Source organism: Microbacterium sp. NPDC087591, assembly GCF_044743625.1.
In the GTDB taxonomy this organism is placed as follows: Bacteria; Actinomycetota; Actinomycetes; order Actinomycetales; family Microbacteriaceae; genus Microbacterium.
The window spans coordinates 1306475-1361421 of the sequence record NZ_JBIUWU010000001.1; the positions used below are offsets into that span (position 1 = coordinate 1306475).

Annotated in this window: 57 protein-coding genes (1 of these 57 cut by a window edge); 29 read left to right on the forward strand and 28 right to left on the reverse strand. The window is 67.9% G+C overall.

What is annotated here, in order from left to right:
* Window positions 1-3: 3 nt before the first annotated feature.
* Window positions 4-1071 (forward strand): sensor histidine kinase, encoded by a 1068-nt coding sequence (locus ACIOVG_RS06065; RefSeq protein WP_400870232.1) that lies wholly within the window; start codon window positions 4-6, stop codon window positions 1069-1071.
* A 15-nt stretch (window positions 1072-1086) separates the two neighbouring features.
* Here the strand turns inward: ACIOVG_RS06065 and ACIOVG_RS06070 are convergent, their stop codons facing one another.
* A complete protein-coding gene (locus ACIOVG_RS06070) occupies window positions 1087-2094 on the reverse strand; it encodes a LacI family DNA-binding transcriptional regulator (protein ID WP_400870235.1) in 1008 nt (335 codons plus the stop codon).
* A 144-nt stretch (window positions 2095-2238) separates the two neighbouring features.
* Between ACIOVG_RS06070 and ACIOVG_RS06075 the strand changes: the two genes are divergently transcribed.
* Together ACIOVG_RS06075 and ACIOVG_RS06080 are read left to right on the forward strand one after the other, a co-directional pair.
* On the forward strand, window positions 2239-3174 hold the full coding sequence (locus tag ACIOVG_RS06075) for a dihydrodipicolinate synthase family protein (protein WP_247628780.1): 936 nt from the start codon (window positions 2239-2241) through the stop codon (window positions 3172-3174).
* Window positions 3175-3346: 172 nt separating this feature from the next.
* A complete protein-coding gene (locus tag ACIOVG_RS06080; protein WP_400870239.1) occupies window positions 3347-4579 on the forward strand; it encodes an Nramp family divalent metal transporter in 1233 nt (410 codons plus the stop codon).
* A 116-nt stretch (window positions 4580-4695) separates the two neighbouring features.
* Here the strand turns inward: ACIOVG_RS06080 and ACIOVG_RS06085 are convergent, their stop codons facing one another.
* Entirely contained in the window at window positions 4696-5352 is a 657-nt protein-coding gene (locus tag ACIOVG_RS06085) for an FMN-dependent NADH-azoreductase (protein WP_247628778.1), read from the reverse strand.
* Window positions 5353-5430: 78 nt separating this feature from the next.
* On the opposite strand from ACIOVG_RS06085, the gene ACIOVG_RS06090 reads away from it, so the two are divergent.
* From ACIOVG_RS06090 to ACIOVG_RS06105, 4 genes are all read left to right on the forward strand, one after another.
* Window positions 5431-5769, forward strand: a complete 339-nt coding sequence (locus ACIOVG_RS06090; protein WP_400870242.1) for a winged helix-turn-helix transcriptional regulator — start codon at window positions 5431-5433, stop codon at window positions 5767-5769.
* Entirely contained in the window at window positions 5766-6257 is a 492-nt protein-coding gene (locus ACIOVG_RS06095; RefSeq protein ID WP_400870245.1) for a hypothetical protein, read from the forward strand. Before ACIOVG_RS06090 ends, ACIOVG_RS06095 begins: the two co-directional genes overlap by 4 nt.
* Window positions 6258-6401: 144 nt before the next feature.
* Window positions 6402-6965: a hypothetical protein gene (locus ACIOVG_RS06100; protein ID WP_400870247.1), complete on the forward strand. Its 564-nt coding sequence runs from the start codon at window positions 6402-6404 to the stop codon at window positions 6963-6965.
* Window positions 6962-8500: a polysaccharide deacetylase family protein gene (locus tag ACIOVG_RS06105; RefSeq protein WP_400870250.1), complete on the forward strand. Its 1539-nt coding sequence runs from the start codon at window positions 6962-6964 to the stop codon at window positions 8498-8500. Before ACIOVG_RS06100 ends, ACIOVG_RS06105 begins: the two co-directional genes overlap by 4 nt.
* A gap of 6 nt (window positions 8501-8506) precedes the next feature.
* Here the strand turns inward: ACIOVG_RS06105 and ACIOVG_RS06110 are convergent, their stop codons facing one another.
* The 4 genes from ACIOVG_RS06110 to ACIOVG_RS06125 all read right to left on the reverse strand — a co-directional run bounded on the left by ACIOVG_RS06110 (window position 8507) and on the right by ACIOVG_RS06125 (window position 13889).
* Window positions 8507-10027: an SDR family NAD(P)-dependent oxidoreductase gene (locus ACIOVG_RS06110; protein ID WP_400870253.1), complete on the reverse strand. Its 1521-nt coding sequence runs from the start codon at window positions 10025-10027 to the stop codon at window positions 8507-8509.
* Between the two features lie 100 nt (window positions 10028-10127).
* Window positions 10128-11177, reverse strand: a complete 1050-nt coding sequence (locus tag ACIOVG_RS06115; RefSeq protein WP_400870256.1) for a hypothetical protein — start codon at window positions 11175-11177, stop codon at window positions 10128-10130.
* 217 nt (window positions 11178-11394) lie between these two features.
* Window positions 11395-12606 carry a hypothetical protein gene (locus tag ACIOVG_RS06120; RefSeq protein WP_400870259.1) on the reverse strand — a complete coding sequence of 404 codons (1212 nt, stop codon included), beginning with the start codon at window positions 12604-12606 and terminating at the stop codon, window positions 11395-11397.
* Between the two features lie 65 nt (window positions 12607-12671).
* Window positions 12672-13889: a hypothetical protein gene (locus ACIOVG_RS06125; RefSeq protein WP_400870262.1), complete on the reverse strand. Its 1218-nt coding sequence runs from the start codon at window positions 13887-13889 to the stop codon at window positions 12672-12674.
* Window positions 13890-14075: 186 nt separating this feature from the next.
* Between ACIOVG_RS06125 and ACIOVG_RS06130 the strand changes: the two genes are divergently transcribed.
* The 6 genes from ACIOVG_RS06130 (at window position 14076) to ACIOVG_RS06155 (ending at window position 17785) form a co-directional block, all read left to right on the forward strand.
* Window positions 14076-15155: a M4 family metallopeptidase gene (locus ACIOVG_RS06130; RefSeq protein WP_400870265.1), complete on the forward strand. Its 1080-nt coding sequence runs from the start codon at window positions 14076-14078 to the stop codon at window positions 15153-15155.
* The gene (locus ACIOVG_RS06135; protein WP_400870268.1) at window positions 15118-15444 is read left to right on the forward strand and encodes a protealysin inhibitor emfourin; all 327 of its coding nucleotides are present in this window, start codon (window positions 15118-15120) and stop codon (window positions 15442-15444) included. The genes ACIOVG_RS06130 and ACIOVG_RS06135 overlap by 38 nt, the downstream gene beginning before the upstream one ends.
* A 125-nt stretch (window positions 15445-15569) precedes the next feature.
* On the forward strand, window positions 15570-15800 hold the full coding sequence (locus tag ACIOVG_RS06140; RefSeq protein WP_400870271.1) for a hypothetical protein: 231 nt from the start codon (window positions 15570-15572) through the stop codon (window positions 15798-15800).
* Window positions 15801-15860: 60 nt separating this feature from the next.
* Window positions 15861-16583 (forward strand): ribonuclease H, encoded by a 723-nt coding sequence (locus ACIOVG_RS06145; RefSeq protein WP_400870274.1) that lies wholly within the window; start codon window positions 15861-15863, stop codon window positions 16581-16583.
* Window positions 16584-16603: 20 nt separating this feature from the next.
* Entirely contained in the window at window positions 16604-16993 is a 390-nt protein-coding gene (locus ACIOVG_RS06150; protein ID WP_400870277.1) for a MauE/DoxX family redox-associated membrane protein, read from the forward strand.
* 75 nt (window positions 16994-17068) lie between these two features.
* The gene (locus ACIOVG_RS06155) at window positions 17069-17785 is read left to right on the forward strand and encodes a Pr6Pr family membrane protein (RefSeq protein WP_400870280.1); all 717 of its coding nucleotides are present in this window, start codon (window positions 17069-17071) and stop codon (window positions 17783-17785) included.
* Here ACIOVG_RS06155 and ACIOVG_RS06160 read toward each other — a convergent pair.
* From ACIOVG_RS06160 to ACIOVG_RS06170, 3 genes are all read right to left on the reverse strand, one after another.
* A complete protein-coding gene (locus ACIOVG_RS06160; protein WP_400870282.1) occupies window positions 17782-19140 on the reverse strand; it encodes an FAD-dependent oxidoreductase in 1359 nt (452 codons plus the stop codon). The genes ACIOVG_RS06155 and ACIOVG_RS06160 overlap by 4 nt on opposite strands.
* A gap of 264 nt (window positions 19141-19404) precedes the next feature.
* A complete protein-coding gene (locus tag ACIOVG_RS06165) occupies window positions 19405-20382 on the reverse strand; it encodes an SRPBCC domain-containing protein (RefSeq protein WP_400870284.1) in 978 nt (325 codons plus the stop codon).
* A gap of 1 nt (window position 20383) precedes the next feature.
* A complete protein-coding gene (locus ACIOVG_RS06170) occupies window positions 20384-20794 on the reverse strand; it encodes an ArsR/SmtB family transcription factor (protein ID WP_400870287.1) in 411 nt (136 codons plus the stop codon).
* A 238-nt stretch (window positions 20795-21032) separates the two neighbouring features.
* Here ACIOVG_RS06170 and ACIOVG_RS06175 point away from each other — a divergent pair, with 238 nt between their 5' ends.
* On the forward strand, window positions 21033-21848 hold the full coding sequence (locus ACIOVG_RS06175) for a TnsA-like heteromeric transposase endonuclease subunit (protein ID WP_400870290.1): 816 nt from the start codon (window positions 21033-21035) through the stop codon (window positions 21846-21848).
* Between the two features lie 441 nt (window positions 21849-22289).
* On the opposite strand, the gene ACIOVG_RS06180 is transcribed toward ACIOVG_RS06175, so the two are convergent.
* Window positions 22290-23009 (reverse strand): hypothetical protein, encoded by a 720-nt coding sequence (locus ACIOVG_RS06180; RefSeq protein WP_400870293.1) that lies wholly within the window; start codon window positions 23007-23009, stop codon window positions 22290-22292.
* 348 nt (window positions 23010-23357) lie between these two features.
* On the opposite strand from ACIOVG_RS06180, the gene ACIOVG_RS06185 reads away from it, so the two are divergent.
* From ACIOVG_RS06185 to ACIOVG_RS06195, 3 genes are all read left to right on the forward strand, one after another.
* Window positions 23358-24341: a DUF4365 domain-containing protein gene (locus ACIOVG_RS06185; protein ID WP_400870296.1), complete on the forward strand. Its 984-nt coding sequence runs from the start codon at window positions 23358-23360 to the stop codon at window positions 24339-24341.
* A gap of 152 nt (window positions 24342-24493) precedes the next feature.
* A complete protein-coding gene (locus ACIOVG_RS06190) occupies window positions 24494-25381 on the forward strand; it encodes a hypothetical protein (RefSeq protein WP_400870299.1) in 888 nt (295 codons plus the stop codon).
* A gap of 518 nt (window positions 25382-25899) precedes the next feature.
* Window positions 25900-26670 (forward strand): DUF4145 domain-containing protein, encoded by a 771-nt coding sequence (locus tag ACIOVG_RS06195; RefSeq protein ID WP_400870301.1) that lies wholly within the window; start codon window positions 25900-25902, stop codon window positions 26668-26670.
* A 269-nt stretch (window positions 26671-26939) separates the two neighbouring features.
* Here the strand turns inward: ACIOVG_RS06195 and ACIOVG_RS06200 are convergent, their stop codons facing one another.
* The 3 genes from ACIOVG_RS06200 to ACIOVG_RS06210 form a co-directional block, all read right to left on the reverse strand.
* Window positions 26940-27662 carry a hypothetical protein gene (locus ACIOVG_RS06200; RefSeq protein WP_400870304.1) on the reverse strand — a complete coding sequence of 241 codons (723 nt, stop codon included), beginning with the start codon at window positions 27660-27662 and terminating at the stop codon, window positions 26940-26942.
* Between the two features lie 74 nt (window positions 27663-27736).
* Window positions 27737-28531 carry a TIGR02391 family protein gene (locus ACIOVG_RS06205; RefSeq protein ID WP_400870307.1) on the reverse strand — a complete coding sequence of 265 codons (795 nt, stop codon included), beginning with the start codon at window positions 28529-28531 and terminating at the stop codon, window positions 27737-27739.
* Window positions 28532-28563: 32 nt separating this feature from the next.
* Window positions 28564-29568: a hypothetical protein gene (locus ACIOVG_RS06210; protein WP_400870309.1), complete on the reverse strand. Its 1005-nt coding sequence runs from the start codon at window positions 29566-29568 to the stop codon at window positions 28564-28566.
* 151 nt (window positions 29569-29719) lie between these two features.
* On the opposite strand from ACIOVG_RS06210, the gene ACIOVG_RS06215 reads away from it, so the two are divergent.
* The 5 genes from ACIOVG_RS06215 (at window position 29720) to ACIOVG_RS06235 (ending at window position 35491) form a co-directional block, all read left to right on the forward strand.
* Window positions 29720-30175, forward strand: a complete 456-nt coding sequence (locus tag ACIOVG_RS06215; RefSeq protein WP_400870312.1) for a hypothetical protein — start codon at window positions 29720-29722, stop codon at window positions 30173-30175.
* Between the two features lie 34 nt (window positions 30176-30209).
* Window positions 30210-30824: a hypothetical protein gene (locus ACIOVG_RS06220; RefSeq protein ID WP_400870315.1), complete on the forward strand. Its 615-nt coding sequence runs from the start codon at window positions 30210-30212 to the stop codon at window positions 30822-30824.
* A 2-nt stretch (window positions 30825-30826) separates the two neighbouring features.
* The gene (locus ACIOVG_RS06225; protein WP_400870318.1) at window positions 30827-31831 is read left to right on the forward strand and encodes a hypothetical protein; all 1005 of its coding nucleotides are present in this window, start codon (window positions 30827-30829) and stop codon (window positions 31829-31831) included.
* Between the two features lie 1926 nt (window positions 31832-33757).
* Window positions 33758-34510: an SDR family NAD(P)-dependent oxidoreductase gene (locus tag ACIOVG_RS06230; protein WP_400870321.1), complete on the forward strand. Its 753-nt coding sequence runs from the start codon at window positions 33758-33760 to the stop codon at window positions 34508-34510.
* Between the two features lie 462 nt (window positions 34511-34972).
* Window positions 34973-35491: a MarR family winged helix-turn-helix transcriptional regulator gene (locus ACIOVG_RS06235; RefSeq protein WP_400870324.1), complete on the forward strand. Its 519-nt coding sequence runs from the start codon at window positions 34973-34975 to the stop codon at window positions 35489-35491.
* A 30-nt stretch (window positions 35492-35521) separates the two neighbouring features.
* Here the strand turns inward: ACIOVG_RS06235 and ACIOVG_RS06240 are convergent, their stop codons facing one another.
* Both ACIOVG_RS06240 and ACIOVG_RS06245 read right to left on the reverse strand, forming a co-directional pair.
* Entirely contained in the window at window positions 35522-35851 is a 330-nt protein-coding gene (locus tag ACIOVG_RS06240) for a hypothetical protein (protein WP_400870327.1), read from the reverse strand.
* A gap of 121 nt (window positions 35852-35972) precedes the next feature.
* Complete coding sequence (locus ACIOVG_RS06245; RefSeq protein ID WP_400870330.1) at window positions 35973-36419, reverse strand: MarR family winged helix-turn-helix transcriptional regulator; 447 nt, start codon at window positions 36417-36419, stop codon at window positions 35973-35975.
* 184 nt (window positions 36420-36603) lie between these two features.
* Between ACIOVG_RS06245 and ACIOVG_RS06250 the strand changes: the two genes are divergently transcribed.
* The gene (locus tag ACIOVG_RS06250) at window positions 36604-36843 is read left to right on the forward strand and encodes a hypothetical protein (RefSeq protein WP_400870333.1); all 240 of its coding nucleotides are present in this window, start codon (window positions 36604-36606) and stop codon (window positions 36841-36843) included.
* Entirely contained in the window at window positions 36843-37400 is a 558-nt protein-coding gene (locus ACIOVG_RS06255) for a MarR family winged helix-turn-helix transcriptional regulator (protein WP_400870336.1), read from the forward strand. The genes ACIOVG_RS06250 and ACIOVG_RS06255 overlap by 1 nt, the downstream gene beginning before the upstream one ends.
* 18 nt (window positions 37401-37418) lie before the next feature.
* Here the strand turns inward: ACIOVG_RS06255 and ACIOVG_RS06260 are convergent, their stop codons facing one another.
* The 4 genes from ACIOVG_RS06260 to ACIOVG_RS06275 form a co-directional block, all read right to left on the reverse strand.
* The gene (locus tag ACIOVG_RS06260; protein WP_400870339.1) at window positions 37419-38936 is read right to left on the reverse strand and encodes an MFS transporter; all 1518 of its coding nucleotides are present in this window, start codon (window positions 38934-38936) and stop codon (window positions 37419-37421) included.
* A 97-nt stretch (window positions 38937-39033) separates the two neighbouring features.
* Window positions 39034-39204 carry a CsbD family protein gene (locus ACIOVG_RS06265; protein ID WP_400870342.1) on the reverse strand — a complete coding sequence of 57 codons (171 nt, stop codon included), beginning with the start codon at window positions 39202-39204 and terminating at the stop codon, window positions 39034-39036.
* 39 nt (window positions 39205-39243) lie between these two features.
* Entirely contained in the window at window positions 39244-39498 is a 255-nt protein-coding gene (locus ACIOVG_RS06270; protein WP_400870345.1) for a hypothetical protein, read from the reverse strand.
* A gap of 87 nt (window positions 39499-39585) precedes the next feature.
* Window positions 39586-40809, reverse strand: coding sequence for an MFS transporter (locus ACIOVG_RS06275; protein WP_400870348.1), 1224 nt, complete (start codon window positions 40807-40809; stop codon window positions 39586-39588).
* A gap of 108 nt (window positions 40810-40917) precedes the next feature.
* Between ACIOVG_RS06275 and ACIOVG_RS06280 the strand changes: the two genes are divergently transcribed.
* Window positions 40918-42489, forward strand: coding sequence for an SDR family oxidoreductase (locus tag ACIOVG_RS06280; RefSeq protein WP_400870350.1), 1572 nt, complete (start codon window positions 40918-40920; stop codon window positions 42487-42489).
* 13 nt (window positions 42490-42502) lie between these two features.
* Here the strand turns inward: ACIOVG_RS06280 and ACIOVG_RS06285 are convergent, their stop codons facing one another.
* From ACIOVG_RS06285 to ACIOVG_RS06315, 7 genes are all read right to left on the reverse strand, one after another.
* A complete protein-coding gene (locus tag ACIOVG_RS06285; protein WP_400870353.1) occupies window positions 42503-44248 on the reverse strand; it encodes an ABC1 kinase family protein in 1746 nt (581 codons plus the stop codon).
* Between the two features lie 45 nt (window positions 44249-44293).
* Window positions 44294-44884: a PadR family transcriptional regulator gene (locus ACIOVG_RS06290; RefSeq protein ID WP_400870355.1), complete on the reverse strand. Its 591-nt coding sequence runs from the start codon at window positions 44882-44884 to the stop codon at window positions 44294-44296.
* A 94-nt stretch (window positions 44885-44978) separates the two neighbouring features.
* Window positions 44979-45887: an ROK family protein gene (locus tag ACIOVG_RS06295; protein ID WP_400870358.1), complete on the reverse strand. Its 909-nt coding sequence runs from the start codon at window positions 45885-45887 to the stop codon at window positions 44979-44981.
* Window positions 45884-46573 (reverse strand): N-acetylmannosamine-6-phosphate 2-epimerase, encoded by a 690-nt coding sequence (locus tag ACIOVG_RS06300; RefSeq protein WP_400870361.1) that lies wholly within the window; start codon window positions 46571-46573, stop codon window positions 45884-45886. Before ACIOVG_RS06300 ends, ACIOVG_RS06295 begins: the two co-directional genes overlap by 4 nt.
* The gene (locus ACIOVG_RS06305) at window positions 46570-47436 is read right to left on the reverse strand and encodes a carbohydrate ABC transporter permease (protein ID WP_400870364.1); all 867 of its coding nucleotides are present in this window, start codon (window positions 47434-47436) and stop codon (window positions 46570-46572) included. Before ACIOVG_RS06305 ends, ACIOVG_RS06300 begins: the two co-directional genes overlap by 4 nt.
* Window positions 47423-48391 carry a carbohydrate ABC transporter permease gene (locus ACIOVG_RS06310; protein ID WP_400870367.1) on the reverse strand — a complete coding sequence of 323 codons (969 nt, stop codon included), beginning with the start codon at window positions 48389-48391 and terminating at the stop codon, window positions 47423-47425. The genes ACIOVG_RS06305 and ACIOVG_RS06310 overlap by 14 nt, the downstream gene beginning before the upstream one ends.
* Window positions 48392-48401: 10 nt before the next feature.
* Window positions 48402-49691 (reverse strand): ABC transporter substrate-binding protein, encoded by a 1290-nt coding sequence (locus ACIOVG_RS06315; protein ID WP_400870370.1) that lies wholly within the window; start codon window positions 49689-49691, stop codon window positions 48402-48404.
* 126 nt (window positions 49692-49817) lie between these two features.
* On the opposite strand from ACIOVG_RS06315, the gene ACIOVG_RS06320 reads away from it, so the two are divergent.
* The 3 genes from ACIOVG_RS06320 to ACIOVG_RS06330 all read left to right on the forward strand — a co-directional run bounded on the left by ACIOVG_RS06320 (window position 49818) and on the right by ACIOVG_RS06330 (window position 53739).
* A complete protein-coding gene (locus ACIOVG_RS06320) occupies window positions 49818-50537 on the forward strand; it encodes a GntR family transcriptional regulator (RefSeq protein ID WP_400870373.1) in 720 nt (239 codons plus the stop codon).
* 14 nt (window positions 50538-50551) lie between these two features.
* Window positions 50552-52069 (forward strand): DUF4127 family protein, encoded by a 1518-nt coding sequence (locus ACIOVG_RS06325; RefSeq protein ID WP_400870376.1) that lies wholly within the window; start codon window positions 50552-50554, stop codon window positions 52067-52069.
* A gap of 83 nt (window positions 52070-52152) precedes the next feature.
* On the forward strand, window positions 52153-53739 hold the full coding sequence (locus tag ACIOVG_RS06330; protein ID WP_400870379.1) for a glycosyltransferase family 2 protein: 1587 nt from the start codon (window positions 52153-52155) through the stop codon (window positions 53737-53739).
* 6 nt (window positions 53740-53745) lie between these two features.
* Here the strand turns inward: ACIOVG_RS06330 and map are convergent, their stop codons facing one another.
* A complete protein-coding gene (gene map / locus ACIOVG_RS06335; RefSeq protein ID WP_400870381.1) occupies window positions 53746-54519 on the reverse strand; it encodes a type I methionyl aminopeptidase in 774 nt (257 codons plus the stop codon).
* Window positions 54520-54587: 68 nt separating this feature from the next.
* Between map and ACIOVG_RS06340 the strand changes: the two genes are divergently transcribed.
* Entirely contained in the window at window positions 54588-54875 is a 288-nt protein-coding gene (locus ACIOVG_RS06340; protein ID WP_400872693.1) for a helix-turn-helix domain-containing protein, read from the forward strand.
* Window positions 54876-54891: 16 nt separating this feature from the next.
* Here ACIOVG_RS06340 and ACIOVG_RS06345 read toward each other — a convergent pair whose 3' ends face one another.
* Window positions 54892-54947 carry the 3' portion of a YciI family protein gene (locus tag ACIOVG_RS06345; protein WP_400870384.1) on the reverse strand. It continues 283 nt past the right edge of the window, so the window shows 56 of its 339 coding nt (coding positions 284-339); its start codon lies off the right edge, out of view; its stop codon occupies window positions 54892-54894.

Genomic DNA, 54947 nt, shown 5'->3' on the forward strand with positions numbered 1-54947 from the left:
GGGATGAGCGCCCGGCTGAAGCTCACGCTCAGCTATGCGGGCATCGTGGTGGTGTCGGGGGGCGTGCTGCTCACAGCCGTGGCCGCCTACCTGCTGCGGTATGTGCCGGACGTGCAGATCGCCGCCGACTTCTTCGTGCCCAACCGTTCCGACCTGATCCGGGCCTTCGTCCCGGTCGCCATCGTCGTGATGATCGCGCTGCTCGCGTTCGGCCTGGCCGGCGGATGGCTGCTGGCCGGACGGATGCTGGCGCCGCTCGACCGCATCAGCCACGCCGCGCAGCTCGCCGCGCAGGGATCGCTGTCGCATCGCGTGGCGCTGCCCGGTCCGCGCGACGAGTTCCGCGACCTGGCGGATGTGTTCGACTCGATGCTCGACCGGCTCGAGGCGCATGTGACGGAGCAGCAGCGCTTCGCCGCGAACGCCTCGCACGAGCTGCGCACCCCGCTCGCGATCTCGCAGACGCTGCTGGAGGTCGCGCGCACCGACCCCGACCGCGACGTCGACGCTCTCATCGCGCGCCTGCAGGAGGTGAACACCCGCGCGATCGACTTGACCGAGGCGCTGCTGCTGCTCAGCCGCGCCGACCGGCGGACGTTCACCCGCGAGATCCTCGATATCTCGCTCCTCGCCGAAGAAGCGGTCGAGCAGCTGCTGCCGCTCGCCGACCGTCGTGGCATCACGATCGAGGTCGGCGGCGACTCTGCTGCCGTCCGGGGTTCGGCGGCGCTGCTGCAGCAGCTCGCCACCAACCTCGTGCACAACGCACTCGTGCACAATCTGTCGTTCGGCGGGCGGGTGGCTGTGCGCACACACGCCCTGCCGCACGCCGTCGCACTCGTGATCGAGAACACGGGAGAGCCGATCACGGCGCACCGGGTCGCGACGCTGGTCGAGCCGTTCCAGCGCGGCGCCGAGCGCACCCGCAGCGAGGATCACGCCGGCGTCGGACTCGGCCTCGCGATCGCCCAGCGCATCACCGAGGCCCACGACGGCACGCTCGTGCTGACGCCCCGCGCCGAGGGCGGGCTCATCGTGACGGTGTGGCTGCCGCATCCGTACCCGAGCTGACGGGCGCGCACGGAGTCAGGCCTTGGGGGCAGTGGTGGAGGCGCGGGGGATGAGCGTCGGCAGTGCGCGGGTCACGGTGCCCGCCGATTCGCCCAGCAGATCCAGCGCGCTGGCGGCAATCTGGTCGAACGGCGTGCGCACGGAGGTCAGCGGCACGGGCAGCATGGCCGCGAGGGGGATGTCGTTGTAGCCGACGACCGACAGATCCTGTCCGACGGTCAGCCCGGCAGCCGTGGCGGCGGCGACGACCCCGATCGCGAGGTTGTCGTTCGCCGCGAAGATCGCCGTGGGACGGGACTCCTGCGCAAGCAGGGTGCGCCCGGCGATGTGTCCTGACTCGATGCCGTAGCCGGTGGAGATCACCCGGTCTTCGCCGATCTCGATGCCGCCCTCGGCGAGCGCGCGTCGCGCCCCGGCGAGTCGATCACGCGCACTCGAGGTGAACCACGGCCCGGTGATGACGGCGACGTCACGGTGACCGAGATCCACCAGGTGGCGAGCCGCGAAGTATCCGCCCGCTTCGTCATCCCCGAGCGCAGACGGGCTCAGCCCGTCCGTGCGGAGCACGAGAGCATGCGGCACCCCCCGCGCGCGCAGTGACGCCGGCAGCGTGTCGTCCAGGCGCGCCGTGGCGAGGATGAGCCCGTCGACGTTCCGGTCGAGCAGGGTCTCGGTCGCCCTCTTCTCCTCCACCGGATCGTCACCGCACGTGGCGACGACGGCGAAGGCCCCGCGAGTGCGCGCGGTGCGCTCGATCGCCTCGAACATCAACGCCATCACGTGATCGGTGAGTCGGGGAACGAGCACGCCGATCGTCCCGGTCGCTCCCCGCCGCAACCCGGATGCGAACATGTTGCGGCGGTAGCCGAGGTCGTCCGCGATCCGGCGCACGCGCTCCGCCGTCGCCGACCGCGAGGGGGGCGTGCGGTCGTCCAGGACGCGACTGACCGTGGAGATGCTGACGCCCGATGCGGCCGCGACGTCCTTCAGCGTCACGATGTGTCGATCGTGCTGCTCTGCCATGTCATCCCCCTCGGTGTCTCGCTCGGGTGTTGACATCCCCGGTGGCTCCGATCATACTTGCAATCGTTCCTGCAAACGTTCCCGCGAACGTTTGCACTTCTCGAAGACGAGAACAGCGAAGAAGCTCCCAGGAAAGGACCCACCATGACCCTCGACCTCCGCGGCCTCAACCCCGCCCCCGTGACCCCCTTCACCGAAGACGGTGCCGTCGACTACGACGCGATCCAGCGCCTGGGGTCATGGCTCGGCTCGATCGACGGCGTCAAGAGCCTCGTCGTGCTCGGGCACGCGGGCGAAGGCACGTTCCTCACCGAAGAGGAGCAGCTCGACGTCATCCGCGCATTCGTCGCATCGACCGACGGACGAGTGCCCGTGATCGCCGGCATCACCAAGGAAGGCAACAAGACCGCCGGCCTCGAGGCGAAAGCCGCCGTCGACGCCGGGGCCGCCGCAGGACTGGTCTACCCCTCGCACGGCTGGCTGCGTTTCGGCTACCAGCAGGGCGCACCTCAGTCGCGCTACCGCGAGATCTACGAGGAATCCGGCCTGCCCCTCATCCTGTTCCAGTACCCCGACAACACCAAGGCCACCTACGACCTCGACACCCAGCTCGAGATCGCCGGCCAGGAGGGGGTCTTCGCCACGAAGAACGGCGTGCGCAACATGCGCCGCTGGTACACCGAGATCCCCGCCCTGCGCGCCGCCTACCCCGAACTGCAGATCCTGTCGTGCCACGACGAGTACCTGCTGCCGACCATGTTCGACGTCGACGGGCTTCTGGTGGGCTACGGCAACGTCGCCCCCGAGCCCCTGATCGAACTCATCGCCGCCGGCAAGGCACGGGACTACGAGGCGGCGCATGCCATCCACGAACGCCTCCTCCCTGTGACGCAGAACGTGTACCACCGCGGTTCGCACATGGAGGGCACCGTGGCACTCAAGTGGGGCCTCGTCCAGCGCGGCATCCTCAGCCACGCCACCGTCCGCACGCCGCTGCTCCCGCTGCCTGCCGGCGCCGAGGACGAGATCGCCTCCGCATTCGCGCTCGCCGGCCTCGGCGAGGTCACCGTCCCCGCATGACCCCGTGGGCGAGGCGGCTTCCGAGGCCGCCTCGCCTCCCCTCCTTCCGCCCCCCCCGGGCGCCCCCTGCAGTCAACGACGACTCGAAGGACAGACCATGAACGAACGCACGACCACCCGTCACGCCTCTACCACCCCCGGCACTGGCTACGGACGGGTCTCGACTGAGACGATGAAGAACATCGTCACCTCACGCAAGCAACGGCGCCCGCTCTGGCAGCACCTGGCCCTCATCGGCCCGGCGTTCGTCGCGGGCGCCTGGCAGTTCGGCCCCGGCAATCTGACCACCGCCGTCCAGGCCGGCAGCGGCTACCAGTACGCGCTCATCTGGGTGATCGTGGTGTCGACGATCCTGATGATCTTCCTCACCGACATGGCCGTCCGCCTCGGCATCAAGTCACCCACCTCGCTCATCTCGTCGATCAAGGAGCACCTGGGCGGCTGGGTGGGCGTGCTGGCCGGCATCGGCGTCTTCCTCATCACGCTCTGCTTCTCCGTCGGCAACGCCGTGGGCTCCGGCCTGGGGCTCTCGATGCTGTTCGGCGGCAATCCGATCATGTGGACGATCATCTGCACCGCGGCCGTGGGGGCGCTGCTGCTGCTGCGCAACGTCTACCGCGTGGTCGAGAAGGTGCTGGTCGTGATCGTCGCGCTGATGGCGATCGCCTTCATCGCCTCGGCGTTCATCTCCAACCCCGATTGGGCGGCGGCGGGCGCAGGACTCCTGCCGACGTTCCCCGACGGCGCCTGGCTGCTGATCGTCGCCCTCGTCGGCACGAACTTCTCGATCAACGCCGCCTTCTACACCGCATACGGCACGAAGGAGCGCGGGCGAACGGAAGCCGACTACCGCGATGTCACGATCGTCGACACGATCCCCGGCATCATCGCCCCCGGCATCATGACGGCGCTGGTGATCGTGGTCGCGGCATCCGTCCTCGGCCAGACCGGCGAAGCCGCACCGACCGTGGTCGCCCTCGCCGGCATCTTCGAACCACTCGCCGGCCCCGTCGGCTCGACCGTGTTCGCTCTCGGATTCTTCGGCGCGGCGTTCTCGTCGATGATCGCGAATGCAACAGCGGGAGGGACGATGCTCTCCGACGGGCTCGGCCGCGGCGCCTCGTCGAACTCCTTGACCGCGAAACTGGTGAGCGCCGGCATCCTGCTCTTCGGCATCGCCGTGACCGTGGCCTTCCAGGAGTCTCCGGTACAGCTGATCGTCGTCGCCCAGGCGCTGACGGTGTTCGTGGCCCCCGTGCTCGCCGCGCTCATCATCGTCATGGCGAACCGGGGAACGCTCATGGGCGACATGCGCAACACATGGTGGCAGAACGCCGCGGGCGTCATCGGACTCGCGGCCGTGCTCGCTCTGTCGGTGCGACTGTTCCTCACCCTGATCGGCTGAGCGGCTGGACCCCGCGTCACTCGGGAGGGGATCCGCACGGCGGAAGACGGACTGCTCGAATCCGACCTCCGGCGCGTGGACCCCCTCCGTTGTGCACCGCACCCGATCCGGATGCCTCAGGCGACCTGGTCTCCACGCAGCGCGGCGAGCTCGCGGCCGTACGTGCGGGCATCGGTCTCGGCGGTCTCCTTGAGCTCGCGGGCCGTGTCGGTGAACGCATCGAGCGCCGGATTGACGCCGACCAGCGTGAACGGACGCTGCACGACGCGCAGGTCGAGGCCCCAGACGTCTTCCAGCACGCGGCGCAGCCATCCGGTCGAGTGGTCCCAGCCCTCCTTCGGGGTGCCGGGGGCGTAGTTGCCGCCGAGCACCGTGACCAGGGTCGCGGGCTTGCCCTGCAGTGCGGTGCCCGTCGGGTTGATCCGCTCGTCGGTGTAGGCCAGGTCGAACCAGGTCTTGAAGTGCTGCGAGACGCCGTAGTTGTACAGCGGCACCGCGAACAGCAGCGCGTCGGCGCCGATCAGCTCGTCGGCGAACTGCGTCGCGAGGGCGCGCGCCCGGTTCTGCCCTTCGGTGCGCTGCGCGGCATCCACGAAGCCGGCGGTGACGGCATCCGTCCACGCCGTCGCCGGCACCGGGTCCGCCGCGACGTCGCGTCGCGTCACCGTCGAGTCCGGGTGGGAGGCCGACCACTCGGCTTCGACGAGGTCGGCGAGCGCACGGCTGGCGGACGACGCGGGAAGGATGCTGGCATCCAGGCGGAACAGGGACATGGGGGCTGCCTTTCGTTTTCGTAGTCACTAGGTTTTTATTAGCGACAGCGGTTAACGTAGCACAGGTAGGATGGGGGCATGGCGGAAGCCGAGGCAGAGATCCACGCGTGTGACGCCGCGGTCACATTGGCGTTCAGCGTGCTCGGCAAGCGGTGGAACGGCATGATCGTGTCGTCGCTCGGCGGCGGCCCGTCGACCTTCGTCGCCCTGCGTCGTGCCGTCGCCGGCATCAGCGACACCGTGCTCTCCGACCGGCTCGCCGAACTGGCACAGTCAGGGCTCGTCGCCCGCACGGTCGACGCCGGTCCGCCGGTGACCGTGTCGTACGCGCTCACCGCGAGCGGGCAGGGGCTGCTGCCGATCCTCGACCAGCTGGGCGCCTGGGCATCGGTCAATCTGGAACGGCGCTCGGGGTGAGCGAGCTGCGTCCGCGCCGCGCCTGGTTGCTGCTGCTCGCCATCGGCATCCTCTCGCTGGCCGCGGCCGCCTTCCTGGCCTTCAGCCCGGGTTTCCGGCTCGCGCCACCGACACCGTTCGGCGAGACGATGGAGGTCGAGCTGTCCGCCGGCACCCACGCCGTCTACGTCACTCCTTCGGACCGGTGGGGCGACATCGACTGCACCGGCACCGTCGCGGACGGCGGAGAGGTGCAGCTCCGTCCCGACATGACGCAGCAGGGCCTACTGGTGCCGGAGGCCTGGGATGCGCAGGGCAGCTTCGTCACCGACACCGAGGGGACCACCGCCCTCACGTGCGACGGCCCTGTCGAGGGCGGACGGTTCACGGTCGGCCCCGTCCAGTCGCTCTTCGACATCGCCGGCGCCGCAGCCGCAGGCGTTCTCGCCGTGGTGCTGCTGGTGCTCGGCGTCATCCTGCGGGTCGCCCGACCGCGACCCCGCGCCTGACCTGCCGCCCCGCTGCCCCGTCCGCCCGAGGCTCCTCGTGTCATCGGGCTGCTCGCACACCCCCGCGGTAGGCTCCCCGTAGGTCGGGGGGCCTGTGTCTGCGTGACGGATCGGCACCCTTCTCGCAGAAAGGCTCCGCATGACATGACCGGCCCTCTCCCGGCCGACGCGGCGACGCTCCCGCGGCCGCGCCCGCCGCGGCGGCGCCTGCTTCCGATCGTCGTGATCACCGTGCTGGTCGCGCTCGGGCTGCTCGCGGCACTGGTCGCCCCGGTCATCGTGCGCGGCCTCACGGCGACGGTCTCGCCGCAGGAGCGCACCATCGTGCTGGAGAACGAGACGGGGCAGGCCTCGATCGTCCTGCCCGGCGGATGGTCGTGGCGCACACCCTTCGGCGACGAATCCCGGGGAGTCGCCGGCAGCCCCGACCGCGCGATGATCGTCGAGTTCTCGCTCCTCTCCGGGTCGGATGCCTCGGCAGCCCTCGATCAGATCGCGCCCGGTCCGCTCGGCCCCACGAGCGAGGAGATCCTGTCTGAACGAGCCACGGGCATCGGCGAGATCCTGCACGCGCGGGTCAGGGACCAGGAGACCGTCGTCGGAGCGGTCGCCGAGGGACCGGTCGTCCTCACGTTCATCTCCTCCCCGTCGCCCGCCTACGACGCGGAGCTCGCCGACCTCCTCTCCACGATCGAGGTCGGGCGATGACGCCCGGCCGGTCGCGATCCGCCCGCCTGCTCGCCGCCGCCGTCGGCACCGCTCTCCTCCTCGCGGGGTGCGCGCCGGAGCCGGTCGCCGGGTGGGAGCCGCGCCAGTGGACGACAGGCGGCACGATCATCGAGGCTCCCACCGCCTCCGACCCGGGGCAGGCATCGACGACCGGCATGCGGCTGCGCAACGACGACGTCGGAATCGATGCCCGCTGGGCCACGCTCCCGGGAGCTGCCGCCTTCAACGCCGCGGTCGAAGCGGTGGTGCGCGACGCCGTCGTGACGCGGGCTCAGGTCAGCGGCCAGGGCTATCGCCCGATGGTGCACCCGAGCGGCGCCGGCCTCGGCGAGCGCGGCTGCACCCCCGAGACGGCGACCGCGTCGGCATCGGACGTCCTCGGCAACCGCGAGGGGACCGTCATCGTCTGCGAGATCGTGCTGGCGCGCGGGTCGCTCTTCGGCGAGCGCCTGCGCGTCGTCTCCACGGCGGGCAGCGCGGAGCCGTCCGACACCTCGACGGTCATCTACACCGATGTCGCGACCGATGAGGTCGTGACCGAGGCGGACCTGTTCACCGACGCGGGAGCGCTGTGGCCCGCATACATCGACACCCTGCGTCGGGACGCCGGTAGCCTGAGTCTCTCACCCGTCGCGGCTCCCACCGACGAACAGCTCGCGATCTTCCGCGATGCTCTGCTGGGCAGTCATCTGACCGATGACGAGATCGTGATCCCGGTGCCCGCCGCGCTCACGGCGCGCGAGCTCGACGGGCTGGCCGGATGGCGGGAGCGCTCGCGCGAGCATCCGCCGTCCGTGGCGTTGCACGCGTCCGTCGCGCTACGCGCGCTCACGCCCTTCGCGCAGGCCCTGATCCGGGCCGAGGGGGACTTCACCGGACCTTCCACCGCGGGCGCCGGCGTCGCGCCCACCCCGTGCGATCTGGTTCCGTGCATGGCGCTCACGCTCGACGACGGCCCGTCCGACCTGACCCCGCAGTTCCTCGACGTGCTGCGCGACGAGCAGTCGGCGGCGACCTTCTTCATGCTCGGTCAGAATGCGCGATCGCATCCGGACACCGTCCGCCGGGTTGCGGCCGAGGGCCACCAGATCGGCAATCACACCTGGAGCCACGCCTACCTCACCGAGCTGACCGAGGAGCAGGTCGAGGACGAGCTCGGTCGCACCGCCGCGCTGCTGCGGGCGCTGTCCGGACAGCCGGTGGCCACGTTCCGACCACCGGGCGGCTTCATCGACGATGACGTCGTGGCGATCGCGGGCGAACCGGCGATCCTCTGGAGCGTGGACACCCGGGACTGGGAGAAGCCCGCCGACGACGATCTGGCCCGCTACGCGGTCGAGGCCCCCGCGGTGTCGACCATCATGCTCATGCACGACATCCAGGCCGGATCGGCACGCGTGTTCGACCGGGTCGTGAGCGGTCTGCGCGACCGCGGATTCTCGCTCGTCACGCTCGACGCCCTGTTCGACGGCAGCGTGCCGAGCGGCATCGTCCGGCACGGCCCGCTCGCCTGACGGATGTCACCAGGGGCTGGGCTCGTAGTCCTTCAGGAAGACGCCGTGGACGTCGTCGCCGGCCTCGCCGCGCACGATCGGGTCGTACACGCGAGCCGCGCCGTCGACCAGGTCGAGCGGGGCGTGGAAGCCCTCTTCGGCCAGGCGCACCTTGGTGTAGTGGGGGCGCTCATCGGTGATCCAGCCGGTGTCGACGGCGGTCATCAGGATGCCGTCCTTCTCGAGCATCTCGCCGGCGCTGGTGCGCGTGAGCATGTTGAGCGCGGCCTTCGCCATGTTGGTGTGCGGGTGACCGGGCCCCTTGTAGCGGCGGGAGAACTGCCCCTCCATGGCCGACACGTTCACCACGTACTTGCGGTGCGCGGAGGATGCCGCCATCGACGCGCGCAGCCGGCTGATCAGCAGGAACGGCGCCGTGGTGTTCGCGAGCTGCACCTCGAGCATCTCGAGCGGATCGACCTGGTCGATCGACTGGACCCAGCTGTTGACGCGGTTGACGTCGGGCACGAGTCCACCGGCGTCGATCGCGGTGCCGTCTGCGTGCTTCTCGAGCGATGAGGAACCGGGGGCCATGGCGAGCCGCGCGAGATCCTCGGCCGTGAGCGCCTGGCCGCCCTGCTCGGCGACCGTACCGCCGAGGGCGGCGACCGAGAGCAGCGGATGCGCGTCGACCGAGGCCTGCAGCGCCTGCGGGTGCGGGTCTGCCGTGTGGCCGAAGGTCTCCATCTCGGGCAGAGGTCCGTCGGGCAGCGGCTGCAGTTCGGCATCCGCCAGCAGCGAGTACGCACCGGGCGAGCGGCGCACCGTCTGGGCCGCGTTGTTGATGAGGATGTCGAGCGGGCCCTGCGCTGCCACCGAGTCGGCGAGGCCGATCACCTGGGCGGGGTCGCGCAGGTCGATGCCGACCACGCGCAGCCGGTGCAGCCAGTCCGCCGAGTCGGGCAGAGCCGAGAACCGCCGCACGGCGTCACGCGGGAACCGCGTCGTGATGGTCGTGTGCGCGCCGTCGCGCAGCAGCCGCAGCGCGATGTGCATGCCGATCTTGGCGCGGCCGCCCGTGAGCAGCGCGCGCTTGCCGGTGAGGTCGGTGCGGGCGTTGCGCTTGCCGTGGCTGAAGCGGGCGCAGTCCGGGCAGAGCTGGTGGTAGAACGCGTCGACCTGCGTGTACGGCTGCTTGCAGATGTAGCAGTTGCGCGGCTTGATGAGCTCACCGGCGATCGGGGCGTCGACCACGCTCGTCGCGAGGTCGTTGCCGCGGGTCTCGTCGTCGATGCGGTCGGGGGCGCCGGTGGCGGTGCGGGCGACCACGGCCTTGTCCGCCTCGGCGATGGCGTCGCGGATCTCCTTGCGGCGCACGCGCTTGACGGCCTTGAACATCGCAGCGGTCGCGTGGCGCACCGCGACGAAGTCCGGATGCTCGTTGTCGATCTGGTGCAGCTCGGAGAGCACGCGGAGCGTGGTGGCCAGATCGTCGGGGTCGATGCCGGCGCCCACGGGCTCGTCGGAGGGCAGAGGTGCGTCGGTCATTGTCCCGATTTTACGCGAGTGTCCTGGGCGTTCGGCTCAGAGAGCCGCGGACCGGTCGGCTGACCGCACCGCGCTCACCGAGACGATGGCCGACGCGCGCTCAGAGTGCGCAGGCGGAGTTGTCGCCGTCTGCGAAGTTGATCGTCAGACGCTGATCCTGCCCACCACCCAGACCCGCGGAGTTGGCGCTGAACTGCGCGCGGCCGTTGCTCACGAGCGCGGCGGTCGCGTCGACCGTGTACGAGAAACTCGCCTCGACGACGTCTCCCGCGCCGAGGGGGCGCCCGAGCGCGATCGCGTAGGTGCCGGACCCCGTGCTGTCGACGGTCGCCGCGGTGGGAACGCCGTTGACGGTCAGTCCGCCGAGAGTCACGCCCGTGACGGCGAAGGCCTCCAGACTCAGATTCAACGTGACGTCGCCCGGAGTGCTGCCGGGGCCGACGCTGGTGACGGTGACAGCGGTCGGCAACTCCATCTCGCAGGCACTGGTGGTGTAGCGGGTGAAGGTCGCCGACGCCTGCAGACCCCACGGGCTGTTCGCCGGCACCGTCGTCGCCGTCGCACTGCCGAACGAGTTGTTCGAGCTGTCGTCGTCGGACGTGAGGACCTGCCAGTACAGCGGTCGGTAGTCGTCGAGCGCGTCGTTGGGGTACTGGATGTCGAGGTCGTACTGGGTGAAGATCCAGATCGTACCGGGCCCGAACACGTCTTCCTCGACCGGTACGGGAACCGGGATCACGAAGGTGACCGTCGACTCGTTGCCGTTGACCACGGGCGCCGAGTACGACAGCGGCGTCTGCGGGTTCGCCGGGCTGCCCTGGCTGAAGGTGAAGTCGCCCGGCGTGATGATGCGATTGTCGTAGCGCATCGTCACGATGGTGCCGGCGGGAGCCTCCTGCGGACCGTGGTTGAGCAGAGTGAATCCGTCGGCGAACCCGTCGACGTACTTGAGCGTGGCATCGGCATTGAAGATCGCGGTACCGTCGCCGCGCTGCAGACCCTCGGTGAAGAGGTCGAAGCCGACGGCACTCGCCGCTGCCAGCGGTGTCGATGCGACGGCCGCCACGACCGGAACACTCCACACGGCCGCGGTCAGGACGCTGCGTCGCTCGACCCCCGTACGCTCGACCAACTCGTTGTCATTACCCATGTGTGTCCCCCCAGGACGTCGACGATCGGAACCCAGTGTATTGGAGCCGTCGGCGGCGCCGTCGACCCCGACGCCGCGGACCCCCAGGACTAGGGGTCCGCCGCACGGCCGAATCACCGAGTGCACGACGAACGACCGAGTGCACGGCTTCCTCCCGCGAAGAAGCCGTGCACTCGGCAGCATCCGGTGCACTCGGCACCAGCGACGGGACGCGGGGTCAGTGGCCGGCGGCGCCCACCACCACGAACTCGTTCGGCACCACGTCCAGCGTCGCCTCGGCCGACACCTCACCGGTGTGCAGATCGATCGCCAGGATGCGGTTCGCCGCGGGCTCGGTGACGTAGGCGATGTCGCCGACCACGCGCAGGCCGGGGTGCGGCTGCTGCCACTCCGTGGGGCTCTGCCACGGGTCGATCACGGTCCAGGACTCCTGCACGGCACCGGTCTCGTCGAGCACGTTCAGGCTGCCGTCCGCACCGAGCACGATGATGTCGTCGTGGCCGCTGCGGCCGACGCCGCGCCAGGTGTACTCGACACCCTCGGGCAGGTCGACGACCGAGAGCGTCTGCGCGTCGGTGTCGACCAGCGCGAGCTGCGAGAGCAGGTAGCCCTCGGCATCAGGGTCGGCGTTGTAGTCGGCCGCTGCGATCGCGCTGGTGTCGGTGACGTAGGCGTTGCCCGTGCGGCCGTACTCATCCGGCGCCTGGAGCTTGGTGAAGGCGCCGTCGTCGAAGAGCAGCACGCCGTCCTGGCAGCCGAACATCACGACCTCGCCCTTGACCACGCCCTCTCCATGCACGCTGGGGCACTGTTCGTTGCGGGTGACCTCGGTGCCGTCCGCCGCGAGCAGACGCACACCGCTGCGCGACTCCTCCGTGCCGATCGTCGAGAGGGTGGTGCCGTCCGACAGCTCGATCGCGACGCCGTGGTGGGCCGCCTCCGAGGTGATCGTGTCGAACGCGGGCAGGGTGCCGGTGCCGATCGCGTCGGTGTCGAACACCCGCACGTCTCCGGTGCCGTCGTCGAACAGGGCCGTGCGGCCGGCGTGCGGGGTCACGTGACCGGGGGCGACGGCGTCGAACACCTCGCCGGTGAACCCCACGGCGCCGGAGGCGAGGCCGGTGTCGAGCAGGTGGAAGCCGTCATCCGCCGTGACGAAGACGTGGCCGTCATCGTCACCGGCGCTGTTGACGCGCAGGAAGCCGTCGAGCTCGACCTGGTCGACGGTGTCGAGCGTCTCGCCGTCGAGCACCAGGACGCCGCCGTCATGGGTCACGGCGATGCGGGTGTCGCCCTCGTGGGCGTGGTCGGAGGTGGCGGGCTCAGCGCTGTCGGCGGCGGGCGCTGAGGTCGCGCATCCGGCGAGCGTCACGGCGGCGAGCGCGCCGAGCGCACCGATCGCGAGGCGGCTGCGGGCAGGTCGGGACATGGGTTTCTCTCTCTTTCTCAGGGGTGCGCGGGTGCGCGCGACGGACGGCGCCGTCGAAGGTCGGATCAGCCGACGAGCTCGACGAGCCAGGGGTCGAGGTCGGTGAAGGTTCTGGTCACGCCGAGGTCGTCGCGGTGGTCGAGTTCGAGCACGACTCCGCCGGCCGGGTCGGAGACGTAGGCGTACCGGCCGTCGACGATCAGCTGCACACGGTCGCGGGATGCCGCATCGGCGAGGGATGCCGCGACCAGCGGTTCCGTGCGGGCGAGGACGGCGCCGTCGGAGGCGAGCACGCGGATGCACCCCTCGGCGTCGATCGCGACCGTGCGACCGTCGTCGTCGCCGATCGCGGCGGCGCGCACGAGAGGAACCTCGGAGTCGAGCTGCGTCCAGGTACGCTGCCGCACGTCGAGCAGCCACGCGCCGTCCGCGGTGACGCCGGCGAGGTCAGGACGGTCGGTGCGTCCGCTCAGCTGCATCGCGGATGCCCCGCGTGCGGGCAGGGGGATGCTCTCGCCGACGATCGCTCCGCCGACCGCGCGGGTGAACAGCACGGCGCCCTCGGCGCACGAGTACACGGCGCCGACGCGGGTGATGTCGGCATCCGTGACGGCGGAGCACGGGACGCTCTCGCCTGACACCGGAGTGCCGTCGCCATCGACGACCTGGATCGTCGTGCCGTCGGTCGGGACGAGCAGGTGCCCCGCGAAGGGGATGACCGGACCGGTCGTGTCGACGCCGACGCGGGGAGCGCCGTCGAGGCCGGCGACGAGGTCGTCGTGAGCGAGGGTGACGACCTCGCCGTCGAACAGGAGTGCGGCGCGTTGCTCTCCCGCGGTGACGCGGGGGATGCCGGTGCCGTCGAGCGTGCCGAGCACGTGCGGTTCGCCGCGGAACGAGTGGGAGTGGTCGCCGTGGGGCACGGTCCAGCGCCCGGTGTCGATGACCTCGACGGATGCGCGACCACCGACGCCGTGCGCGCGGTAGAGCAGGCGCCCGTCGCTCTGGATGCTCTCGAGGTCGTCGCGGGCGTCGGCGAGAGCGATGCGCTCCTCGGTCTCGAGGTCGAGGAGCGTGGCCGCACCGTCCTCGCCGGCGACGACCAGGCCACGGGCGGGGGCGGCGACTTCGGCCGCGCCTCCGCCATCGATCCCGTGGGAATCGGTGGGGGTGGCCGGGGTCTCGGCGGCCGGGGGCTCGGTGGCGCAGGCGGTGACGGCGAGCAGCGCGACGAGAAGTGCGGCGGATCGGGCGGGGGCGCGGCGGGGGCGGTGGGCGTCCATAGGACTCTCACCCTATTGATAACGATTCTCAATCTCAAGTTGAGAGCGAGCCGTTTCGGGAGGAGTTCCCCGCCTCGGGAGGTGGAATACGGGCCGAACCTCCTCCCGAGCGGCAGATCTCCTCCGCACGCCCGGCGCTGACCGGCGACACTCCCGAACGTCGGCACCCCGGCGTAGGGTCGGTTCATGAGCAGCACATCCTTCGCACGTCACGGCGTCGTCCCCTCCTATCTGCTCGCGCGCCTGGCCGAGTCGGGCCGCTTCCCCAAGGCCGCGGCCGCCGCACGGCAGACCCTGACCGCGGGCCGTCCGCCGTTCCGGGCGCGCATCGACCTGTCGATCGATGAGAACGGCGACCTCGTCGCGCAGCTGTCGGATGCACCGAACCGCACGATCAGCGACGCCGGCAATACGCAGACCCTGCCGGGGATCGTGGTGCGCACAGAGGACGACGGCCCGACCTCCGACACCGCGGCCAACCAGGCGTTCGACGGCCTCGGCGCCACCTTCGAGCTGCTGCTCTCGGCCTTCGGTCGCAACTCGCTCGACGACGCGGGAGCCCCGCTCGATGCGACGGTGCACTACGGCGTCGACTACGACAACGCGTTCTGGGACGGAGAGCGCATGGTCTTCGGCGACGGAGACGGCGAGGTGTTCCAGCACTTCACGGCGTCGACGACGGTGATCGGCCACGAGCTCGCCCACGGCGTCGTGCAGCACACCGCGAACCTCGAATACCAGGGGCAGCCCGGCGCGCTGAACGAGTCGATCGCCGATGTGTTCGGAGCGCTCACCGAGCAGTACCTCCTCGGGCAGACGGCGGCACAGGCGACGTGGCTCATCGGGGCCGAGATCTTCACGGATGCCGTCGAAGGTGCAGCGCTGCGCTCCATGATCGCGCCGGGTACCGCCTACGACGACGACGAGCTCGGCAAGGACCCGCAGCCCGATCACATGAGCGGGTTCGTGCGCACGACAGAAGACAACGGCGGGGTGCACATCAACTCCGGCATCCCCAACCGTGCGTTCGCCCTGTTCGCGACCGACCTCGGCGGCAACGCCTGGGAGCGCGCGGGCACCACCTGGTACCGGGCGCTGACCGGGGGCCTGTCGAGCGCGGCGACCTTCACGGAGTTCGCGGATGCCACCGTCGCCGCGGCCGGCGCGATCGACGAGGCCACGGGTGCCGCGGCTCGACGCGCGTGGACCACCGTGGGAGTCTATGCACATGAGCGAGTCCCCGGTTCCGATCGACGAGTCGACTGACTCCGACGTCGTCATCGCGGTGGTGCGCTCCGGCGGCATCGCCGGCATCAGCCGTCGCTGGCGGGTGGAAGCGGAGCCTTCGCACGCTTCGGAGTGGATCGCCCTGATCGAGAGCTGCCCCTGGGACGAGGATCCGGATGCCTCCACCGGCGCCGACCGCTTCGTCTGGAGCATCCGCGTGCGCACGCCCGCCGAGCGCCACGAACGCGAACTTCCCGACTCGGAACTCGCCGGCCCCTGGCTGGCTCTGGTGCAGGCCGTGCGCGAAGCGTCGCGCAACACCGATTGAAGCCCGGGCGGGAACGCGGCCAGGTCGTGGGCTACTTCACCTTCCGGCAGGTGGGCTGAGTCAGCATCCGGTCAATCCGATGTGAATCCGCTCGCGTGCACGAAGAGCGGGGTCACAATGGAGGCATGGGATTGTTCCAGAACCGCCCCGAAGAAGAAGAGAACCAGTGGGCCGGGCTTCCGTCCGAGCCCCTCGAACGCGAAGGCGCCGACGTGCTCGACGCCGGTCCGTCGATCGACCCGATGGCGCTCGGACTGGGAGCCTCGGTGACCTCGCTCGTCTTCCCTGTCGCTGTGCCAGCACCCGCCGACGTCTCGACTGAGAACCGCGAGCCGGACGAAGAACCCGACGCCTGACCCGATCCTCGCCCACCTCCGCCGTCGAAGCACGTCACCGCCCGCGGCTACGGTGGAGGGATGACGATCACCGCCGCCGCAGACGGCTCCGCCCTGGGCAACCCCGGCCCCAACGGCTGGGCCTGGTACATCGACGACGACAACTGGGGTGCCGGCGGATCGCCGCACGGCACCAACAACCAGGGTGAGCTCCAGGCGGTGCTCGAACTGCTCAAGGCGACGGCCGGCTCCGACGAGAAGCTGCACATCTGGTGCGACAGCCGTTACGTGATCGACTCCGTGACCAAGTGGATGCCGGGCTGGAAGCGCCGTGGCTGGCGCAAGTCCGACGGTGGCCCCGTGCTCAACCGCGACCTGCTCGAGGGCATCGACGAGGCGATGCGGGGTCGGAACGTCGAGTTCTCGTGGGTCAAGGGTCACGCGGGCGATGACCTGAACGAGGCAGCCGACGAGCGCGCCAACGCCGCAGCCAAGGCCTACCAGCAGAAGCAGGAGCCGCAGCGCGGACCCGGGTTCACCCGGGGAGGCGGCGCAACCGCGTCCGCCCCGGCACGGGAGAGCACGAAGGCGCCGGAGCCCCTTGCCCCGGCCGCATCCACCCCTCCGGCATCCGCCTCGCCGCTGTGGGCCGAAGCATCCGATCTGCTCGACGGGCTCGACGCCCCCGCGGCCGAACCGATCACGCTGCAGCTCGCGCTCACGGGTGAGGAGCATGCGCGCCTGCGTGACCGCGCCGAGGCACAGGGCGTGTCGATCGAGCAGGCGCTGCGCCGCCTGATCTGACCCGCGCGTACACTCGCACCATGTCTTCCGTCGCTCGCACGATCGGCCGCGTCTTCCTGGGGTCCTCCCTCGTCTTCGCCGGCGTCTCGCACCTCACGTTCGCCAGGGACGAGTTCCAGGCTCAGGTGCCGGAATCGCTGCCGCTCGACCCCGATGTCACGGTCGTGGCATCCGGAGCCGTCGAGATCGCCCTGGGGTCGGCGTTGCTGCTCGCCCGCCGTCGCCGGCGGTTCACAGGCGTCGTCGCGGCACTGTTCTTCCTCGCCGTATTCCCCGGCAACATCGCCCAGTGGATGCACCACCGCGACGGCTTCGGACTCGACACCGACATGAAGCGCTTCGTGCGGCTGTTCTTCCAGCCCGTGCTGATCGGCCTCGCGCTCTGGTCGACGCGCAGCTCCCGCCGGTGACGCGCGGCGCATGACAGAGCCACCCATCCCGCATCCGTAGACTCGATTGATGGAATGGGCGGAGGCGACGCAGCGGTGACGGCGCGTACCGTCTTCGGCCTGCTGCGGCTGAGCGCGGCCGCCCTGTGCCTCGTCGCTCTGATCCACCGGCTCGCCTGGGGCCTGGCCTCGTACACGATCGCCAGCCAGAACTTCTTCGCGTACCTGACGAACCAGTCGAACATCGCCTTCGTGGTGCTGCTGGCCATCGGCGGGGTCATCGCGCTGCAGCGCGACCGCGATCCCCGCTGGCTCACGGTCGCGCTCGCGATGGTGCTGACGTGGACGATCACGGCCGGGCTCGTGTTCGCGCTGCTGGTCTGGCAGGCGGGCATCCGCGGCATCCGCATCGACGTGCCGTGGTCCGACCAGGTGCTCCACTTCTGGCTGCCGGCGTGCACCGCGATCGCCTGGGCGCTCTCGCCGGGGCACCGCTCCGTGCCGTGGCGCGTGATCCCGGCGACGCTCGTCTACCCGCTGGTGTGGGGCGCGTTCACGATGATCCGGGGGCCGCTGATCGGCTGGTATCCGTACTACTTCCTCGATCCGCGACAGGTGAGCGGACCAGCCGAGTTCCTCACCTCATCCGGCATCGCGCTCGCGACCTTCGCCGTGGTCGCGACGGTGCTCGTGCTCATCAGCCGGATGCCGGTGCCGAAGCGGCTGCGGCTCCCTGAGCCCGCGTCGACGCCGGACGAGGATCCTCCTTCAGCGCAGCAGCGTGTGCTGGCCGAAGCGACCGCGCGACGCTAGGCGTAGACCGTGAGCGAGGCCAGCGCGGCCTCGAGCGCGGCATCGTCGTCGAGGGCGGCGAAGTCTTCAGCCGCCTGCCCTCCGACGATCCCGACGAGCACGTTCTCCCCCGTCGCCGGACGCAGATTCACCCAGGTGCGGATCATCGCGTCGCCGCCGACCGTGTGCCAGAGCGCGGCATCCGACTCTCCGAACCGCTCATCGAAGCGGAGCCAGATCGTCTCGATCGCGCCCATCCCGAGCGCCGTGATCGCCCCGCGGTTGCCGAAGGGGAGCGGAGGATCGAACTCGATCCCCTGCTGCTGCAGCACGCCCAACGGCACCGTCACGACCACCCGGTCGAACGACGACGCCTCCCCCGTGCCGAGGCGCACGCTCACACCGCTGTCGTCGTAGGCGAGCCCGGCGACCGGCGAGGAGAGCCCCACGCGCAGACCGTCGAGCGCCTGCTCGATGAACGGGGCGAGGGTGTCGCGCGCCGCCATCTGATCACCCTCGACGAGCACGGGCGGGAACCAGCTCGACAGCTGATCCGCATCCGCACCGGCGTGGGTGGCGAGGAAGGCGAGCAGTGCCGCGGTCGCCGGATCAGCGGGATCGCCGCCCGCCTCGGTCAGCGCATCCGCGACGGCGGAGTCCTCGGGCGCGGCCTGTGCGGCATCGATCGCGGCCTGCAGCGGCTCGGTGCTGACCGGGTCGACCTCACCCTCGGGTGACAGCCACTGCGCGCCGGCGAGGTCGACCACGCCGATGTCGCGCGCGCTCAGCCGGTCGATCAGGTCGTCGTCGTCGGCCGCGAACAGCCAGGCGCCGAGCTGCACCGGCATCGGCCAGGAGTCGTCGGAGCGGGAGTAGACGCGACCGCCGACGCGGTCGCGTGCCTCGAAGACCGTGACCTCCATACCCGCGTCCACCAGCCCCGCAGCGGCGGTGGCACCGGCGAGACCGGCGCCGATCACGGCGATCCGCTCTCCGCGCTGCGCCTGGTCGCGGATCTCGTCGACCACGCGCTCACCCGAGCTGATCGCGCCGCGCATGGTGCCGGGTGCGTCTTCGTCTGTGGCCTCACCGGCGAAGAAGAGGCGGTCGTCGACCGATGCCGCCAGTGCCGCACGGGCACCGGCGAGCGCGCCGACCGGGGTGAAGCTCACGGCACCGCGCGCGAAGGGATCGGTGGTCCAGGAGCTGCGCACGCTGCCGGCCGGAACCGGGACGTCGCCGTTCGGCTGCGGTTCGCGCGTGCGGGTGGGCGTGGGCGTGGGTGCGGGCTTCGGCTCCGGGGTGCACGAGGCGAGCAGCACCGACATCGCGCCGGCGCCGGCTCCCAGAAGCAGAGTGCGGCGCGTGATCCTCATCGTCCCGCCACCTTATCCCGGCTGGGCGGCGAACGAGGAGCGCGGCGTCGCGACCGGGCGGCCGGCGACCGGTCCACAACTCAGGACGATGACGGCAGGATCGCCCGAAAACCACCCCCGACGCCCGATTCCGGACCGTTCATCCTGAGTTGTGGACGAGCTACCGTTCACAACTCCTCAAGAACCGGCGCCGCACCTTCTCTGCACCGCAGAAACCGGCCGATCCACCACAGGATCGGCCGGTTTCTGAGGAGTTGTGAACGGTCAGACTGCGAGCAGACCGGTCTCGAGCCGTGCGTACGAGGCCTCCATGCCGTCGGCCATGCCGGTGGCGAGGATCATGTCGCGCGTCTCCTTGTCGGGGTACTCGATGAGCACCGTGATGAGGGTCGCGCCGTCCTCCTCGTAGAGGCTCATGTCGTTGAGCGTCTCGGTCGGCTGGCCCTGCATCCGCTCGGTGGTCACGGCACGGCGGGGCTCGTCGAAGATCAGCACCTCACCCTCGAAGCCGAAGGGCTCGCCCTCGGTGTCGCCGACCGGTGCCCAGGAGTTGCGATACGTCTCCCCCGGCACCGTGGCGATCACGCACTCGGTCATCTCCCACCCGTCGGGTCCGAGCATCCACTGCTTGACCAGGTCCGGCTCATTGAACGCGCGCCACACCAGGTCGCGCGAACCCTCGACGAGGCGTGTGATGCGCACGTGGGTGTCGTCGAGAAGCTCGACCGTGGTCCCCTTGCCCTGCGCGTAGTCGCGGAGGTCCTGCAGCACGGCGTCGAGCTGTCCCATCGCCAGCTTCGTGCCCTCGATCGCGCCCATCTGCACGACCTGTTCCAGCGCCTCGACCGATTCGAAGTAGCTGGTGGTGACCATGCGGGTGCCCTCGGCGGACGGCTCGAAGGTGAAGACCATCCGCATCGAGGGCAGGTCGGGATCGGGCGTGCCCTCGTCGTCGGCGAACGCATCGAGCACCTCGAAGCTGTGCGGGGCGTCGATGCGCAGGAACTCCCACGTGCCCGAGGCCTTCTCGCCGCGGGGACCGTTCATCGTGTAGTTGGCCTTGCCGCCGACCGTGTGATCCCAGGCGGTGAAGGTCGCCGGCCATCCGGGAGGGCCCCAGAAGCGCTCCAGCTGGCGCGGGTCGCTGTATGCGGCCCAGACCCGCTCGATCGGCGCCGCGAGATCGGCGACGACCGTCATGGTCAGGTTCTCGGCATCGGTCGTGACGTCGGTGACAGGCATGTCAGTCTCCTTCTTCGGTTCGTGCGTTGTCGGTGTTGTCGGTGGCTGCAGGGTGGGTCCCTGAGCCTGTCGAAGGGGCGGGCTCGGCCAGCAGGTCGTCGAGTCGGGCGATGCGCGACCGCCACAGCTCTTCGTAGCGGGCGAGGAGCGCCCTGGCCCGGGCGATCATCTCGGGGTTCGCGCGGACCAGCCGCTCGCGTCCCTCGGCGCGCTTGACGATGAGGTTCGCGGCCTCGAGCACGGCGACGTGCTTCTGCACCGCGGCGAACGACATCTCGTATTCGGAGGCGAGGGTTGAGACGGACTGCTCCCGCTCGATCGTCCGGCGCAGGATGTCGCGCCGGGTCGACGTGGCCAGTGCGTGGAACACACGGTCGACCTCCGCTTCGCTGAGTTCTCTTTGTGCAACCATTTGGTTGTACGTTATGCCCGCCGCGATCACGGTGTCAAGAGTTTCTGTCGATTACACGTTCGCGTGACACAAACACTCTTTGGCTGACACTCCCGCGTACATCCCTGACACGAAGTGTCACGACATGCCGCGTCCTTGACGTCTCGGACAGCTACCTGAGAGGAGTATCTCCTGCAAGCGAAGCAACGAGGCTCTCGCAACTTGACCGGGGGTCGATGACGACCCTCAAGGGCGCTGGATGAGGCCTGTAGTAGAGGCGTGGCGTATCTCTCCGCGACCGAGGACAACGCACACCGAATTGCACTGGGTCCGGGGGTCGAGCAAAAGCGACGTTCGGACGCGCGGACACGAATGGGGAGTCGCAGACCGAACCCTCGGGGAGTTGAACTGGGTAGAGGTTGATCCCGCCCGCGTGCGAAGCTCGGTGGGTGTTCGTCACCGGTTCACGCCAGCGATGTACTACTGGCAGCGCACCAGGTCTCATGTCTGGTGCGAGTCACAGGAAGAGCGCCGGGAACTCCTCTGGCTCGACTATGGCGGACAGGTAGAGCGGCTTTGGTCTCAGCCTTTCGCCATCAGTTGGGGCCGCCGTTCTCGATTGGCGGGTCTCTCGCATTTTCCAGACTTCCTGGGACAGTTCATCGATGGAACCTATGGGCTCTTCGATGTGCGGCCTAAAGCACGGATCGACGAACGAGCCAAACTGCAGTTCGCCGAGACCGCCGCAATGTGCGAATTGATGGGGCTGCGGTACCAGGTGCTGTCAGGTCACGACGGTCGAGCAACCGGCAACTTGGAGTGTCTTTCCGCCTCCCGCCATGACCGATGCCGTCCAAGTCCTGGGGTGGAGTCAGGGATCCTCGAGGCAGCAGCTGCTGGGCAGTCACGGCGAGCGCTCTGCGATCTGGTCTCGCCGGGCTGTCCGCCACTCGCCTGCGAGTGGGTCGACAACATGGCTTGGCGCCGCCTGCTCGACGTCGACCTGGGCGCGGTATTCAGCAGCGACACCGTCTACACGACCTCCGCTTCGGCTTTGACGAGTATGGCGCACTGATGACCAACGAATACAAGCTGCGCCTCGGGGACACCGTTGAGATCGAGGGCGAGTCGTGGGTCTGGGAAGGTGTGCGCCGCGGATCCGAAGCACGACTGCGCCGTGAGGACACGCAAGACGACTGGTTGAGCCTTTCAATGCCGGAGCTCCTTGCATACGCAGGGAAGGCAAGACGCCCCTCGGACGCACCGCTGAAACCGAGTGGAGGAAACTGACCCATCGACGTCCTGGACCTTGAAAAGCACTTGTTGGAGGTTTTCGCGGGTATCCCGATGGACGACACGGCTCAGTCACCACGCCCGGGCTACGACCCCGCTCATACAACTCAAGATCAACGGATTATGAGGAAGATCGATGACCTGGCAGGAACGTCGCTGGGCCGGTCTCGGAAGACATTTTTCAGGCACTGGAAGGCATACAAGGCTGGCGGCATTGCGGCTCTCAACGAGGTACTTCACCAGCATCCAGCAGGCCCTTCGCGAGATCCTTCGGGGAGTACGCCGACCAGGACGCACGGAAGGCGGCGTCCTTCAGCGCGAGGAGGATCCCGGACACCACCAGCGGCTTCTCCGCCTCGGACAGTCCGGCGTAGTCGCGCATGTAGTTGTGCAGCTCACGGCTGAAGGTGAGCAGCTCGTGTTCCGTGCGTGCACGCACGGCCGGATCATAGGTGAGATGTCTGCGGTACTCGTCAACGGGAACGAGCAGACCGAGGGTGCCATGCGGAGTCGTCAGGGGCACGGATTCCAAAGCACCACGAAGGCGACGGAACGTAGAGACGCGAAGGTCATCGGCCCTTGTGCCGGAGACAGCCACCGCGATGACGTCGAACGCCGTGGAAAGGTGCTCGGCGTAGCGGAGGACCCCGTCGACGGCGTAGTGGGCGGGATTGTCGCCACTGGCGCTCACATGCTTGGCAGGGTCCGCCTTGCACTCGATGACCAGGACCAGACGGGGCGAATCCTCGAAAGTCACGATGAACTCCGGCTTGCCGGCACCGTTTCCCGACTTGCTGGCCGCGGCGAGAGCGCGGCGGATCAGCGGGTTCGTGCTGGTCTGCTCTTCGACCGTCTGACCGACGCTCGGGTGGTCCTTGAGGTGCTGCCGGACGATCTCCTCGGTAGACCTCTCGTTCACCACGTGCGATTCACTCTCCTTCATGCCAGCCGCCACATGAACGGGCGACGTGCTCCGCCAAGAATAGACCGGGGGAAGGACATAGACCTGTCGGGCGCTCCGGGCGGAAGAACTGGAGGGATGCAGTTGCGTCATGACTCAGCCATGCGCGGTGCCCCCGGCGTGCACGTGACATGCCTTCGCTCCTCTAGTCGCATTCCGGGGCGTCGTGTGGTCGCTTGCCTTCTTCCGAAGAGACGCGCGGGAATGAAATAGATTGAACATGGCTCTGGTCTCGGTTCGTCGTGCTCGGTGCCCTCGCCATCTCCTACGGGAATGGACCCCGGAGATGGCCGACTTCGTCCGGTCTCCACCTCTCACGGAAGGAAGCTGATGGCATCCAAGACTCCGCGGCCGAAGTATCAGTCAGACAACCAGGTCAAAGGCCGATGGGGCGAGCTGATTGCCGCCTTCGCCTTTCCTGAGCATTGGGTCGTGCGCCCTCTTCCCCACGACTTCGGCATCGACCTACAGGTGGAAGTGTTCATGCCTGTGGAGGATGAGGATGAGCGTGTCGCGCGCTATCGAGCGACCGGAGGTCATCTTGCCTGTCAGGTGAAGACTACGGAGGCAGTGACCGTCACTGCCGGCTCCGTGCGCTTCAAGCTGGACACCTCCGATCTGCGTCTTGCAGAGTCGATGGGGTCGGGTGCCCCGTTGCTCCTAATGCTGGTGGACCGGTCGACCCGCCTAGTCCACTACCTCTGCTTGACCGACTACATCTCCGTTGTCCTCAACAAGACGACACCATTGTGGCGGGCTCAGCTCACGCACCAGGTCGTGATCCCGCTGACCAACCGGCTTGACCTTGACGCCCCGGAGAGCCTCCCCGCCCACTGGTCCTACCTGCAGAACCTCGCTTTCCGGGCCAAGCTGTACAGCGTCTCTGCGTCGTTCGTGTACGTGGGACGCGAGCTCGAGTATGCACTCGATGGTCTCCAGGCGTCCACGTCGCTGGGCCATTCCCGGTTCGTGTCCGATTTCACTCGGGCAGTAGCGGTCTACCAAGAGGCATTGGACGCGTGCGATGCGGCTATCGCGCAAGAGTTGACGGCAGCGGACTCCCCGTATGCGGGGCTGTTCGCCTCCGCCATTCGCTGGCGGGATAGCGCACGTCTCGATCTCCGACAGGCCCACGCACTGTTCGCAGCCATCGACCCCGAGGGGCTCAGTCTTGCGGAGCTGGAAGAGCAGCAGCATGCTGTTGCCCAGCAGATCTGGTTCGGGGCTACGAGCTTCAGCATGGTCACGGCGATTCCACGGACGTACGAGCAGGTCCTCCGTTCCACACGGGTCGCACCGGGGGCCCTGTGCTGACCATCGCGTGCGACGAGTCCGGGTCCGAAGGGGAGACCCTGGTCGCCAGTCAACATCCGGTATTCGTGCACGCCAGCGTGAGCCTTCCCCAGCAGGAAGCCACGGAGCTGCGGGATTGGATGCGAGTCGCCACCGGCACGCAAGCGTCCGAGATGAAATCGAAGACCCTCCTTCGTTCAGGCAACCGCAACGTCCTCCTCGACGCTGTTAGTCAACTCGCCGGCGCCGCGAACATCGCACTGGTCGACAAGTCCTACTTCCTGACCAGCAAGATCGTCGAGACGCTCATCGCACCGCACGCAAAGCAGTGGGGTCACGACATCGGTGGGACCGGGCTTGGTCGGACGCTCGCCGAGCATCTGGATCGTCGAGCCGCCCAGGCTGTCGGTGTCGAACGTTGGAACGCCGTGCTCAGCAGTTACAACGCTCTCGTTCGGTCCTATCGTCGACACGGTTCACAGCCACCCACCGTCGACCAGTTCTTCGCCGCCCTCGCGGACGCTCTCGTGAATTGTGACGAGGAGGACACGCGGGAGGTCCTGACGATGGTCTGGGAGTCACGCGAGTTCGCCTACGAATACGAGGGGAGGAGCGAGGTGGAACTTCGCGAGCTCGACCCATTGATGCCGACGATGAGCGCCGTCGCCCGGAACTGGGCGATGCGCACCGACGGCGCCCCCTTCGAGTTCCTCGCCGACACATACAGCGGCCTGACCCCCACCGTGAGGGAGTGGCTCGTCGAGTCCTCCCGCCTGCCGCTCGTCGTTGCCGGAAACGTCCTTCCCACCGCCGACCTTCGCGGCATCACGCTCGCCGATTCCACGAGTGATGCGCGCATCCAGCTTGCAGACATCCTGGCCGGCGTCGGACGCGAGGTGGCACGACTGGCGATGGACGGAGTGTTCGACGACGAGCTGCAGGTCGCTGTTCACGAGATGCTCGACAACAACGTGATGGCCTCGGACGATTCGCCTTTGGATCTCCTGCAGGGGTGCCGTCCATTGCGTTATCGAGACGATTGGGTCGACGCCAACTGGTGATGGATGCCGGTCCTGGTGACAAGTGTGCGCTAGGCGTGGGCGGCCCGCCGCTGTTCCGTGCGGACGCCGCCTTCATGCCCGTTCGTCGCGCGCAGCTCACCCGGATGACAAGGTCTTCCTTCGCGACCCAGCGCTTCTCCGCTCGGACTCGTGAAAACCACCTTCAAGAGATCCCGAACCTACCCCGCTTTCTCCCGCACGATCTGCGAGCGAGGCTGAGCTCGCTGGCTCCCCGCAAGCCAGACAGAGCGAGGCTTGTGGCCTTCGGACCGAGGCGGCGGAAAGGCGTCACGGCAATACCGGATCCCACGAATCCGCTCTCACCACCTGCAATGTCTTAGACGGCGCCGACTACCTCGACCCCGCGCTCCGCAAGCTCTACGACCGCACCGACCACGAGCTACTCGAGAACGCCACGAGGGTCACCGCCCGTAAGGGCCGCGCACGTCGCACCGCGATCCGGTAGCGTCTCACCCTCGCCGCGGTTCAGCGAGTTAATTGTGCCTTAGGGTCAGATCGTGCTGCACCGCCACGCTCTGCTCCCCCTTGCCGACTGGTTCCTCGATGACCATTGGCCCAGCATCTCCTGCCCCATCTGCCAACGAAGCACTGTCCAACGCGTCGGCAAGACGGTCACTGTCCCATCGACACAGACCGCCTATCAAGCTGTCGTCAACGACGGCTATCTTGACCCCGATATTCTCCATGGAACGTTCAGCTCAATGCTGCGCTGTTCCGACCCGACTTGCACAGCCCAGCTCACCATCGCCGGCGACTGGTTCGTCAGCGACGAATCGAACGAACTCGACGGACCCAAGTGGGGAGAAAACCTCCGCGTGAGATACATCTCGCCTGCGCTGCACACCGTCGCTCCAATCCCAGGTACACCGGATCCCGTGACCGCTGCGATTGGCGCCGCGAACGAGCTGATCTGGATCAACCCCAGCGCCGCGGCCAACCAGCTTCGCCAGGCTGTCGAGATCCTCCTCACTCACCTCAAAGTCCGAAAGATGCAACCGGCAAACAACAAACGGCGCCTGACAACCCACGCCAGGATCGACGCGCTGCGCCCAACTTATCCCGACGTGGCCGACGCCCTCGAAGCAGTCAAGTGGATCGGCAACAACGGCTCCCACGAATCCGCAGTGACCATAAACTACGTGCTTGAGGGCGCTCGATACCTCGAGCTTGCGCTACGCCGCCTCTACGACCGCACCGACGAGCAACTGCTCAAGAGTGCAGTTAAGGTCAACGCCCGCAAGGGACGGCCCGCCCGCTCCCAAAAGTAGGGATCTGTTGCGCTCGCGGCGTTGCGGACATGATCTCGGCGTGGCTGAGAATCATCAAGCGCTCGACACCCGGCAGCGCCTGAATACGTGATGGCCGCGGCGCGCGGCGTGCTCGAGGTCGAGTACGCCAGAATCCAGATGAGCGCAGTCGGCAAGGGGTTAGTCGGGTGGGTAAGCGCTCCGCATGCCAAGATCCTGAAGTCACGGTCACGGTCACGGTCACGGTCACGGATCAGGCTGCCCACTCACCACATCTCACATTGCGTGCACTACGGCCTTGGCTTCCGAATGATTCCTACGGCGGCCTCCATCACCCAAAGGACAGCGGCACCAGCGCCCCCCACGAGCGCGCCAGCAGCAAAGAGCCCTACACTCGCGCTCGCTTGTGCGGTCTCCAGAACACCAGAGAGGCGATACTCACTTGGCGGTAGTGCCGATCCCAGCGTTGATGTCCATGAAAGTTGACCATCTGCCGGGATCTGCGGCATCGAATGCGAGACCCGCAGATCCGTTGGTACATCGCGCAAGGAAACGGTGATCTCTGCTTCAGGAGGAAGTGGAAGCGCCGTCGAAGCATTGATTGACTCGGGGAGGAACGGTGCCACGACGCCAGGAAATGCGTACAAGACGCGTGAACCCTCGGTCGACGCGAATGCCGTGTCAGTCGAGCCGCGAAGCGCGACCTGGCTCGTGATACCGGTGATCTCGAGGTAGTCGCATTCAGCACGCTCGCCAACAACTGAGTCGAATATGTTCGAACCAGTTACGGGCGTCGGGGAAGGTTGGCGGCCCTGATTGGCCTCGGTGAGGGTCAGGCCCTCGCGCAAGTCTCCGCAGAAGAGAAATCCGATAGTGGGCTTGAAACTCGAGGTGAGGAGATTCTGCGCTGGGCTGGGATACACCGAAACTACAATGCTGAACGAGCCTGGCTCGTCGCTTGAGGCGCTGAAGTCGGCGTCGACCCGGACAATGGATTCAGGCAGAGTACCCACCGAAACGATGCCGATCCGACCCGTGGGACTAATGGCCGGTGAGGCCTGCGGAGTCGAAGTGAGCAGCAACCCAGTCAGAGAAGCGGCTCGCGCGACGCGCGGTCCAGACGCCGGTGAACGTAGGAGAACAAGGCGAACGCGTCGTAGAAGTCTGACATCGCCTCGCTCGCGTCGACGCGATTCGAGTGCGCGCGCGGATTACGGAAGTGACCATGGATCCCCATGAGTAGGTTGTTGAAACCTCGATGTTCGCTGATGTCGGAGTCCGACTCATATGCATTGATGTACAGCACGGGCATGTCCTTGTTCGCCCCGAACACCCCGTTGTAAAGCGCCCCTCCATCGCCGGCGAGACCGGTGATCTTGCGAACCCTTGCGGGGATGCTCTTGGAAGCTTCGGTGAGGGCATGGAAGAGGGAGCGGTTGATGAACTCCTCGTCGCAGTAGCGGAATAGCTCGTCGTGGGTACCGCGTCGGCGAAGCTCCACCTGCAGAGTGCCCGCCAGCCGTGCACCTTCATCGAGCGAGGAGGCTTGCTTCTTCCGGGTTAGCTGACCGCGCTCGTTGATCCCGTATCCGTGGTGAATGAGGAACTCGTTGAGTTCGTCCCGCAGCTGAATGAAGCGCTGGGGTTCGCGCGCGTAACGCCCTGGCGACATAGCGTTCTTGATGAACGCCGCGACACAATTACCCAGCTGCTGCGTGGCCTGCTTGTTATTCAGAGCGATGAACAGACCATCGCGCTTGTTGTACCCGTCCGGCCGACTGTCGATTCTGACCATCTGCAGCAGCATGCCGATCTCACGATTGGTGAGCCCGGGGTAATCGGTCTGGGCGAGGATCTCGGAGATTCCGATGATGAACTCCATCGAGAAGACAGGAAGCTTCTGAGGTGACGTGGTCACCAGGTCGCCCCCTTCACCGTCACTCCGTACATGCGCCGCGCGAAGTCGATAGCCCAGGGCGCCGTGTACCAGCCTTTCTCACGCAGGTGTTCAGACCAGTCTGGCTCACCGAGACGGCTCACAGCGACGACGTAGTAGAGGTTATCTTCGGGGACTACATTCTCCTCGGTGAAGTACCAGCCGTTGCTCCGCTCAATGATCCGCCGGAGAGTGTGCCGGTACCCACGAAGCCCCTGCGACCGCAACCTGGTGACCTCGGCCAGCATCTCCAAGAGACGCTCAACCGACTCGGTCGGTAGGTTCAGGCCTGTGCCAAGGTCACGACCGGCGTCGCGGACGGCTTCAACCAGCAACTGGAAGAAATCCTCCGGAGCCCGGCCTGGCTCCCACACAGTAACGGAGAGGACGGTGCCGTCGTCCTCTTCAAGGTTTACGGACAGTTCGCCCCGTTCGGGATCGTCGAGGACGTAACGATAGTGGAGATCGGTCTGCCAGACGGGAGAGCGTACGCCGGCGGCGGTGATGAGTTCATCTCGTGTCGCCGTGCGTAGCGTCTCCAAGAGACTCTGGCGGCTGAGGTTCTCTAGTGGGCTGCGGTACCTATCGATCTCGGATTGCAACTCCTCCTTTTGCCGGTCAGTGAGACGTTGCTGGATCTGCTCTAGAGACTGAACCGCCTGTTGCGCTTGCACCTGCGCGGCTGCGGCCACGTCTTTCGCGACGCTGGCTGCGGACTGAGCACTGAGAGCAGCGCCTTCCGCTGCGCCCGCCCGCTCTTCGGTGCGTTCAAGTTTGGTTCGAAGCTGCCCAAGAAGTAGCTCCCCCGGAATAAGAAGGAGGATCACCACAGCTGCGTTGGCAAAGATGTTGCTCCACCACGGTTCCGTAGCCCGAAGCCCCCAGCTCGCTCCACCGAGTCCGAGTCCTACGACGAGGCTGATTCCGATGACGGCGGCGGACCGCACTCCTCGGCGTGGCTTCTTGTTCCCCTGGTTAGGCATGGTTCATCGTATTGCTGGTCCAGGCGTGTCGGCGGCACCCGTCGTTCGCCACAATCAAGCGCCCACTTTCGCGGGAGGTACGGCGATTACGTTGCTCCGTGTCGGTGGCCTGCCGCATAATGCGGGTATGGGGGTTTTTCAGCTAGTCTCCGTGACCCCGAAAACGGGCAGTCGCGACGTCAGAGCGCTCCCTAGCGACGACGTAAGAGAGCCGGAGAGTTTTGAGGCGCCCGGTCAACGTCCGGTGTACTGGGGTTCTGCAGACCTCATCGACCTGGCCGTGAGCCTTCGAGGGCAGAATTACATCCCCACCGAGGTTGCGGTTGCAGATGCACGTTTCGAACGTGTTGACCCAGACGACGTGCGAACGCAGCTCGATGAACTCCTTCGTGCGATCCGCGATGGTGATCGAGACGCCTCGCAAAGCATCCTTGCCGAGGACCTCCACGGGCTGGTCATCGAAGCACTGACTTTGCAGGGCAAACATAGCCACCGCGGGACCGTCATGCGCTTGTTGCAGGACGGTCGCGTCGATGTAGTCAGCACGGCACCAGCACCCGAGAATCATCCGGACGAAGATGTGAGGCGCGCGGTCCTTGCTTCGTGAGCCCGGCCAGCTTAAGGCGCGATCACTCCAGGCTGTGGAGTTCAGTGCGCAGCTGCTGACGTTCTGGGTGGCGTTCTCACTGACCAAGCTCATTCCGGGGTCAGACGAATGGGGACCTGCGGGCGACATCGTCACCGGCCTGATTGCCATCGTTGTCGGTGCCACTCTCCCCGCCCTGATCTTCGCCGCGCCGACCTTGACGGTGCAGTGGATGGTTGACGAGAACGAGCGCGTGAGTGGTGTCCATCAGGTGGATCTGCGGAAACGCAACCACCAGGAGTTCTTCTTCCGCGTGCAGTTGTTCGGTCATTTCGATTCGCTTGCAGGGTGGCTCATCCTCCGAAACTTCAAGAAACGTCAGGCGTTTGTAAGAGTGGAGTTCACGCCCACGGATTCTGCCCGCATCAAGCGTCAATCCGTTACGGGCGGCGCAAGTCTGGTGTCTAATGAGATCATCGCGCTCCCGACCACGACCCTTGCGCAGGATGATCAGCACTCAATGTTCTATGGGTCGATCAAGACCGTGTCGGCGGGTCCAACTCTAGACGTGACAACATCCGCTAGCTTGGGCTCGAACCATCGGTGGCTCACTCGAACGTTCTTCGTCAACGTGCACTCGGATGTGAGCGGGATAAAGGTGCTGGAGTAGATATGGGCATTGTGACGAGCGGCCAGATCGCTGTGAAGCCGGTGCGTGTTGCGACGAGCGCCACGTTGGAGCAGATCGCTAAAGCGGCTGCGAGGCGACTGTATCCGCAGCAGACGGATCGCCCGTCAACGGGATGGGGAAGCATCTTTGACGATGAAGGCCCCTTGAATCTTCCGGTGTCCATGGGCATCCGCACCAATGGTGCCGAGGTGGAGACTGATCTGCCGACGGAGCCGTCCAGGCGGCTGCGCCTCAGGTACTACTGGGCGGTGTCCGACGCCCGCGCTCAGCGAATGGTCGGCGACGCGCACCGGTGGTCCCAGGTGAACATGCTGAACGCCGCCGATCTGATTTTCTACGAGGAGCGCGAAGGCAGTTATACGGTTCTCATCACAATGCGCACGCCGTCTCCTTTCAACACCGTCGTCGCTGCCCTGAAGTCGCTGTTGTTGACGATAGATGACCGCCCATTGCTGGTGTCGGACACTATCCCCGAAGCTCTCAGCGAGGACTTCTTCCTCTGGCTCATCGACACCGTGGAAGGCGATGTGAGCGACGAGGATGCCGAGGAGGAGGACGACGATGATGGAATCCGCATCGTCGCGATCAACGAGATCTCCTCGAAGGACCGCCAGTTCCGCTCCGCTCGCTTCAAGGACTCCGCCAACGCTGAACGGATCGAGCTCGCAGCCCTCATCGGGAAGGGCATCTCCGGCTTCGGTCCGGCGAAGGTAACGCTCACTTCAGAGCAACACGCGGCGACGTTCATCGTCGAGTTTCATCTCGATGGTGGGTTCCAGCCGCTACGTACCTCCGAGTACGACGATGCTGATTACGGCCCCGTCGATTTCGGGCTGGCATTGGTCGACGACATCTGGACGAGCATCCTTCCTACCCTTCGGGACCGGTACGACAACGATGACGCGTGGGGGGAGAGCCGTCGCGCGGCCCTGCGGGAGTCCGCCATCGACACGATCTGCGAGCAGCTCGGGCTCGTGCGCGCCTAGCCAGCTCAGCAATCTTCTCGAGTGAGCCGCCCCGGATGTCCGGGCTCGGATGGACTCCGAGCGGTCATAGAAGACAGATCGCTGAACGCCGCCGGCACCACTCGGACGAAGGTTCGTCCGCCGCGCCCTCAGCGATACCTGCTTTACGTCGTCGGAGTCGTCGACCCAACACATGACGCTATGGGATGACCAACGTCCGCCTTCAGGGATCGTTCGACAGCGAGTGCCTCGCCGCGCTATTGCACGGCGAGGCGCTCTGATGCCAACGCTCAGGCTGCCTTCGCCCACAGGTCGAGGTACGCATCAAGGTACGCCGAGACAGCCGCCTGACTCGCACGCGCCCCACCGGACTCAGGTAGCACTATCCATCCTCGGCGCGCATCGATGACAGCGACACGCTCCCCGGGATAGGCCCCGCTGAGCAACTCGGACAGAACGGACCCAGCGCTGACCGTAAGCTCTTCCTTCGCGGTGTAAACGTGGACGTACATCTCTGACCCGTCACTGAGCGACAGTACGAGTTGCGGATAAACGGACACAAGATGGTCACCGTCGGCGTTGTCGTAGTATCTCCGAGTCCGGGCGGTACGACCGTCGATGGCGCCCAGCCGCTGCAACGCTGGCACCAGACCGTCAGCTACCTCCGCGAAGGACGGACGCTGCTGAGGCGTTGCGGCGGTGAGAGCACGCTCGATCTCGTCGCTGTCGAATCCGGATCGTATGTGTCTCCGGATCGCTGCGAACAGGGTCGTGTAGAAATAGGCAAACTGTCGCTGATCGGAGGCTGAATCGACCTGTCGATGGTGCTTCCGAACGCAGGCGGGCTGACGTGCGGACCGCAACATCACAAACTCAGCGAGATGTGTGGCGGAGGGGACGTGTCGTGCCGGAGACGCGCTATTGCCGTCATCCATAGTGCGGACCTGCTTCCTGCCCGGTCGGGCATCAAGTGCAGGAGAGCACCCGATGACGACGTTCGTCGCAGCTGTGAACTGAACACAAGGAGGGCCGGCGAAACACTAGCCCTCCTCGTGATCAGCCCTTACCGAGGGTCGAACCGGCCTTCGACTTGGCAGCCTTGGAAGACGAGCCAGTCGCGAGAACGCGACCGGCCTTGCTCAGCTGCCCCTTCGAAGGCTTTCCGGACGACCGCGACGATGACTTCGCCATCACGTGCTCCTTCCTGCGGAGGTGGAAGGCAGATCACGCGGCCACGGGTGCGGTCGCGAAACGCTCGACGAGCGTTTAGAGTCGAGTAGTCCGTCCAAGACAACGCAGCCCCGACCTGCCGGTATGAGAGCCCCTCTCTGATCGCCAGATCGGGGCTCTGTTTATCTCCATTCATTCTACTTTCGGCATCCGACACCGGCCGGAGATTCATGCACGTCCGCGGGCGGCGGACGCACCTCGACCGCTCGCGGGCACCGTGCGCCGAGGCGGCCGCTTCCGAACGGGTCTTGGAACTCCTCTAGCCGGATACGCGTGTCGATGCTGACGCCGAGCTCACGGCTGAGGGCGAACTTCAGTTCTAGTACTTGGCTGACGAAGTCAGAGTTACCCCCTCAACCCTTGGAACGGCAGTGTCTGCGCTCGCACGCGTAGCATGCATCGCACCCAGCGGCCCTTCTCGACACTGGTTGTTGCCTACGCTGACGCGAGAGACTCTCGCTCTGCGGAATGAGAGAGATCAACGGTGCGACGAGGTCGTCAACGCGCCTGCCGGCGTTCCGGAAAAGTGTCACCGCAAAGAGCGGCCGATTCGCCACATACTGCGCTTCTTGAGCGACATTCAGTGTCGCTTCGTCGGATTCCCGAGAGTTTCATTCACGCGCATCCATCACCCTGCTCCGGGCGTAGGGTGGAAGGAAGGACGGACCGTCCGAGAAGATCTCCCGGCACCGTGGCCGCCCGGAAGTGGAGTCACTCGTGGCTCAGTACGACGTCTCAGACCGCTCGGCGATCGTGACGGGAGCAGGCAGCGGAATCGGACGCTCGACCGCGCTCCTGCTGGCGAAGAACGGCGCAGCCGTGGTCGTGAACGATCTGAACGCGGAGCATGCGAACGCGGTCGTCGAGGAGATCCGCGCGGTCGGCGGCACGGCCGAGGCATCTGTCGGCGACGCCACCGACGCCGCCTGGATCGCCTCCTCCGTCGAACTCGCGAACGCCCTCGCCCCGCTGCGCATCGGCGTCAACAACGCCGGCATCGGCGGAGCATCCGCCCCGACCGCGGACTACGCGGACGACGCCTGGGACAAGGTCATCGCGATCAACCTCAACGCGGTGTTCCGCAACATGAAGGCGCAGATCCCGTCGATCCTCGCGAACGGCGGCGGATCCGTCGTGAACATCGCGTCGATCCTCGGCAGCGTCGGCTTCGCGAACTCCCCCGCCTACGTCACGGCGAAGCACGGTGTCGTCGGCATGACCAAGTCGGCGGCGCTGGAGTACTCGGCGCAGGGCGTACGCGTGAACTCGGTCGGGCCCGGCTTCATCGACACTCCGCTGCTCGCCAACATGGGCGACGAAGCGAAGGAATTCCTGGTGGGCAAGCACCCGATCGGACGCCTGGGACAGGCCGATGAGGTCGCGAACCTGATCGCCTTCCTCGCCAGCGATGCGGCGAGCTTCATCACCGGCAGCTACCACCTGGTCGACGGCGGCTACACCGCCCAGTGACACCGGGAACCCGGTTGCGACGCCCCAGCCTCGCAACCGGGCTCCTTCATTCGGGTGAGACGCAGATCGTCGGACGTCCCTTGCTCATCCGACGGCCTGCGGGTACCCCGCGCGATACGGGACGCGAACACGCAGCACGCTGCAGCCGTCGCCTTCCCACGGGCGCGACTCGAACGCGTCCTGTACTGCGCCGCGACGAGCGCCTTCCCGCACGCCGCAACCCGTGGACGGCGTGCGGGAACAGGCGCCTGTCGTCTTCCGGGTGTCTGATGGTCTGTCCTCGCGTGATATATCGCGTAAATCTAGTATCTAGATTATCTAGTCGGAATGCGGTTGTCGATTTCCCTTCATGCCTGAAGAGGTCTGACGCGCACGCCACCAAGTGCGACAATGGAGGCTCGCCGGGGGGCATGAGGGCATACACCGAATCGGGGCCAGCGGCATGCGCAATCGAGATGTACTGTGACGACGCAGCACCCGGACGAGTTCTCCCCCTCCGGATACTGGTACCCCGACGGCGGGTCCGACCCGACCGTGTCCCTGCTGGATCAGCTGCGCCGATATCGCGCGGCCGAAACCGCGATGCGCGCACGGACCCGCGTGACCATGATGATGAACGAGAACGACCTGCTCGCGTTGCGCTTCCTGCTGCGGGAGCAGCGCGCGGGAAGATCCGTGCGACCGATCGATCTGTCGCGCGTGCTCGACATCTCCACTGCATCGACGACCACGCTGATCGATCGCCTCGAGGCCGGGGGACACGCACACCGCGAACCGCACCCGACCGACCGGCGGGCGGGGATCGTCGTTCCGACATCCCACGGCGACGACGAAGTACGGGCGACGTTGGGGGCGATGCATCAGAGGATGCTGGCCTACGTCGACGCACTCTCCGATCACGACAGGGCGATCATCGTGCGGTTTCTCGCCGGGATGAGCGCCGCGGTGGAATCCGACGCTCCGACCGAGCCTGCCGCCTGACGGCGAGGACCAGGTCAGCTGGTCTTTCGATCAGGCACTCATGGCGTGCGCGAAGGAAGCCCCGGCGAGCGAACGCGCGAAGCTCTCGTCCGTCAGGTCGAGCCCGCCGGAAGAGCTCGCCCCCTCCATCATCGCGACCAGAAGCGGACGCACCAAGGGCACATCGTCGGCGAGGGAGAACCGCAGCGGAATCGAGGCATGGATCCACAGCGTCTCCTGCGTCTCGCCGGCCACGGGGACCGTGAGTGCGAAGGATTCACTGCGGCGAAGCTTGGTCACCACGACAGCGCGCACATGCGCGAGTATCTCATCGTCGATCGTGAACGACGTCGGTGCGCCGGCATAGTTCAGGTACCCCATGAGATCTCCCTCGTCGTTGTATCGCGAGATTTATATTACTAGTTTAACTAGCTAAATGAGAAGCGAGAGAAATTCTTCCTCCACCGCGAGCACGAGATCTCGCCGCAGAGAAGTCCCGGCGTCACTCGGGGATGTCCGCGATCTCCTCGCTGAGACGACGGAGGAATCGCGCGACGGCGTCAGCCTGGTCGGGAGTGAACTCGCTGGCGAGAGCCTCCACGCGTCTCGACAGCTCGTCGACCGGGCTGTGCAGATCGCGCAGCGACGGCCGCAGCACTTTGGAACGGGCGTCGTCGGGATGCCGGGCGACCACCACCTGGCCACGAGCGCGCAGGCGGCGGATCACACTGGTGACCGCGGCCGTGCTGACGCCGAGATGCGCGGCGAGATCACCGGGCGTGACCGGCGCGTCGACCGGCGCGTCGGAGATGAACCGCATCGCCTCGCGGTCGGTATCGTTCGGGGCCCGCATAGCCGCCAGTCGACGCGTGAGCTGCGCTTCCGCGCGGCGAAGCTCCTCGACGCGGCGCACCAGTTCGGAGGTCGATACGTGCACGCTGGTGGACATCTCGCTCCTCACTCCCGCCCATCTCGCGGGATCGCGCCTCCCGCGCGGCGCATCTCGGGCCGCGCATCCGATGTATCGATCCATGTTACTCGACCCTCAGGCAACACGAGCGGCTAGCAAAATCCCGCACCAGAGCACGCACCCACGGATGCGAAGATGGAGTATGCCGTTGGGAAAGGACGCCATGGCTGATCGACTCACTCCCGAGAACGCGGGATACCTGATGTACGACGACGTACTCGACCGCTTGCAGCAGCGTTACCCCGCCGTACCCCGCTGGCGAGTGGAGCAGATCATCGTCGCCGAGAACGAGGCGATCACGGGCGGATTGCTCACCATCGTCCCGGCAGAGGTAGAGGCCGGCGCGGAGGAGATGCTGGCGCGTGACTGCGCTCCGGCACAGAAGGATGGCGAGGTCGCCTGATGGACAGCTCAGAGGAATTCACCCGGTCGGGCTATTGGTATCCCGAGAGCGCGACGGCCAGCACTGTCGACGTTCTCAACATGCTTCGCCGTTACCGCGGTGCCGAGACCGCCATGCGCGCCCGCACTCGCGTCACCATGGGCATGAACGAGACCGACCTGATCGCGCTGCGTTTCCTGCTGCGCGAGCAGGGGGCGGGACGGATCGTGCGCCCCGTCGACATCGCCCGCGCGCTCGACATCTCGACCGCATCGACCACGACGCTCATCGACCGCCTCGAGAAGGGCGGCCACGCGCGCCGCGAGCCGCATCCCACCGACCGCCGGGCGGGCGTCGTGGTGCCGACGGTGAGCAGTGACGACGAGGTGCGGGCGACCCTGGGGGCGATGCACCGACGGATGCTGTCACTCGTCGACGAGCTCTCCGCGGAGGAACGCGCCGTGGTGACGCGGTTCCTCGCCGGCATGACCTCGGCCATCGAGGAGGCATCCGACCTCGATCAGGAGCTGCGCGACGTCATCCGCACGCACGAGGAATCAGAGTCATCTGACGGCTGACCTCCTCGCACGGCAGCCTCAGGGTGTCTCGGTGCGCTCCGGAAACAGATCGTCGAGGTCGAGATCGGGGTTCTCCTCCTGCGTCTCGACGAGCTCGATGGCCTCTTCCTCGGTCTGCACGCTCGGCATCGCGCCGGGCAACGGGCGGCGGGCCGATTCCTTGAGCACCGCGACGGCGATCACACCGGCGATCGAGGTGGCGATCACGTAGAACGCGGGCGCCAACGCCGATCCGGTCAACTGCACCAGCGCTTCCATGACGAAGGGCGCAGTGCCGGCGAACAGCGCCACGGCGAGGTTGTACGAGATCCCCATGCCGCCGTACCGGGACGACGTCGGGAACAGCGCCGGAAGCGAGGACGCGAGGTTCGCCACGTAGAACGTGACGGGGAACGCGAGCAGCACCAGTCCCAGCAGCGTGGACCAGATCTCTCCGTGCATCATGAAGAGGAATGCGGGGACCGCGAGCACGATCGCCGAGATCGATCCGATGAACAGGACGCGGCGGCGACCGATGCGGTCGGAGAGTGCACCCGTCAGCGGGATGCACAGCGCCATCGCGACGAGCACCGGCAACGTGAGGAGCGTCCCGTGCACCTCGTCGTAGCCGAGCGTTCCGGTCAGATACGTCGGCATGTACGAGGTGAGCGCGTACCCCACGGTGTTGGCCGCGGCGACGAGCACGAACGCGGTAAGCAGCTCGCGCCAGTAGGCACGCACCAGGGCGACCACGCCCTTGGGGGCGTCGGCGGCGGCCTGCGCGTCGTCCGCGGCGGCCTGCGCCGACGCCTGCGCATCCTGGAAGGCCGGGGTGTCTTCGATCTTCAGTCGGAAGTAGATCGCGATCAGGCCCAGCGGCAGGGCGACCAGGAACGGGATCCGCCAGGCGAAGCCCTCCATTGCCTCGGCCGACACGGTGAGCTGGAGGATCGAGACGAAGGCCGCACCGACGGCGAAGCCCATGTAGGAGCCGAGGTCGAGGAGCGACGCGTAGAACCCGCGACGCCGGTCGGGGGCGTACTCGGTGATGAACGTTGTCGCGCCCGCGTACTCGCCGCCGGTGGAGAATCCCTGAGCGAGCTTGAGCACGATCAACAGGATCGGCGCCCAGACGCCGATGACGGAGAAGTCGGGAAGGACTCCGATCAGGAACGTGGCCGCCGCCATCATGATCAGCGTGAACGCGAGCACGCGTTGGCGGCCGAGCCGGTCACCGAGCTGGCCGAGCACGATCCCGCCGACCGGACGCGCGATGAACGTGACGGCGAAGACGCCGAGCGAGAACAGCGACTGCGCTGCGCCGGAGGCATCCGGAAGGAAGACGCGCCCGATTATCACGGCCAGGTAGCCGTAGATGCCGATGTCGTACCACTCCATGAGGTTGCCGACCACGGTGCCGGCGACCGCACGGCGCAGCATGGGTCGGTCGACGACCGTGATGTCGTCGACGGTCAGCCGGCGTGGCTCCCGCATCGACGGCACGATGTTCGCGAGGAGGCGACGCCAGAGCGGGGGCCGGTTCATGGATGCAGACATGGGGTTCTTTCCTTCTTCGGTACGCGTGTCTTCAGCCGTGAAGGCAGACGTCGGGGAGGCGGTGCATCACCGCCTCCCCGACATCATCTGATTCTCGTCAGCTGAGAGCGTCCTTGACGTTCTCGCCGGCCTTCTTGACGTCGGCCTTGGCCTGATCTGCCTTGCCCTCAGCCTCGAGCTTCTCGTTTCCGGTCACCTTGCCGGCAGCCTCCTTCGCCTTGCCGGCGATGTCCTCTGCGGCGTGCTTGATCTTGTCGTCGAGTCCCATGAGGGGCTCCCTTCTCTTGTTGGCGGTCGGGTCGGCTCTTCAGCCGGGGATGATGGTCTCCGCGATCGACGGAGCAGCGGCCCCGAGGGCTGCGATCGCCACTCCGAGCACGCCCGCGAACAGCCAGAGGCGGCCTGGCGCGCTGCGACGGATTCCGGACTCTCGTCCGACGGCTGACCGTGCGGGCAGCGGTGCGAACGGCGACGGTTCGGCGGATGCGTGGCTGATCGAACGCTGGGCGCGACGTTCTCGACGAGTAGCCGGCGTGGCAGCTTCCGCAGTCTGCGACGTCACGTGCACCTCCTCCGAGGACAGCGATCTTATCCTCGTGGAAAAGGTTACTAGTTTAGCTAGTCATCTGACAAGCTAGGCATCCTGCGGTCACACCTTCGGCCGCCGCTTCTCGAGCACTCCCGCGAGCGCGACAGCGACCAGCGCAGCGACCGGCGCGACCAGCAGTCCGGCGCGCAGACTCTCGTTCTCGGCGATGTAGCCGACGAACGGAGGGGACAGCAGGAACCCGAGGCGCAGCAGCCACGACACGATCGTGAGCCCCACGCCCGGCCGCAGCCCCGGCAGCTCGTCAGCGGCGTGCATCGCGGCCGGGATGAGCGTCGCGATGCCGAAGCCGACCGCCGCGAAACCGAGGATCGTGCCGGGCACAGACGGGAAAGCGAGCGCCAGGCCCATACCCACGGCAGCGATCAGCCCGCCGACCCTGGCGACCGCGCGCTGCCCGAACCGGTCGGTGAGCCCGTCGCCGAGCAGCCGTCCGATGAACTGCGCGCCGACCAGGGCGATGAAGCCGAGGGGAGCGATCGCGGCCGCAGCCCCCAGGGATTCTCCGAGGTACAGCGTCGCCCAGGAGTTGCCCGCGTCCTCCGCGACGGCTCCGGCCATGGCGATGAGCGTGAGGGCGATGATGACGAACACGGTCCTCGGGCTCACGCCACGACGCAGGGCCTGCCCCACCTCGGCCGGTTCGGCGACGGCATCCGCCTCGACCTCGTCGTCGCGTCCGGGGAGGCAGAACCGCAGCGCGACCAGCGCGACGATGCCGAACACCGCGGTCGAGATGCCGAGGTGCACGCCGAGCGGCAGCTGCAGCGCGATCGCGACCGCAGCCATGCCTCCGCCGAGCACCGCCCCGATAGACCAGATCGCGTGGAAGGAGTTGATGATCGAGCGACCGTAGCGACGCTGCACCCGCAGGCCGTGCGCGTTCTGCGCGACGTCGGTGATGGCATCGGAGGCTCCGCCGATCAGCAGCGCGACGGCGAAGAGCAGACCAGAGGGGGCGAGCGCGGCCGACAGCAGACCGAGGCTCGTGAGGATCGTGCCGATCACGGCGATGCGCGCCGAGCCGAACCGGCGGATCAGCACCGCGGCCAGGAGTCCTGCGGCGATCGCTCCGGCCGGGAAGGCGGCGATCGCCAGACCGTATCCGACGTTGTCGAGACCGAGCGCGGACTTGATCTCGGGGTAGCGCGGCAGGATGTTCGCGAACAGCGCCCCGTTCGTCAGGAACAGCGCCGAGACAGCGAGGCGCGCGCGGTGCGTCTGACGGCTCGGCGTGAATCGTCGAATCGATTCGATTGAAGTCATGAGTACGATCGTACGGCCCCGCGGCACCCCTCGCGAACACGCCTACCGGCGCGTAACGACACGCGCAACCCCGTATCGCCTGTCCTCCCCCGCGCCTACTCTCGAGACATGACCGAGCTCACCCAGCCCACCGGCCGCGAAGAAGAGCTGCGCGCCGTCCCGCGCGACGACGGCAGCGCCCCGCGCGCCCTCGTCCTCGGGGCCACCGGCTACATCGGCGGAAGGCTCACCCCACGACTCCTCAACGCCGGATACCGGGTGCGGGTGCTCGCCCGCGACGCGGCGCGCGCGGCATCCTTCCCGTGGGGCGCGGACTGCGAGATCGTCGAGGGGTCGGCGGACGACGCGGATGCTGTCGCGAAGGCCATGGACGACGTCGACGTCGTGTACTACCTGATCCACTCCATGACCGCGGGCAAGGGGTTCGAGGAGAGCGACGACCGCGCGGCCACCACGGTCGCCGAGGCCGCGAAGAACGCAGGCGTGCACCGGATCGTGTACCTGGGCGGACTGCATCCGGAAGATGCGAGACTGTCGCCGCACCTGCGCTCGCGTGTGCAGGTCGGCGAGACGTTCCTGCACTCGGGTGTGCCGACGCTCGTGCTGCAGGCGGGCGTCGTGATCGGCTCCGGCTCGGCGTCGTTCGAGATGATCCGACACCTGACCGACGTGCTGCCGTACATGCCGGCGCCGAAGTGGGTGCGCAACCGCATCCAGCCGATCGCCGTGCGCGACGTGCTGCACTACCTGATGGGCGCGGCCAGGGTGGAGCCGGACGTGAACCGCGCCGTCGACATCGGCGGCCCCGACGTGCTGCGCTATGGACAGATGATGAACGGCTACGCGGTCGAGGCCGGACTCCCGCAGCGCGCGATCGCCGCGCTGCCGGTGCTCACTCCCGGCCTCGCCTCGCACTGGGTGAATCTCGTCACACCCGTGCCGCGGTCGATCGCACGTCCCCTGGTCGCCTCGCTGCAGAACGAGTGCATCGTGAAGGACCACGCCGTCGATGAACTGATCCCGCAGCCGTCTGGCGGACTCACCCCCTATCGCCGGGCTGTCGCGCTCGCACTCGGACGCGTGGATGCCGACACGATCGAGACCAGCTGGCAGGACGCCGAGGTCTCCGGTGCCCCGAGCGACCCGCTGCCGAGCGACCCCGACTGGGCAGGCCGCACGGCGTTCACCGATGCACGGTCGCTGCAGACCTCCGCATCCGTCGACGACCTGTGGAGCGTGATCGTCGGCATCGGCGGCGAGAACGGCTGGTACTCCTCGCCGTTCCTGTGGGCCGTGCGCGGCTGGATGGACCGGCTGGTCGGCGGCGTCGGACTGCGCCGCGGCCGCCGCAGTCGCACCGCCGCGCGTGTGGGCGACGCGATCGACTTCTGGCGCGTGGAGGCCGCATCAGCCCCGGGCTCCGGCGACGAGCAGGCCGGACTGCTGCGGCTGCGCGCCGAGATGAAGGTGCCCGGATCGGCGTGGCTCGAACTGCGCGCGATCGCGGAGGGCGACGGGGCGCGGTACGAGCAGCGCGCGGTGTTCTTCCCGCAGGGCCTGAGCGGACGCCTGTACTGGCTCGCCGTGCTGCCGTTCCACGGGTTCATCTTCGCCGGGATGGCCGCCCGCATCACGGCCGCGGCCGAAGGCGCAGATCGCGTGGACCGCACGCGGGACTAGCCGCTCTGCGGGGTCAGCGCGGCCCGCGCCGACCGACTCCCGCGAACACGGAGTGCAGCAGCGGGAGCACCGAGACGCAGATCAGCGTGATGCCGAGCGGAGGCAGCGGGGTGACCAGCAGCGCGCCGCCCACCAGCATCGCGGCGAACAGCACCCCCGAGGCGATCCGGCGGGCGATGCCTTCGAGGCGGTCGAGCCGGCGCTCCAGTCGGGAGGTGTCGAACGTCACCGTACCGTCGTCGACGCGGCCGATGATGTCGTCGATCCGCTTCGGCAGCCGCATCGTGATGCCAGCGGTCTCCATCGCCCGCGACGCGAAGGCCTGCACCACGTTGCCGGTCTCGTCGCGGAGCAGCCGTCCGGCGTAGGGCTCGGCGGCATCCCACACGTTGAACGAGGGGTCCAGGCTGCTGCACATGCCGGAGGTCAACGAGACCGCGCGGATCAGGAGCAGCATGTGCTCGGGCAGCTGCAGGGGGAGCGAGCGCACCATGTCGCCGAACTCGTCGGCGAAGTCCTTGAACTCGCGCGGGTCGACCGTGGCCAGCTCGGCGAAGCCCATGCCGCCGAAGCGGGCGAACAGCGCCTTCAGAGCGCGTTCGAGCTCGGCGGTGTCGGCAGAGGGCAGCAGCACCCCGATCTCCTGCGCTGCGGCGACGAGCCCGCGGCTGTCGCGGCCGGTCACGGCGATCAACAGGGTGCGCAGACCGGCGCGCAGGCTGTCCGGCACCTCGGCCATCATGCCGAAGTCGATGAACGTGAGCCGCCAGTTCTGATTCTGGGTCCCTGGGTCGGTCGAAGGGCCTGAGCCCGTCTCCTGGGTCCCTGAGCCGGTCGAAGGGCCGGGCGTCACGAAGATGTTGCCGGGGTGCGGGTCGGCGTGCACGAAGCTGTGCGTGAACACCTGGTCGAACATGACCTCGGCGAACACCTCGGCGACCTTCGCCGGGTCGATACCGGCGGCGCGCAGCGCCTCGGTGTCGTTGATCTTGATCGCTGTGACATCCGACAGGGTGAGCACCCGACGGGTCGAACGCTCCCACACGATCTCGGGGGTGTCGACGCGCGGGTCGTCGGCGAAGTTCTCGCGGAACCGCTCGGCACTCGCTGCCTCGTGCAGGTAGTCGATCTCTTCGAGACTGGTCTCGGCGAACTCCTCCACGAGCGCGGGAGCGTCGACGCGGTCGGCGACCAGACGCACACGGGTCAGCCACCGGGCGACGCGGCGGAGCGCGGCCAGGTCGACCGCGACGATCCCGTCGATGCCGGGACGCTGCACCTTGACCACGACGTTCTCGAGTCCGGTGTCGGCGGCGTCGAGCTCCGAGAGCCGGGCGCGGTGCACCTGGCCGAGGGATGCCGCGGCCACCGGCGTCTCGTCGAACCAGGCGTAGGCGCGGGTGAGCGGGATGCCCAGCTCGGCTTCGGCCGCCGCGCGGATGTCGGCGAACGGCACCGCTGGCACCTCGTCCTGCAGCCCCTCGAGCTCGGCGGTGATCTCGGGCGGCAGCACGTCGAGTCGCGACGACATGAACTGACCGACCTTGATCATGAGCCCGCCGAGCTCGATCGCGAGCGCGTGGAAACGCTGTGCGAACTTCTGCATGCGGGGACCGCGTGTCCGCTCCGCGATCGAACTCATCCCGAACCGCGGGAGCACCAGTTCGAACCACCAGATCTTGACGAATTCCCGCGCCGCGAACGACAGGATGCGGCGATAGCGGGCACGATGGGCGCCCTGCGCCGCGGCATCCGTCATCGCGTCATCCTCTCGCCGCTCCTCGCCGGATGCCGCACTGCGCGATCAGTCCTGGGCGAGGATCGAGTACAGCCTACGGCGAGCCTCGTCGAGCACCTCGATGGTCGCCTGCACCTGCTCCGGGCTTCCGCTGCGACCGACCTGGGCCGCGGCGGCCGCGAGGTCGACGCCCGCCTTGGGCAGCGCGTTGAACCGGGCGCTGTCGCGGGACTCGCCGGTGCGGTGACCGGACGACTCCCAGGGGGCCGGGGTGTCGGCGGACTCGGCGGCGACATCGCGGCCCGCCTCCGTGAGCGAGTAGGTCTTGCGACCGTTCTGCTCCTCGGCCTCGATCAGGCCTTCATCGGCGAGCAGCTGCAGGGTGGGATACACGGAGCCCGCGCTGGGCTTCCACGAACCGCCGCTGCGTTCGGAGATCTCGTTGATGATCTGGTAGCCGTGCATGGGCTTCTCGGCGAGGAGCGAGAGCACGGCGGAGCGCACGTCGCCGCGCGCCATGCGCGAGCCGCCGCCCGGACGCGGGTCGAACGACTTGCGGAGCTGATCCATTGCTTCGAACAGAGCGGATGCCGGACCGCCGGCGCCGGCTCCGAAGCCGGATCCGCCGAACGGGTTCGAGGGAAATGCGTTGTTCATGATGACCTCCCGTAGCTGGGTAGCGATAGTCAACGATATATCGTTAACCCTGTGCGTGGGGTGGGAATCCTCGCGGGTGGTCGAGACGGTGCGCTCAGCCCGCGGCCAACAGCGCTGCGCCCGTGAGCCCCGCGTCGATGCCCAGACCCGCGGGAACGATGCGGGCCTCGGCGGGTCCTGGCATCGCCGCCGCCCGGTAGGCCGACACGACCTCCGCCAGATACGACTCGCCGATCTCGGCGACGCCTCCGCCGACCACGATCAGCTCGACGTCGAGCACGGCGTTCACGCTGGCGAGCGCTCGTCCCAGATACTGCGCTCCCTCGGTGATCACCCGCTGGCCGATCGCGTCACCCGCCCGCGCGGCCGCGTCCACCTCGCGGAGTGACAGGCGCACGCCGCTCTCCTCTGCGTACGTCCGCTCGAGCGCCGGCCCCGAAGCCACGGCTTCCACGTGCCCGGAGGCTCCACAGGGGCAACGGCGCGCAGCCAGCCGCGCCGGCAGCGCGATCTCGGTGTGACCGATCGACCCTGCGGTGCCGGTGGCCCCTCGACGCAACGCGCCGTGCAGCACGACGGCGCCGCCGATCCCCGTCCCCACCGCGACCAGGAGCACGGAGTCGGCATCCGCTCCCGCACCGAGCGCGCTCTCCGCGACCGCCGCCGCGTGCACGTCGTTGGCCACGGAGACAGGGACTCCCAGGGCGCGCACGAACGCATCGCGCACCGGGAACCCGATCCAGCCGAGGATCGCGTCGGTGGCGGACGTGATCGACCCGTCGGGTCCGACGACGCCGGCCGTGCCGATGCCGAGCGCCTCGAGCGGGGTGGACCCGCACACCTCTCGCACGGCATCCGCCACGGCGCGGATGATCACTTCGCCCCCTTCACGTGCCGGCGTCGGAACCGTGTGCACCGGCGTGATGCGCCGCAGTCCGCCGCCGTCACGGACGAACCCGGCCACCGCGGTCTTCGTGCCGCCGATGTCGGCTCCGACGATCACGACGCACCCCGCATCGCCGGAGTCGCGGCCACGAAGCGTCGGGTGATCGCGATCGGATCGGTGATGGCGCCGCCGACGACGACCGCGAAGGCCCCGCAGTCGAACGCCTGACGCACCTGCTCCGGCGTCTGGTAGCGTCCCTCGGCGATGGTGGGCACGCCGGCGGCGACCAGCTGCTCGACCAGGCGGATGTCGGGGCCGGCGCCGTCAGCGCTGCGCGAGTGCGGCGTGTAGCCCGACAGGGTCGTCCCCACGATCGCCGCGCCGGACTCCCAGGCGCGCACCCCCTCGTCGAAGGTCGAGACGTCGGCCATGACCGGACGTCCCGTCTCGTCGGCGATCTCGCGCAACAGCTCGAAGCGGTCGCCGAGCAGCTCGGCCGTCGCATCGACCGCGATCACGTCGGCGCCGGCATCCGCGAGACCGACGGCGAGGTCCACCCGGGGCGTGATCACGTTGCGGGTGCCGTTGTGCACCTTGTGCAGTCCGATGATGGGTGCCCGGGTGAGCGCACGCACATGCCGGATGTCCTCCGGGCCGTTGAGGCGCAGGCCGCTCGCGCCTCCCCGCAGCGCCGACTGCGCCAGGGCGGCGATCACCGCCGTGTCGCGCACGGGGCTTCCCGCCGCCGCCTGCACCGATGCGATGAGGCGACCGGCGATGAGGTCGAGGGGGTCGTCGATCATTTGAGTGCTCCTGCGCTGGCCCCGCCGATGAAGAACCTCTGGCCGATGAGGAAGATCGCCACAGCCGGCAGCGTGAACATCACGCACGCGGCCATCAGCGGCCCCCAGGCCACGTCGTTCTCACCGAAGAAGGCGTACAGACCGATCGACAGCGTGTAGGTCGACTGGTCGTTCAGATAGATGAGGGGATTGAGGAAGTCGGTCCACGCCCAGACGAACTGGAAGATCGCCGCCGTGACGATCGCGGGCCGGGCGAGCGGCAGCACGATCGTCGCGTAGGTGCGGAACTCGGATGCTCCGTCCAGCCGCGCGGCCTCGATCAGCTCGTCGGGGACGGCGAGGAGGAACTGGCGGATCATGAAGATGAAGAACGGCGTGCCGAGGAACGCCGGAACGATCAGCGGAAGATATGTGTTCGTCGCCTCCAGCCCGTTCCACACCAGGAACAGCGGGATGAGCGTCACCTGCGGCGGCAGCATCATGGTGGCGAGCACCAGGATCAGCAGCGGGCGGGCGCCGCGCCACCGCACCTTGGCGAGCGCGTAGGCGACCAGCGGGCACGAGATGACCGTCCCGAGGATGCTCATGCCCGAGACGAAGAGCGTGTTGCCCAGGTAGCGCCAGACCGGGATCTGGGCGAACGCCTCGGCGAAGTTGTCCAGCGTCCACTCGCTGGGCAGCAGGGTCGGCGGAGAGGAGAACACGTCATCGGGTGTCTTGAACGCGGTCGAGAGCATCACGAGCAGCGGGAACAGGAAGACGAGCGCCAGCAGTGCCACCGAGATCTGCTGGCGGATGCGCCGCGTGATGCGTCGGGGGCTCCGGGAGCTCCGGCTCGTCGCGATGGTGTCAGCGTGCGCCATCGTGCACCCACTTCCTCGAGGTCGCGAGCACGATCAGGCTCACGATCAGCGTGACGATGAACAGGGTCCAGGCCATCGCGGAGGCATACCCCATCTTCAGGAACACGAAGGCGTTCTGGTAGAGGTACATCGCATACGACAGCATCGACTGCCCCGGTCCTGAACCGGCCTGGTTCAACCGCTCCTGCGAGAGGATGTACGGCTGCGTGAAGATCTGCAGGAACCCGATGATGCTCACGATCACCTGGAACAGCGTCACAGGGGAGACCGTGGGCCAGGTGACGTTCGTGAAGCGGCGCCAGACACCGGCGCCGTCGAGCTCGGCCGCCTCGTAGAGCTCCTGGGGCACCTCCTGGAGCGCGGCGAGATAGATGATCATGGTGCCGCCCACCGTCCACAACGACATCAGGATGATGGCGGGTTTGGTCCACTCCGGCTGCTGCAGCCATGCCGGACCCTCGATCCCGAACCACGAGAGGAAGTGGTTCACGAACCCGTACTGGGCGTTGAGGAGCCAGCGCCACAGGTAGCCGCCGACGACCACGGGAACGATCGAGGGCAGGTAGACGAGCGCGCGGTAGAGCGGCTGACCGCGCACCGGCGTGTTCAGCAGGTGCGCGCCGGCCAGGGCGATGCCGATCGCGAGCGGGACGCCGAAGACCGTGAGCACAGCGGTGTTGGCGAGCGACTTCCAGAAGACGCCGTCGTTGAACATCTGCACGTAGTTGGCCAGCCCCACCCACTCCGGCGACTGGAAGAGGTTGAAGTCCGTGAAGCTGTAGTACGCCGAGGCCGCGATCGGGTACGCGAACAGGAAGAGGAAGCCGACGATGAACGGCGACGCGAACGCGAGACCGATCAGGGTGGAGCGGCGGCTGCGTCGACGCCGGGCGCGACCGCCGGGTCCGGCGGGAGCATTCTCCCGCCGGACCCGGAGTGCAGATGCAGTGGTCACGGAGTCCCGATCACTTCGTCGAGTAGTTGGCCATGCGCTCCTCGACCGTGGCGATCGCCTCTTCGGGGGTCGCCGTCAGGCGCACCACCTCGTCGAAGGCGGTCGCGAGGTCGGTCGCGTACTCGGCGCTGTACGGACGGCTCGACAGCGACTTCGCGTTCGGCGATGATGCAGCTGCCGCCCAGACGTCGAAGTCCTGCAGATCGGCGAAGGCCGCGCTGTCGGACAGCGAGGTGCGCCCGGCGAGGTTGCCGAGGGCCGCGGCGAACTTCTCCATCGGCTTCTCGCTGACCAGGTAGGCGAGGAACGTCGCCGCCTCCTCCTTGTGCTTCGAGTTCGCGGGGATGAAGAGGGTGCTGGCGGTGACCTGCGTGCTGTTCTCCAGCTCGGCGGATGCCGCCGGGATCGCGGTGACACCCCACTCGAAGTCCGGAGCGACCTTCGCGGCGCTGGCCGAACGCCATTCCCCGTCGATGATCATCGCGACCTTGCCGCTGAAGAACGGGTCCTGCGCCGAGAGGTACTCGCCCTGACCGGACACGAAGGTGGCCATGGCCTCGGCACCGACCGGCTCGACCACGTTGTCCTGGTACCACTGCAGGGCCTCGAGGTTGCCCGCATCCGCGGGGGTCGGACCATCCTCGCCGTCCCAGGTGCCGCCGAAGGCATAGCCGAGGGTCGTCAGTGTGGTGCTGTCATTGGCGGAGCCGAGACCGAGCTGGGTGATCTTGCCGGAGTCATCGACCTTGGTCAGCTTCTGGATCGCCTGGGCGAGCTCGTCCATGGTGGTCGGCGGGGTGACACCGGCCTCCGCCAGGAGCTGCGTGTTGTAGAGGAGCTGGAAGCTGTGGATCGCGATCGGCAGCGAGTAGATCTTGCCGTCGTAGGTCATCTGCTCCATGGCGCTGGGCACGAAGTCATCGACGTCGATGCCCTCCGCCGCGATCGCGTCGTCGAGGGGAGCCAGGATGCCCTTCGAGGCCCAGGCGCCGACGGTGTTGCCGAAGTTGTCGGAGATGTCGAAGGAGCCGTTCGACGAGGACATCGACGTCAGCTGCTTCTGGGTGTCGGGGCTGGACACGCCCGTGACGACGATCTCGTCCTGGCTGTCGTTGAAGTCGGCGATGATCTCCTCGAGGACCTTCGCCTCCTCTCCGCCCCACAGGTACGAGAACGTGATCTCGGTCGGACCAGCGGAATCGCCGCCGCCCGTGCCGCATCCGGTCAGGGCGACGACCGTCGCCGTGGTGAGGGCACCGGCGATCAGTGCGCGCCGGCGCATGTGCTGCTTCATGTGCATGGGTGTTCTCCGCTCAACATTGACCTGAAAGGATTGGAATAGACCAATTCGGAACCGCTGAGAACAGACATTGACACATCCGGCGGCTGTCGTCAAGATTGGGTTAGTCCAAATGAGGGGGATGCCATGACGGCGATCGACGGTCTGACGAAACACGAACGCGTGCGTCGGCATCTGGAAGAGGTCATCCAGCAGGGACTCGCGCCCCATGAGAAGCTGCCGACCGAGCGGGATCTGGCCGAGTCGCTCGAGGTGAACCGGCAGACGGTCCGCCGCGCGCTCGACGAACTGGAACGCGACGGCATCGTCTACCGCCTGCAGGGTGCTGGCACCTTCGTCAGCGCGTCGCGCATCAGCAAGACCTTCGAGCTGACCTCGTTCTCGGAGGACATGCACACCCGCAACATGCGGCCAGGATCACTCTCGGTCGATGTGGGCACCGCCGCGGCCGGGCAGACCGCCGGCTACGCGCTCAACCTCAGCCCGCAGTCTCCCGTCGTGCGCATCCGTCGCGTGCGCACGGCAGACGACATCCCTATCTGCCTCGAGGTCTGCGCGATCGCCGCCGACGCCGTGCCCGGCCTCGAAGACGGCATCGTGGGCGACTCGCTCTACGACGACCTGCGCACCCGCTTCGGTGTCGTCGCCGTGCGCGCCGATCAGGAGATCCACGCGGTGGTGCTCGACGAGGAGCAGGCCGAAGCACTGCAGACCCCACCCTTCTCCCCCGCCTTCCTGGTCAAGCGCACGACCTACGACGCGCGCAGCCGCCCCATCGAGTACGCCGAATCGGTGTACCGCGGCGACCGCTACTCCTACCTCGTCTCGATCTCCCGCCCCTCGTGAAAGGCAGTCCCCTCGTGTCCGACCCGTCCCCCCGCCCCCGCATCGCCCTGCTGCCGCTCGACGATCGGCCGGTGAACGTCCGGCTTCCCGGCGACGTCGCCGCCGTGGCGGGAGTGACGCTCGATGTCCCCCCGGCCGAGCTCCTCCCCTCGTACCGCACGGCTGGCGATGCCGCGGCCCTCGGCGAGTGGCTGCTCGAGCGTGCCGCCGACCCGGCGACCGTGCACCTGGTCGTCTCCGTCGACATGCTCCTCTACGGCGGACTCATCGCCAGCCGCACCAGCGACGACACGACGCGCACCGTCCTGGAACGCCTCGACGTGCTGCGCGAGGTCCGCCGGCGCCGGCCCGACCTGCCGGTCTCGGCGGTCTCCCTCGTCACGCGCGCGAGCAACTCGTACTCGGCGGCGGAGGAGGAGCCCGCGTACTGGACGACGCACGGCAAGGAGATCCACGCGCTGGGCGGCGATGCTCACCGGCTGCTCGGCGAGACTGAGGTGCTGCCGCTCGCCGACCTGACCCCGGTGCCGGCCGACGTCGTGTCGGACTACTCGACCCGGCGCCTGCGCAATCACATCGCTAACCTCTCCGCTCTCGCGCTCGTCGAGGACTCGACCCTCGACTTCCTCGCCATCACCGCCGACGACACGGCGCCTTTCGCGGCCGGAAGCGCCGAGCAGGTGTGGCTGCGCCACTGGATGCGGATGCTCCCCTCCGGCCGGAGCGTGCTCATGTACCCGGGCGCCGACGAGGTCGGTGCCGCCCTGGTCGCACGCGCCCTGGCTGCGCATGCCGGCGTGACGGCGTCGTTCTCGGTCGCGTGCGCAGACGCCGACGGCATGACGCGGATCCCCCCGTACGAGAACATGTCGCTCTCGGCATCCGCCAGCCGCCAGATCCGCGCCGCCGGGGCGGTGGAGGTCGACGAGGGAGGAGACGTGACCCTCGTGCTGCACGCCCCCGACCCCGACCGTCACGACATGTTCCGCGGACGACCCGACGCCGTCGATGCGGATGCCGTGGCCGGCACGGTCGCCCTCGTGCAGGCACGCCTGGATGCCGGGGAGCATGTCGCCCTCGCCGATGTGCGCTACCCGAACGGCGCGGACGAAGCCCTGGTCCGCGCGCTCGCCGAGGCGGACCTGCTCGGCCGGCTGGAGGCGTTCGGCGGGTGGAACACGGCGGGGAACACGCTCGGCAGCGTGGTCGCCGTCGCGGCCGCGGCCGTCGTCGGTCGCGCTGCGGGGACGTTCGACGCCCGCGCGGCGCGCATCGCCCTGTTGACCCGCCTGCTCGACGACTTCGCGTACCAGGCCGTCGTGCGCACGGATTCCGGCGCGGCGCTGTTCCCCGACATCTATCCGATGACGGACGACGCCCAGGTCGCGAAGGCCGAGGAGGCGATCCGCGACGAGCTCTCCTCGCTCCTGGAGGCGATGCTCCCCGCCGACGGCGTGCAGATCGCGGAGCTGACGCTGCCGTGGCGACGCTCATTCGAGATCGGTCTCGTGCTGACGGAGGAGTCCCGCTGACCGATCTCACGACGCCATGCACGGGGCGCGCCGAAAAGGCAACCCCCGTGCAGCGCACAGGAAGTCATGTTTGACTCGCTCTGGTGTCCCCAGAGTCTGATCGTCAAGAGCCGTCCGCGTCCGTCCGAGTGAGCGTGGTGGTTCCGGTGTTCCGGCCCGGTCCCACGTTCGACGATCTGATCGCCTCGTTCGACCGCCAGACCCTGCCCACCGAAGCGTTCGAGGTGCTGCTGTGCGACGACGGCTCCGGCCAGGAGACGCACGCCCGGCTGATGGAGGTCGCGCGCACGCGGTCGAACGTGCGCGTGCTGGATCTGCCGCACTCCGGATGGCCTGGTACCCCGCGCAACCGCGGCGTCGAGGCCGCCCGCGGGACCTACGTGCAGTTCGTGGATCAGGACGACTGGCTGTTCGACGGCGCGCTCGAGAAGCTGTGCGACTACGCCGATCGACACGGGTCGGATGTCGTCGTCGGCCGCGAGGTCGGGATCGGTCGCGATCTGCCGACGCGGATCTTCCGCCGCGACATCCCGCGCGCACGGCTGGGCGAGGACCCGCTGCTGGAGATGCTGACCCCGCACAAGCTGTTCCGCACGGCGTTCCTGCGCGCGAACGGCATCCGCTTCCCCGACGGCAAGGTCCGCCTGGAGGATCACCTGTTCGTGATGCAGGCGTACTTCGCGGCCGAGACGATCTCGATCCTGGCGAGCGAGCCCTGCTACGCGTGGGTCAAGCACCCGGGGAGCGCCAGCTCGTCGCGCATCGATCCGGAGTCGTACTTCCCGCACCTGGAGGCCGTGCTCGACCTGGTCGAGGCGCACACCGAACCGGGCCGGCTGCGGGACCGGCTGCTGCGGCACTGGTACCGAGGGAAGATCCTGGCGCGGCTCGCGGGTCGGCGCATGGCGAAGTACCCCGTCGCCTACCGCGAGCGTCTGCTGCGCGTGGTCGCACCGCTGGTGCAGAGGAGGTTCGGGCCCGGCGTCGACGGCGGTCTCGCGTTCCCGCACCGCATCCGCTCCGCTCTGCTGCGTGCCGGTCGGTGGGAGGACCTCGTGCGCCTCGCACGATTCGAGACCGACATGGGGTGCCGGGCGACGGTGACCTCCGCCGCCTGGTCGCGCGGCGGAGGACTCCATCTCATGCTGCGGGTGACGATCACTCACGACGGGCACGATGCCCTGGTCTTCGAGACGACCAAGGCCGGCGCGGATCGGCTGGTGTCGGTGCCGTGGCTCGCAGATCTGCCGGCGGACGCCCTCGTCGCCGGCGGCGAGCTGCGCAACGACCGAGTCGAGCTCGTGCTGTCCGACATCGTCTCGGGGGACGCGGAGGCGGGCTCGCGATCGCTGGCGACACAGCGGCAACCCGACCTGGGTGCGGTCGCCGTGACGGTCGACCCGCTCAAGACCTTCGGCCCGACGGATGCGCTGCGCAGCGCTCGCCTCACCGCGAGGATCCGACGGGCCGGCTGGACCTTCGACGTTCCCGTTCAGGCAGACCCCGAGACGCTCGCCCGCGCCGGCAGGTCGCCGTTCCTGGCCGGTCGCACGTGCGAACTCGTCGCCACGGATGACGGTGGTGTGGAGCTGCGGCGCGAATGGCCGGGAGGCCGGCTGAAGGATTCGGCCGGCCGCGCGATGCGGCGTTGGCGCGCACGGCGGAAGTAGGGGGCGTCAGCCCCGCGGCAGGGTCAGGATCTCCGCACCCTTCTCGGTGATCGCGATGGTGTGCTCGGTATGCGCGGTGCGGGCGCCGGTCGCGCTGCGGAGGGTCCAGCCGTCGTCATCCGTCACGAGCTCGTCGGTGTCGGCCATGACCCACGGCTCGATCGCGAGCAGCAGACCGGGGCGCAGGATGTAGCCGCGGCCCGGGCGTCCGTCGTTCGCGATGTGCGGGTCCTGGTGCATGGTCGAGCCGATGCCGTGGCCGCCGAACTCGAGGTTGATCGGGTAGCCGGCACCGCGCAGCACGGTGCCGATCGCGCGCGAGATGTCGCCGATGCGCGCCTTCGGGCGGGCGGCGGCGATACCCGCGGCGAGCGCGCGCTCGGTCGCGTCGATCATGGCGAGGTCTTCGGGAGCCTGGGTCTCCCCGACCACGAAGCTGATGGCCGCGTCAGCCGAGATGCCGCGCAGCGTGACGGCGAGGTCGAGCGTGAGCAGGTCGCCGTCGCGGAGCGCGTAGTCGTGGGGAAGGCCGTGCAGCACGGCGTCGTTCACGGCCGTGCAGATGTAGTGGCCGAAGGGTCCGCGGCCGAACGAGGGCGCGTAGTCGACGTAGCAGGAGACGGCGCCGGCATCCTCGATCATCTGCTTCGTCCACTTGTCGATGTCGAGCAGGTTCACCCCGACCGTGGCGCGCTCCTTCATGGCCTGCAGGATGGTGCCGACGAGCGCCCCCGTCTCGCGGGCGCGGTCCAACTCGGCAGGGGTCAGGATCTCGATCATGGGGGTCTCTCCGTGGGTACCGAAAACTATCCCGGTAATACTATCCCGGTATTAGTATGGGCATCATGATGGTCCGGATGCCGCTGACCCCCGCCGAGCTCGCACGCGGCGAGCGCCTGGGCGCCCTGCTGCGCCGCGCGCGCGGGGAGCGGTCGATGCTGAGCGTCGCCCTCGACGCCGGAGTCTCGCCCGAGACGCTGCGCAAGATCGAGTCGGGCCGGGTCGCGACGCCGGCATTCTCGACGATCGCCGCGATCGCCGGAGTGCTCGAGATCTCGCTGGACGCCCTGTGGGCCGAGATCGGAACAGATGCCCTCGCCGGCCTCGCTCCCGGCCGGGAGCGGATCGCCTCGTAGCCGAGATCGCCGCGGGTCAGCTCTCCGGGTCGTAGGCGAACTCGCGGAGCTCCTGTGCGCACCGGCACGCCT

Excerpts from the sequence above, each read along its gene's own strand:
- ACIOVG_RS06210 (WP_400870309.1), bottom strand. The coding sequence starts at position 29,568 with ATGCCTAACCAGGGGAACAAGAAGCCACGCCGAGGAGTGCGGTCCGCC.
- ACIOVG_RS06225 (WP_400870318.1), top strand. The coding sequence starts at position 30,827 with ATGGGCATTGTGACGAGCGGCCAGATCGCTGTGAAGCCGGTGCGTGTT.
- ACIOVG_RS06135 (WP_400870268.1), top strand. The coding sequence starts at position 15,118 with ATGAGCGAGTCCCCGGTTCCGATCGACGAGTCGACTGACTCCGACGTC.
- ACIOVG_RS06265 (WP_400870342.1), bottom strand. The coding sequence starts at position 39,204 with ATGGGACTCGACGACAAGATCAAGCACGCCGCAGAGGACATCGCCGGC.
- ACIOVG_RS06130 (WP_400870265.1), top strand. The coding sequence starts at position 14,076 with ATGAGCAGCACATCCTTCGCACGTCACGGCGTCGTCCCCTCCTATCTG.
- ACIOVG_RS06250 (WP_400870333.1), top strand. The coding sequence starts at position 36,604 with ATGGCTGATCGACTCACTCCCGAGAACGCGGGATACCTGATGTACGAC.
- ACIOVG_RS06240 (WP_400870327.1), bottom strand. The coding sequence starts at position 35,851 with ATGGGGTACCTGAACTATGCCGGCGCACCGACGTCGTTCACGATCGAC.
- ACIOVG_RS06285 (WP_400870353.1), bottom strand. The coding sequence starts at position 44,248 with ATGACGGATGCCGCGGCGCAGGGCGCCCATCGTGCCCGCTATCGCCGC.
- ACIOVG_RS06245 (WP_400870330.1), bottom strand. The coding sequence starts at position 36,419 with ATGTCCACCAGCGTGCACGTATCGACCTCCGAACTGGTGCGCCGCGTC.
- ACIOVG_RS06255 (WP_400870336.1), top strand. The coding sequence starts at position 36,843 with ATGGACAGCTCAGAGGAATTCACCCGGTCGGGCTATTGGTATCCCGAG.
- ACIOVG_RS06065 (WP_400870232.1), top strand. The coding sequence starts at position 4 with ATGAGCGCCCGGCTGAAGCTCACGCTCAGCTATGCGGGCATCGTGGTG.
- ACIOVG_RS06150 (WP_400870277.1), top strand. The coding sequence starts at position 16,604 with ATGTCTTCCGTCGCTCGCACGATCGGCCGCGTCTTCCTGGGGTCCTCC.
- ACIOVG_RS06300 (WP_400870361.1), bottom strand. The coding sequence starts at position 46,573 with ATGATCGACGACCCCCTCGACCTCATCGCCGGTCGCCTCATCGCATCG.
- ACIOVG_RS06340 (WP_400872693.1), top strand. The coding sequence starts at position 54,588 with ATGGTCCGGATGCCGCTGACCCCCGCCGAGCTCGCACGCGGCGAGCGC.
- ACIOVG_RS06140 (WP_400870271.1), top strand. The coding sequence starts at position 15,570 with ATGGGATTGTTCCAGAACCGCCCCGAAGAAGAAGAGAACCAGTGGGCC.
- ACIOVG_RS06120 (WP_400870259.1), bottom strand. The coding sequence starts at position 12,606 with ATGTCCCGACCTGCCCGCAGCCGCCTCGCGATCGGTGCGCTCGGCGCG.
- ACIOVG_RS06275 (WP_400870348.1), bottom strand. The coding sequence starts at position 40,809 with ATGACTTCAATCGAATCGATTCGACGATTCACGCCGAGCCGTCAGACG.
- ACIOVG_RS06090 (WP_400870242.1), top strand. The coding sequence starts at position 5,431 with ATGGCGGAAGCCGAGGCAGAGATCCACGCGTGTGACGCCGCGGTCACA.
- ACIOVG_RS06205 (WP_400870307.1), bottom strand. The coding sequence starts at position 28,531 with ATGGAGTTCATCATCGGAATCTCCGAGATCCTCGCCCAGACCGATTAC.
- ACIOVG_RS06305 (WP_400870364.1), bottom strand. The coding sequence starts at position 47,436 with ATGGCGCACGCTGACACCATCGCGACGAGCCGGAGCTCCCGGAGCCCC.
- ACIOVG_RS06125 (WP_400870262.1), bottom strand. The coding sequence starts at position 13,889 with ATGGACGCCCACCGCCCCCGCCGCGCCCCCGCCCGATCCGCCGCACTT.
- ACIOVG_RS06190 (WP_400870299.1), top strand. The coding sequence starts at position 24,494 with ATGAAATCGAAGACCCTCCTTCGTTCAGGCAACCGCAACGTCCTCCTC.
- map (WP_400870381.1), bottom strand. The coding sequence starts at position 54,519 with ATGATCGAGATCCTGACCCCTGCCGAGTTGGACCGCGCCCGCGAGACG.
- ACIOVG_RS06315 (WP_400870370.1), bottom strand. The coding sequence starts at position 49,691 with ATGCACATGAAGCAGCACATGCGCCGGCGCGCACTGATCGCCGGTGCC.
- ACIOVG_RS06145 (WP_400870274.1), top strand. The coding sequence starts at position 15,861 with ATGACGATCACCGCCGCCGCAGACGGCTCCGCCCTGGGCAACCCCGGC.
- ACIOVG_RS06165 (WP_400870284.1), bottom strand. The coding sequence starts at position 20,382 with ATGCCTGTCACCGACGTCACGACCGATGCCGAGAACCTGACCATGACG.
- ACIOVG_RS06290 (WP_400870355.1), bottom strand. The coding sequence starts at position 44,884 with ATGAACAACGCATTTCCCTCGAACCCGTTCGGCGGATCCGGCTTCGGA.
- ACIOVG_RS06175 (WP_400870290.1), top strand. The coding sequence starts at position 21,033 with ATGAGGCCTGTAGTAGAGGCGTGGCGTATCTCTCCGCGACCGAGGACA.
- ACIOVG_RS06160 (WP_400870282.1), bottom strand. The coding sequence starts at position 19,140 with ATGAGGATCACGCGCCGCACTCTGCTTCTGGGAGCCGGCGCCGGCGCG.
- ACIOVG_RS06280 (WP_400870350.1), top strand. The coding sequence starts at position 40,918 with ATGACCGAGCTCACCCAGCCCACCGGCCGCGAAGAAGAGCTGCGCGCC.
- ACIOVG_RS06075 (WP_247628780.1), top strand. The coding sequence starts at position 2,239 with ATGACCCTCGACCTCCGCGGCCTCAACCCCGCCCCCGTGACCCCCTTC.
- ACIOVG_RS06110 (WP_400870253.1), bottom strand. The coding sequence starts at position 10,027 with ATGACCGACGCACCTCTGCCCTCCGACGAGCCCGTGGGCGCCGGCATC.
- ACIOVG_RS06070 (WP_400870235.1), bottom strand. The coding sequence starts at position 2,094 with ATGGCAGAGCAGCACGATCGACACATCGTGACGCTGAAGGACGTCGCG.
- ACIOVG_RS06100 (WP_400870247.1), top strand. The coding sequence starts at position 6,402 with ATGACCGGCCCTCTCCCGGCCGACGCGGCGACGCTCCCGCGGCCGCGC.
- ACIOVG_RS06115 (WP_400870256.1), bottom strand. The coding sequence starts at position 11,177 with ATGGGTAATGACAACGAGTTGGTCGAGCGTACGGGGGTCGAGCGACGC.
- ACIOVG_RS06185 (WP_400870296.1), top strand. The coding sequence starts at position 23,358 with ATGGCATCCAAGACTCCGCGGCCGAAGTATCAGTCAGACAACCAGGTC.
- ACIOVG_RS06105 (WP_400870250.1), top strand. The coding sequence starts at position 6,962 with ATGACGCCCGGCCGGTCGCGATCCGCCCGCCTGCTCGCCGCCGCCGTC.
- ACIOVG_RS06085 (WP_247628778.1), bottom strand. The coding sequence starts at position 5,352 with ATGTCCCTGTTCCGCCTGGATGCCAGCATCCTTCCCGCGTCGTCCGCC.
- ACIOVG_RS06080 (WP_400870239.1), top strand. The coding sequence starts at position 3,347 with ATGAAGAACATCGTCACCTCACGCAAGCAACGGCGCCCGCTCTGGCAG.
- ACIOVG_RS06260 (WP_400870339.1), bottom strand. The coding sequence starts at position 38,936 with ATGTCTGCATCCATGAACCGGCCCCCGCTCTGGCGTCGCCTCCTCGCG.
- ACIOVG_RS06170 (WP_400870287.1), bottom strand. The coding sequence starts at position 20,794 with ATGGTTGCACAAAGAGAACTCAGCGAAGCGGAGGTCGACCGTGTGTTC.
- ACIOVG_RS06320 (WP_400870373.1), top strand. The coding sequence starts at position 49,818 with ATGACGGCGATCGACGGTCTGACGAAACACGAACGCGTGCGTCGGCAT.
- ACIOVG_RS06180 (WP_400870293.1), bottom strand. The coding sequence starts at position 23,009 with ATGAAGGAGAGTGAATCGCACGTGGTGAACGAGAGGTCTACCGAGGAG.